Genomic DNA, 55,151 nt, shown 5'->3' on the forward strand with positions numbered 1-55,151 from the left:
AACGCCCGGTTACATTCCGAACCCGGAAGCTAAGCCTTTCAGCGCCGATGGTACTGCAGGGGGGACCCTGTGGGAGAGTAGGACGCCGCCGAACTTCTTTTAATAGTTAAGCCCCGTGCCCTTGTGGCACGGGGCTTTTCTGCGTTCCCGAACGGGCCGTCAGGACGGGCTGACCAGGTGTGTGTCGTACGCCAGGATGACTGCCTGCACACGATCCCGGGCCTCGGTCTTCGCGAGGATGCGGGAGACGTGCGTCTTCACGGTCGATTCGGCGAGATGGAAGCGCTCGGAGATCTCGGAGTTGCTCCAGCCCTGGCCGATGACGGTGAGGATCTCCCGTTCCCGGTCCGTGAGGCGCGCGATACGGGGGTCCGGCGAGGCAGGCCCCCCGGGGGCCGCCGGCAGGTGCTGGGCGTACGCGTCCAGGAGACGGCGGGTCAGACTCGGAGCGACCACCGCGTCGCCGCCGGCGACCACCCGTACACCGGAGAGAAGCTCCTCCGGCAACGCGTCCTTGATCAGGAAGCCGCTCGCGCCGGCGCGCAGACCGTCGTACGCGTACCGGTCCAGGTCGAAGGTGGTGACGATGAGGACGCGGGTGCGGGAGCCGGTCCTGATGATGCGGCGCGTGGCCTCGATGCCGTCCAGCAGAGGCATGCGGATGTCCATCAGCGCGACGTCCGGCTGGTGTTGGGAGACGAGTTGGACGGCCTCGTGGCCATTGGCGGCCTCGCCGACGACCGTCATGTCGTCCTGGCTCTCCAACAGCATGCGGAATCCGAAGCGTTGCATCGGCTGGTCGTCCGCGATCAGCACGGTCGTCACGTGAGGGAGTCCTTCAGGGGGAGTCGGAGCCGTACCTGCCAGCCGGAGGAGGCAGGGGGGCCCGCTTCGAGTGTGCCGTTGTAGAGCGATGCCCGTTCGCGCATTCCCGTGATGCCCTGCCCGGTCGACTCGGGTCTGCCGGCTTCGGTGCCGGGGCGTGGGAGGCCGTTGTCGGTGATCAGGGCCTCCAGCTCTGTCGGACGATAGGTCAGGGTGACCTCGGCTGCCAGGGCGGGGGCCGGGCCGGCGTGCTTCAGCGTGTTGGTCAGCGCCTCCTGCACCACCCGGTAGACCGTCAACTGCCTCCCTGCGTTGGGCTCGACGGCCGGAGGCGTACCGCGTAGCCGTAGCCGCACCGGGAGCCCCGCCCGCCGCACACCGGACAGCAGGGCCTCCATGTCGTCCAGCGTGGGCTGCGGGGCGCGGTCGGCGGGGTCGGGCTGGTCGCGCAGGACGCCCAGCAGGCGGCGGAGTTCGGTGAGTGCCTGGCGGCTGGTCGTGCCGATCGCGTCCAGCGCCTGGACGGCCCGTTCCGGGCTCTTGACCGCCGCGTAGGCGCCGCCGTCCGCCAGGCCGGTGATGACGGAGAGGTTGTGGCCGATGATGTCGTGCATCTCCCGGGCGATCCGGGTCCGTTCGGCTGCTGCGGCGAGCCGGGCCTGCTGGTCGCGTTCGCGCTCCAGCCGGTCGGCGCGGTCCACGAGGGCCTCGGTGTACTCCTGGCGGGTACGGACGAGGATGCCCAGCAGGGCGGCGAACGCGAACACCCAGAGGTGGGGGACGAAGAGCCGGTCCCACTGGTCCGGGAAGCGGAAGGAGCCGATCACCAGCGGAGCGATCACGATCGCGCCGGACCGTGCCAGGGCGCGCATCGGCAGCCGCAGAGCGATGTTGAAGACGACGACGTCCTGGAAGTAGGCCGCCTGGACGACCGCTCCCGTCCAGACGTTCAGCAGGGCGAACGGGGCCATGGCGGCGAGGACGGCCTGTGGATGACTCCGGCGCCACAGGAGTGGCACGGAGAGCGCCACGCTGATGACGAACACGGCCGTTCCCGGTGCGTGCGGGTTGCCGGCGACGGTGCGCCAGCCGCCCGACGTGAAGTCGAGCACGGCGAACCCGACCCAGAACGCCGTCAGCAGCCCGTTCCAGCAGGCGGGCCGTCGCCGGTCGAACGCGCGGACGCGCTGGACCGTGCGCTGGATGTGACCGGACAGCGGGCTGGGTCCCGGCGGCCGGTGCGTGTCGTGGTGGGTCATCCGTTCGTCATCCGTTCCCTCACCAGTCCAGCGCCCTGTCCGTCCTCGCCCCCGGATTCCTTCGCGTCTCTCGCGTCCCTCGCATGCCTCGCGTCACACACGTCATGCGTCGCGCCGTCGCAGGAGCGCGGCCGCAGCCCCCAGGGACGCCGCGGCCCACAGTACGAGGGCGAGGAGGGCGCCACCGTTGGAGGCGGCGTCGGGGAGCGGGGCCGCGGAGCCCAGAACGCCGGCGGCCTGGGTGGGGAAATAGCGGACGGCGGTCTCCACCGCGTCGTAGGGAAGCATGGAGAGCACCTCCGGAAGGACCATCACGCCCCCGATGAACGCGCCGATCGCGCCGGGAACCGAGCGGAGCAGGGCACCGAGGCCCAGGGCGATCAGGCTGAGGAGCGTGGTCCCGACGGCGTTCCCCGCCACGGCGCGCAGGACGCCGGGGTCGGTGAGGGAGGCCGCCTGGTCGGTGTCGTCGAGGAAGAACTGTGCGACGACGAAGGTCATCAGCGACGTGAGCAGCATGGTGGTGAACACGGTGAGGGTGAAGACGGCCGCCTTCGCCCACAGGACCGGGAGCCGGCGGGGGACGGCGGTGAGCGAGGCGCGGATCATGCCCGTCGAGTACTCGCCCGCCGTGAACAGGATGCCCAGCACCACCGTGCAGAGCGTGCCGAGGGCGGTGCCGTAGAGAACCATGATGACCGTGTCGACGTCGGAGTCGCCGCCGCCGGAGGTGTAGGTCGTGCCCATGACGATGCCGACGGCGAGTACCAGCGCGGCTGCCGATCCCAGGGTGATCCAGCTCGAACGCAGGGACCTGAGCTTGTGCCATTCGGAGCGCAGTACCCGGGCCGGGGTGATGCGGTAGGGGTGCGGGGTGACTGCCACGGTGGTCATGCGGGGACTCCGGTCGGTTCGGGGGCGGTGATCCGGTACTCGGCCGACTCCTGGGTGAGGTCCATGAACGCCTGCTCCAGCGAGGCGGTGCGCGGGGTGAGCTCGTACAGCGGGATGGCGTGTGCGGCCGCGACGCGGCCGATGTGGGCGGCGTCCGCGCCGCGGACCTCCAGGGCACCGGGCTCGGTACCGGTGGGGCTGGTGATGTCGATGCCTGGGCCTCCAAGGAGGTCGCGCAGGGCGGGGGCCTGCGGGGTGAGGACCCGGACCGAGGCGCCGCCCGCCGTGGCGACGAAGTCGTCGACCGTGGTGTCCGCGAGGAGGCGGCCGCGCCCGATGATGACGAGGTGGTCGGCGGTGAGCGCCGTCTCGCTCATCAGGTGCGAGGAGACGAGGACCGTGCGGCCTTGCGCGGCAAGGGATCTGAGCAGGTTGCGGATCCACAGCACGCCCTCGGGGTCGAGGCCGTTGACCGGTTCGTCGAGGATGAGGACGGCCGGGTCGCCGAGCAGCGCGGCGGCGATTCCGAGCCGTTGGCCCATGCCGAGCGAGAAGCCCTTGACCCGCTTCCCGGCCACGGCGGTCAGCCCGGTCAGGTCGAGGACGTGTTCGACGCGGCTGCGGGGGATGCCGTGGGTGTGCGCGAGGGACATCAGGTGGTGGAAGGCGGTGCGGCCGGGGTGTACGGAGCGGGCTTCCAGCAGGGCGCCGACTTCGGTGAGCGGTGCGCTGTGGGCGGCGTACGCGCGTCCGCCGATGGTCGAGCGGCCGCGGGTGGGGGCGTCCAGGCCGAGCAGCATGCGCATGGTGGTTGATTTCCCGGCGCCGTTCGGGCCGAGGAAGCCGGTCACGGTGCCGGGGCGGACCGTGAAGTCGAGGTCTTGGACGACGGCGGTGTCCCCGTACCGTTTGGTGAGTTCGTATGCCCTGATCATGCGGTCGACGCTACGGAGCGGGCGGGCGCGGGGCGTCGGCCCGGGGGCGGGAGGTGGCGGCGCGCGTAGTACCGGGGGACGACGCCGGGGCCGCGACGGGAACTCGTTTGCACGGGCTGTCGGCGTCGGGCGAGGATCGGCGCATGGACTACGTGATACGGCCGTTGCGTGCCGATGAGTGGCAGTCGGCGAAGGGAATCAGGCTGGCCGCGCTGCGGGATCCGGTGGCGCCGGTGGCGTTCCTGGAGACGTACGAGCAGGCCGTGGAGCGGCCCGACGCGTTCTGGCAGGAGCGGGCGGCCGGTGCTTCGGAGACCGGCGGCGGTGAGGCGCGGCAGTTCGTCGCCGAGGCGCCGGACGGGAGCTGGGCGGGTTCGCTGACCGTGCTGGTCGAACGGCCCGGCGCGGAGGTGCGGTTCGGTGCGGTGGCCGACATCCACCAGGCGCATGTGGTGGGGGTGTTCGTGCGTCCCGAGGCCCGGGGCGGGGGAGTCGCCGAGGAACTGTTCCGGGCCGGCATGGACTGGGCGTGGTCGCTGGGCGAGCCGCTGATCGAACGCGTACGGCTGTACGTGCACGAGAACAACCCGAGGGCCTCGGCGTTCTACCGCCGGAACGGGTTCGTGCCGACCGGGGAGACGGTGCCGTTGCAGGGCGACCCGACGACACTTGAGCTGGAGCACGCGGTGCCCCGGCCATAACGGGTCGCGGTGGAGTGGGCCGGGGTGGAGCTGGCCGGGGTGGGGCGCTGGGCCCGGGGTTCTTGGCCCGGGGTGTGGTGGCGTGCTCGGTCAGGGGGCGCTCGGCGTCTGGAGTTGCTGGGTCCAGCGGGCGCGGGCCTGTTCGGGGGAGCGGAGCAGGGCGACGGTGGGCAGGCCCAGCTTCTTGCCCGTCGCCAGCAGCTCGGGCAGCCGGGGCAGCGGTGCGACGGCTGCGACGTCGTCGAGGACGAGCGTCATTGGTGGGTCGAGCCGACCGTCGGATGACCGTGTGGCCATGCGGCGGCCGTGCTCGACCACGTCTGAGGCGAGCGCCGTGAGCAGGGGCATGGCTCCGGGGCCCGATCGGGGATTCTCGATGGATTCACCCACCACATAAAGAGTGCCCCCCTCGTCCGCAAAAGAATCCAGCGCGAGCGCATCGGCCCGGTTCGGGGTGCAGGCGTCGCGGATGTGGACCGAGGAGAGCGCGCCGAGGGCCCGGACGGTCAGTTCCTGGGCCATCTCGCGGCGTTCGGGGTGAGCGGTGAGCGCGGACTCCAGGAGTCCGGCGAGTCCGGACGCGGCCTTGGGGTGGGTACGGAGCAGCCGCACCGGTTCGTGGGCGGTGCTGCCCAGGGCCCAGCGGTGGACCTGGCGGAAGGGGCGGCCGTCGATGGCCGCGGCGTGCAGCCAGCACTGGAGGAGCGTCTCGGCGGTGTCGGCCGTCGCCGCGTCGATGCGGGCCTGCGGGCGGACCGGGGCGAGGAGGGCGGCGGCGCGGGCGGCGGCCAGGTCGGGCTGTTCGCAGCCGGTGGCGGGGGCCCAGTGGAGCCTGGCCGGGGTGTCGCAGAGGTGGCCGGGGTCGTAGATGAGGACGGGGCCCAGCTTGGCGCGGGCGTCCTTGGTCTCCGCCCAGACGGTGGGGTCGGAGGTGACGACCAGCACGGGGCCGGCGGCCTCGCTGATGGCCTGGACGACGGTGGGCCGGCGGGTGGCGGCGGGGCCGTAGACGACGAGAGGGGCGCGGGGCGAGGGAACGGTGAGCGGGGCGGCGGTCGCCAGGAGCTCGGTGGTGATGGCGGTTGAAGCGGCAGTGGGGGCGGTGGTGGTTGTGGTGGCCGGGGGTGTGGTCCGGGGGTGTGGCTGTGGTTCGGGGAGGTGTTCTGTGGGTGCGAGTGCGGGGCCGCGTCCGGGTGCGGGTTCGGCTGTGGGGGGCGGGGACTGGTGTCCGTACTCCTGCTGCTTCTCCAGGTCGGGGCGCTGTCGGGGGGCTGTCCGTTCCGACTGACCTTCCCTCAGCTGGTGCAGCATTTCCCGCCGTTGGTCGCGCTGCCTGGACCGTACGCCGCGCCAGCGTGCGACCACACCCATCACGAAGATGCTCAGCACCACCAGCACCATCAGTTCGCCGATGAACAGGCCCCAGAACAGCCCGTATCCGGAGAGCGCACCGGCCGGTGTGGTCGGCCAGGCGGCCGGCAGGTCGTGCGGGGCTTCCACCAGGCGCCGCATGGCCAGCGGGGTCTCGGGGAGGGTGACGCCGTGCGGCCAGGCGCCGTGCGCGAGGAGTCCGGACAGACCGGTGGCCGTCCAGGCCAGCAGCGTCAGCCCGAGCAGGAAGGCCAGCAGGCCGATCAGCAGCCCGTCGGGGATGCCGCCGCTGCCGCCCCCGCTGCCGCCGGAACGTGCCTCGCCGCGCCCTGCCATGTCATGCCACCGTTGACTCGGACGACTCGTTGAGCCGTTGTTGGTTCTCGATCCGGGCCGCGCGCTGCTCCGCCTCCAGTTCGGCGGCGCGTACGTCTTCCGGGAGCAGATCGATCGCGGAGGACTCGGTCATCGCGCGGTCGGTGAAGACGAGGGGGCGTTCGGCCTCGGTGATCAGGTGTTTGACGACCTGTACGTTTCCGTTGACGTCCCAGACGGCGATGCCCGGGGTGAGGGTGGGGATGATCTCGACCGCCCATCGGGGCAGCCCGAGCACCCGGCCGGTCGCTCTGGCCTCGTCGGCCTTCTGGGCGTAGATCGTGCGGGTCGACGCCATCTTGAGGATGGCCGCCGCCTCCCGCGCCGCGGCTCCGTCGACGACGTCGCTGAGGTGGTGGACGACGGCGACGAAGGACAGGCCGAGTCGTCGGCCGAACTTCAGCAGGCGCTGGAAGAGCTGTGCCACGAAGGGGGAGTTGATGATGTGCCAGGCCTCCTCCACCAGGAAGATGCGTTTCTTCCGGTCCGGCCTGATCCAGGTGTGCTCCAGCCACACACCGACGATCGCCATCAGGATCGGCATGGCGATCGAGTTGCGGTCGATGTGGGAGAGGTCGAAGACGATCAGCGGGGCGTCCAGGTCGATGTCGGCCGAGGTCGGCCCGTCGAACATGCCGCGCAGGTCGCCGTCGACGAGCCGGTCCAGGACGAGGGCGACGTCCAGGCCCCAGGCCCGTACGTCGTCTATGTCGACGTTCATCGCCTCGGCCGACTCGGGTTCCGGGTGGCGCAGCTGGTCGACGATGTCCATCAGGACGGGCTGACGGTCGGTCGCCGTCTCGTTCACGAAGGCGTGCGCGACCTTGAGCGCGAAGCCGGAGCGCTCGTCGAGGCCGTGGCCCATGGCGACTTCGATGATCGTGCGGAGCAGGGCGAGCTGCCCGGTCGTGGTGATCGCGGGGTCGAGCGGGTTGAGCCGGATGCCGCCGTTGAGCGCGGAGGTGGGGTCGAGGCGGATGGGGGTCAGGCCCAGTTCCTGGGCGATGAGGTTCCATTCACCGACGCCGTCCTCGCCCTGGGCGTCCAGGACGACGACCTGGCGGTCGCGGAAGCGGAGCTGGCGGAGCACGTACGTCTTCTCCAGCGCGGACTTGCCGTTGCCGGACTCGCCGAGCACCAGCCAGTGCGGGGCGGGGAGCTGCTGCCCGTACAGCTGGAAGGGGTCGTAGATGTAGCCCTTGCCGGAGTACACCTCGCGGCCGATGATCACGCCGGAGTCACCGAGGCCGGGGGCGGCGGTGGGCAGGTAGACCGCCTGTGCCTGTCCGGTGGAGGTGCGGACGGGCAGTCGGGTCGTCTCCACCTTCCCGAAGAGGAAGGCGGTAAAGGCGTCCGACAACGCGGACAGCGGATCTCGCATGGCGTGACCGACCTCCCTTTCGTCTCTCTCGGTGCTCTCTCGGTGTTCTCGGGTGCGCTCTCGGTTGCCCTCGGGTGTTCTCGGGCGGGTGGGGCTATCGGGCGGGTGGGGCTATCGGCGGATGCCGGTGGCGAACGGCAGGGTGTTCACGAACGCGCGGTGGTGCTCGCGGTCGCACCACTCCAGCTTCAGGTACGACTTGCCGGCCGAGGCCCGAATCGTCCGCTTGTCGCGGGCGAGGGACTCGGGCGAACGGGACGACACGGTGATGTACCCCACCAGGTTCACCCCGGCCGCGCCGCTCGCGAGATCTTCACCCCGCTGGTCGAGCCGTCCGTGAGCGGCGATGTCGCGGGGGTCGACGGTGCGGTTCATCTTGGCCTGGCGGCTTGCCTCGGCCTCGTCGTTGGTCTTCTCGGTGAGCATCCGCTCGATGGCGATCTCGGTGGGTTCGAGGTCCATGCAGACCGCGACCGTACGGATCACATCGGGCGTGTGGACGAGGAGCGGGGCCAGGAAGTTGACGCCGACGGGTGTCATCGGCCACTCCTTCACCCAGGCCGTCGAGTGACACCAGGGCGCGCGGGTCGACGACTCGCGGGTCTTGGCCTGGAGGAACGTCGGCTCGACCGCGTCCAGCTCGGCGGGCCAGGCATTGCGCTTCGTCATGGCCTGGATGTGGTCGATGGGGTGGTCGGGGTCGTACATCGAGTGGACGAGCGAGGCGAGGCGGCTCTGGCCGAGCGGCTGCCGTACCCGGATGTCGGCCTCGGCGAGGCGGGCGCAGATGTCGGTGAGCTCGCGGGCCATGACGACGGCGAGACCGGCGTCCCGGTCGAGCTTGCGGCCGCCGTGCGGGCGGGCGGCGCGGGCCATGGCGTTGGCCTCGGCGGCGAGCTCGCGGTCGAACTCCATGCAGGCGACGAGGTAGGCGCGGTGCTGCTCGCTGGAGGTGGAGACCATGGACTGGAGCTGGTCGTAGGACTCCTGCAGCCAGCCCGGGGAGGCCTTGTCGCCGCGCTGGGCGACGTCCTTGGCGTGCGCGTCGGGGTCGGCGGGCAGGGTGCGGGCCAGCATCTGGATGCGGGTCACGAAGCCGTCGCCGTTGGCCACGTGCTTGAGCAGGGTGCCGAACCGGTCGACGAGTGCTTCCTGGTCCTCGCTGTCGCGCAGCCCGACGCCGGGCCCCTCGATCTCGATCGCGGCGGTGACGGTGCGGCGGTCGGCGTGCAGCAGGACGGCGATCTCGTCGGGCCCGAAGGGTGCGGCCAGCCAGTTGATCCGGCCGATGCCTGGGGGTGGCCCGATCTCGACCTCCCGCCCGTCGGCGCTCACACCCGCTTCCATGGCCCCGGACGCGTATGTGGTGCCGCGGCGCAGGGAGCGCTTGTAGCTGCGGTTGATCTCGAACCACTTGTAGAAGGTGCGGTGCTTGTACGGGACGTAGACGATCGCCAGGGCGAGCAGCGGGAAGCCGGTGAGCAGCACGATCCGCATGGAGAGGACCGGCACGAGCAGCCCGCTCATCATGCCGAGGAAGGCCCCGCCGATGATCAGGGCGATCTCGCCGGTCTCGCGGTTCTTGCCGACCATGGCGTTTGGCCTGGCCCGGCCGATGAGATACGTGCGGCGGAGCGCGATCGGATGGGACTGGGTGCTCAACGCCCGCCACCTCCTGTGCTGTTACCTGAACTGCCTGATCCGCGGCGTGGGCTGCGGCTGCTGTGCGGGGTACCGGAGGTGGGACCCGACCCGCTGCGGGGCGGAGGTGCGGCGGAGGGGACAGATCCGCCGCCGACCCCGCTCCCGGAGTTGCGGGAGCTGTGGGCGGCGACTCCGCCGCTGACCGGATTGGCGGGGCGTCCGCCGCCGCTGTTGCTGCCGCCGCCGCCGCCGTCCTGGCCGCCGCCACCGCGGCTGCTGTGGGTCTTGATGCCCTGGGAGACGAGCGCGGCGGGCGAGCTGATCATCGCGGCGGCCTGGGAGCCGTCGGTGGCCTGCTTGCGGTTGGTGCGGGCGCCCTGGATCTCGTCGCCGAAGCCGGGTACGAAGCGGTAGATCATGCCGGAGGCGAAGATCGCGAGGAGGATGATGGCCAGCCCGGACACGACGGCGGAGAACGCGTTCGGCCCGTCGTCCGACGACAGCGCACCGGCCAGGCCGAGCACGATGACGATGACCGGTTTCACCATGATCACCGCGATCATGATGCCTGCCCAGCGGCGTACGTGCCCCCACATGTTCTTGTCGACGAGACCCGCGTACACGGCGGTTCCGAGGAGGGCGCCGACGTAGAGCAGGGCGGCCCGGATCACGAGTTCCAGCCAGAGGATGCCGGCGGCGAGGATCGACACCAGCGAGACGACGATCAGCATGATCGGTCCGCCGCCGATGTCGGAGTCCTTCTTGAGCGCGTCCGCGAACGACCCGAAGAAGACGTCCGTCTGCCCGCCGGAGGACGAGGCGATGACCTCGGTGACCGCGTCGGTGGCGGAGACGATCGTGTACAGGATAAGCGGCGTGAACGCGGACGCGAGGACCGTCAGCCACAGGAACCCGATGGCCTCGGAAATGGCTGTGGTGAGCGGCACCCCGCGGATGGCGCGCTTGGCGACGGCCAGCAGCCACAGGACGAGCGTGAGCACGGTGGAGGCCGCGAAAACGATCGCGTACTGCTGGAGGAACCGGGTGTTCGTGAAGTCGACGTTGGCGGTGCTCTTGACGGCGTCGCTGAGCTTCCCGACGATCCAGGCGGCGGCGTCGGCGCAGCCGCGTCCCAGGGAGGTGAGGGGGTCCAGGGCGGGGTCGGTGCTCTTGGGGGCGTTGGATTTGGAGGTGCCTGCGCCGCCTTCGCAGTAGTCCTTGGCGGGTCCACGGATCAGATCACAGGCATTGCTGCCCTTGCTGGGTGCTGGGCTTGGTGAGGGCGCTGCGAATGCACGAGTGGCCAGCAGGACTAGAGAGACCTGCACAGTGCCCACAAGGGCTGACAACGAGAGGACCCGACTCTGTCGTTTACCGGGCATACGTGAACCCTCCGAACTGTTCCACAGCATCGGCCATCTCTCCGGCAGGGGAGGCAGCCTGGTCACGGCCGACCGGGGCGGGGCCGTCCTTCTGGGTGAAGTCGGCTACCTTCCAGTCTCCGTTGATCCAGGTGAGGGCGAAGGTGTTGGTGAACCAGCTCTCGGAGACCGGGTTCTTCGACCCTTCACCGGCCAGGCCGAACAACGCTGAGTACCAGACGGAGACGCTCGCCGTGTCTCCGTTAAACTTCTCCACCTTGGTTCCGACTGGATTGGAACGTGAGATGAAGGTCTGGCCGGCAGGGGCGGTGCCGTCGGTGTTCAGGCCGATGTTCGCCAGGAAAGCCTCACCGGAGTAGACCTTGTCGAGGGCATCCTGGCGGGCGGAAGCCACAGTTGGTGCGTATACAGCCGTGGCGATCGCGCGTCGACGGTTTTTGTCGAACATGTCCGCAGAACCAAGCGCCACGGAATAGTTCGCCGCCGCGCTCTGCGCCCCCTGCTCGTCATGTGCGAACCCCGAGGGAATCGAGCCGTTCTTCCCCGCCACCGGCTTCGTCCCCGTGGCTGCGGTCGGTGCCGAGCCGGCCTTCTTGCCGCCGCTTCCCGGCGCGCCGTCGCCGCCGTCGTCACCGTTGCCGCCGCCCAAGTTCGCGAAGGCGATAGCGGCCAGCAGCAGGACCACCACGCCGAGGACCGTGAAGAGCGAGCGGGAGTTGCGGGCCGGGCGGCGGGGGCCGTAGCCGTCGCCGCCTTGGCCGTCGGGAAGGCGGGTGCGGGTCTGGCGCGTGCCGCCGAGGGTGCTGTAGCCGTCGTGCGAACGGCCGGAGTCGTTGCCGTAACCGTCTTCGTCGCCGGGACTCATGCCGCGTACGCCCCCTCAACCGTTGCCTGAACCGCGTCGTAGTACGACGGTAGCCGTGCTGGTTTCCGCGCGGGCGCGGTGTGGTGACTCGACATCAGGGAGACGCAACCTCTGCCGGTGGGCACGACGGACGGATGGTGGGGACGGGGCTGGAGTGCCCCCGGACGCGGGCTGACGGCTGGTTAGACGGCCATCCCGTAGACGATGGTGAACAAGGTTCCCAGCGATCCGATGATGAACACACCGGTGAGGCCGGCGACGATCAGCCCCTTGCCCTGCTCCGCGCTGAACGTGTCACGCAGAGCCGTCGCGCCGATCCGCTGTTTCGCCGCTCCCCAGATCGCGATGCCGAGGCAGAGCAGGATGGCGATCGCCATCACCACTTCGATCATGACGCGGGCCTCGTTGCCCAAGGTCCCGAACGGCCCCCAGTTCGGGGCGATTCCGCCGATGATGGTGGTGATGTCGCCCTTTTCAGCTGCCAGGATCATTTAAGTCACCGCCCTTGCTGGGTAGTTCGGTGCCCGCACCGCTCGGCACGAGTCACCCTCTATCTTCGCTGATGAAACTGCGTTCGCACGACGACCTGGCGGCTCTCTTTACCCGGATCTCGCACATTTGACCGGTCTGACCGCCCTGACCTGCGGATCGAATCGGTGTGTGAGCGAATTACATATCGTTACTCTGTGTATCACGGAGGGTGGCGCCGGGCAATGATCGCCATCGCGCCACCCTGGCCGAGACGGGCATCCGCACGCGAACCGCACCCATCGGCGCATGAGTGGCGAGGTGGAGGCGTGCGTCGTTCAGAGGAGCGAGCGGCGGGGGTTGGGCGGGCGGGGTGGTGTCGTCCAGGCCGATGGTGGCCTGAAATCGCACCAGGAGCCGTCGAAGGGAAACGTTCCGGCCTCGGCGAGCCGTGCGACCGCATCTCCCTCGGACCGGATGGCGATCGCTTCCGCGGCGGTCCAGTACGCGGGATGGCCGGTCTTGTCGGCGAAGGACTGCTCGTCCTTCCACCGCCAGGTGCGGTCCGGCGCCACGTTGAGGTCCAGTTCGTGGTCCGCGATGTCGATGTCCTCGCCGTGGTGGACCCGGCGTTCCAGATTGACGTACCAGCCGCGGAACTTCTGTCTGCGCCCGAAGAGCCACAGGACGGAGTGGGCCGCACCGGCCGGCTGGTAGAAGAGGGCGTCGCCCATCGGCCAGCGGTCGGGGACCACGGGGTAGCCCTCGGCGGGGCGTTCGTGCGGGGCGATGTCCCGTAGGTGCGTGGCGCCACGCGGCAGGACGGTGCGCCACATCGGCGTGCCGGTCTCCATCCACACCAGTTGACCGGCGGTCGTGCGTTCGACGAGGCGCACGGGTACGGAGGCGCTCAGGTGGCCGCCTATGAAGAAGTTCCAGCGCAGGATCTGTCCTGGTCTACTGCTTGCTCCGGTGCCGACAGGGGCACTCGTGCTCGTGCCGAGCCTCGTGCCGTTGGTTGCGACGTCCCTCTTGCCCGCTTTCATGCGATTGATCATGCCCGCCGTGAGGTCTTCGGACACGTGCCCGGACCCGTCAGGCGCTCGCACTCGCGTCACCTGCTGAGGTGCCTGCGGACGAACGGTGTCGTTCCCAGTACGAGCACGGTGAAAGCAGTGAGCCGTTGCAGACCGGGCTGCAACGCGAAGTGGCTGTGCTGGATGCCGTGGACCGCGTACCAGTTGGCCACGAGGTCGGTCGCCATGATGGCGCAGGCGAGGTCCAACCCCGCGCGCCTCCCCTGGAGCAGGAGGAGCGCCGCGAGCGTGTCCAGGAGAGCCAGCGAGGTCCAGTACAGGTTCAGCCAGCCGGGAGCCCAGTCGTAGGGGCGAAGGCCGTGCTGAAGGAGGCCGGTGATGTGGGCGACGGACCCCACGAGGAGGAGACCGGTCGCGTACGCGCAGACCAGCACTATCGCGTGGCGTGGCGTGGGGTCCGGGGACATCCATCCGGTCATGCGGTGGATCGTCGCACCCGACGGCGGTGTACGGGTGGCCCGGCCGGGATTCGGCCCCGGCCGGGCGGAATCCCGGCGCAGGTCCTATCCGTCGGCGGGTTCGGCGAAGTGGTCGAACTCGCCGGCCCGGACGCCCTTGGCGAAGGCCTCCCACTTGGTGCGGGTGGTTGTGACCACGTTCTCGGGGTCGCTGGTCTCGCGCAGGTGGACGAGGTCGCCCTCGGCGAACGCGATCTCGATCCAGGGGCCGGGTCCGGGCTCGTCCTCGGGAGCGGCGCGGATCCAGGCGAGGCCGGCGGGGTGGTCAGTCATGGAGCCGGCCCTCCTTGAGCGTGCGGAGGAGGGCGTCGATGGCGGCGGGGGTGGTCCGGAGTATCACGCCGCTGGGGTCGCCCGATTCGGTGAGTCTCACCGTGCCGTTGTGGGTGGCCACGTGGACGCACGCTTCTCCCTGCGCGCAGTAGGACGACCTCTGCCAGGTGTGTGCGGGCATCGGGGTTCCTTTCACAGGCTTTGAGTGATCTTGTGGATGAGTTCCTGGGACTGTTGGACGTCCAGTGAAGCGGCGTCGAGACGCTCCAGCAGCAACCGGTACTGGTCCAGTTGGGATTCCGCGTCGATGAACACGGGCCCGTGCGATTGGTCGAGCTGCGCGGTGTCGAGTACGGGGACGGGGCCGCGTACGTAGTAGAGGGACTGCCCCGAACCCGGGTAGCAAGTGGCCTCGAAGGGGATCACGCGGATGGCTGTGTGGGGGAGCTCGCTCATCTTGAGCAAGTGCCGGAGCTGACTCCGGGCGATGTCCGGGCCGCCGAACCGCATGCGCAGAGCCGCCTCGTGAATAACGGCCCGGTAGGGCGCGGGGTTCGTGCGGTAGAGGACTTCCTGCCGCTTGATGCGGTAGGAGACGCGGTGTTCGATCTCCGGCGGTGGCAAGTCGGGGACGGCCTGCCGATAGATCTCCCGGGCGTGATCGACGGTCTGGAGCAGGCCGGGGATGTGGATGCTGTGTGCCGCGTGCAGGGCGGTGCCATGGTGCTCGATCTCGGCCAGGTCGAGCAGCCTGGGCGGAAGGATCTCCCGATACTCCTCCCACCAGCCGCGCTTGCGATCGGTCGTCATGGATACGAGTGCCTCGATCAGGGCTTGATCCGTGCAGGAGTACGTCTGGGCCGCGACCCGTACTCGTTCGGCGCTCACCCCGAAACGTGCCACCTCTATGTTGCTGAGCTGCCCCGAGCTGGTGCCGAGAAGGTCGGCTGCTTGTGTGGTGGTCATTCCGGCGCGTTCCCGCAATTTGCGCAGCTCGGCGCCAAGTCGTGTGCGACGTGCGGAGGGGGCGGCCCTGCGTGCCATCTCGAACTCCCGTTGCCATGCAGCTGGGTTGGACTGTCACTCACACGAGTGGTTCGGGCCAAGGATTCCGGTCCATGGGTGCAAGGAATCCTTGCACCCATCTAATCTCGGTTCCAGGCCCCCGCCCGGAAGTACCCCGCTCGACGGAGCGGTCTCGTCACCGGGCACCCACCGCAGGACACCTCATCCACACCTTCCGCCCTCGCGACCGGAGACTTCCATGCCCACGGCCACCGTAGCGCCGCCCTGGACGTACACCCTCCAACTCCCGCAGGATCCCCGGGCCCCCGGGGTGGCCCGGCACATGCTCCGTCACGTACTCCGCGTTCACGGTGTGCCCGAACTCATCGAAACCGCCGAACTGCTGGCGAGCGAGCTCGTCACCAACGCGTACCGGCACTCTTCGGGGCCGTACTCCCTGCGTATGCGTGACGCGGGGCGCAGCCGGGTCCGGCTGGGTGTGTGGGACACCGATCCGCGCATCCCGGCACCGTTCCGGTGGGGTGAGCGGGTGCCCGCGGAGCTCGCCGAGAGGGGGCGGGGGCTGTATCTCGTCACGCTCTACGCGGAGTGCTGGGGCGCGTACCCGATGCGCGGCGGGCTCCCGGGGCAGGGCGGCAAGCTGCTCTGGGTGGAATGCGTGGCGAAGCCGGACTGCCGGTCAGGCGATCTGCCGTAGGCGAGTGGGGTGGGATGCCGGATTGCCGGTGTCCCGGCCGGGCGTGTACTTCCGGACACCTTCGGCCCCGCCGTTACGCCCTTTGAGGTGGTCGGGCCCCTGATGTGGGGGCCGCGTCGGCCGCCACGCGCGGCGATCCCGCGCGGAGTCTTGCGTGTTGAGTGATTCCGTCTGATGGTGGTGGTTCTTGTTGCCTTCCGTTCGGAGTCGCTTCATGAGCGCATACCGTCCGAGCCGTCGTTCCGTCCTTTCCACCGGAGCAGCCCTCGCGGGCTGGGCCGTCTTCTCCGCGCAGAGACAGGCCTTCGCCGCGGACGGCCCCGAGTGGGACGCGGAGCCGAGGGTGTTCCAGGTCGGCAGGGAGGCGGCGCGGGCCCGGCTCGTGCCGTACGCGAGCGGCTCCGACGCCCTGCGCGGAGACATGGAGAAGTCGCCGTACTTCCGTTCCCTGAACGGAACCTGGCGCTTCAAATGGTCCAAGAACCCCGACGCCCGGCCCGCCGGTTTCGAGGCGCCCGGCTACGACGACGGCGGCTGGGACCGGATCCCCGTACCGTCGAACTGGGAGATCGAGGGCTACCCGGAGCCGATCTACCTCAACATCCGCTACCCGTGGATCGGCTACGAGACGCCCGACCCCCCGGCCGTCCCGCACGACTTCAACCCGGTCGGCTCCTACCGCCGCACCTTCACCGTGCCGCGCGACTGGTCGGGCCGGCGCACGCTGATCTCGTTCCAGGGCGTGAAGTCGGCGTTCTTCCTCTGGGTCAACGGCAAGCGGGTCGGCTACAGCGAGGACAGCTACACCCCCGCCGAGTTCGACATCACCGACCATGTGCGGCCGGGTGACAACACCCTGGCCGTCGAGGTCTACCGCTGGTCCGACGGCAGTTGGCTGGAGGACCAGGACATGATCGACCTGTCCGGGATCTTCCGTGACGTCTACCTCTACGCTGTCGCGCCGGTCCATGTGCAGGACCTGTTCGTGCGGACCGCCCTGGACGACGTGTACCGCGACGCGGTCCTCACCGTCACCGCCACGGTGCGCGACCGGAGCGGCGTCGCCGCCGCCGGCCGCCATCGGATCGAGGCGGTGCTGTACGACGGCCGGGGGCGCCGGGTCGGCCGGCCGCTCACCGGCGACGTGGTCCCACAGGGCTCGGGGGGCACGGAGGTCACGCTGAAGGCGGACGTCTCCGCGCCCGCCCTGTGGTCGGCCGAGGACCCGAACCTGTACACCGTGGTCGTCACGCTCACCGACGGCTCGGGGCGCGCGGTCGACGTCCAGCGGACCCGTACCGGCTTCCGCGAGGTCGAGTACGGGCCGGGCAGGTTCACCGTGAACGGCAAGCCCGTCATGTTCCGAGGCACCAACCGCCACGAGTCCGACCCCGACCATGGCCAGGCGGTCCGCGAACCGCGGATGCTCCAGGACATCCGGCTGATGAAACAGCACAACATCAACGCCGTGCGCACCTCGCACTACCCCAACAGCCCGCGCTGGCTGGAACTGTGCGACGAGTACGGCCTGTACGTCATCGACGAGACGAACCTGGAGACGCACGGCGTCCGCGACACCGTGCCGGCCTCCCTGCCGGAGTGGACCGAGGCGTGCGTCGACCGGATCCGCTCCATGGTCGAGCGCGACAAGAACCACCCGAGTGTTGTGGTCTGGTCGCTGGGGAACGAGGCCGGCGGGGGCTCCAACTTCCAGGCCATGGCCGACTGGGTGCACGCCCGGGACGCGTCCCGGCCCGTGCACTACGAGGGCATGAACGAGGTCGCCGACCTGCACAGCGAGATGTACACCAAGCCGGCTGACGTGGAGGCGTACGGCAAGTCGGGCAAGCAGACCCCCTTCATGCTCTGCGAGTACGCGCACGCCATGGGCAACAGCAGCGGCAACCTCAAGGAGTACTGGGACATCTTCGAGCGCTACCCGAATCTGCACGGCGCGTTCGTGTGGGACTGGGTGGACCAGGCGATCCGGCTCCCCGTGCCGGGCGACGCGAAGCGCACCTACCTGTCGTACGGCGGCGACTGGCACGACGGCTATCCGACCGACGCCAACTTCTGCTGCAACGGTCTGGTCGCGGCCGACCGCACCCCGCACCCCGGTCTGCTGGAGCTCAAGAAGGTCTACCAGCCGGTCGCCGTCGCCGCGGCGGACCTCGCGGCCGGGACGGTCACGGTGCGCAACAAGCACCTGTTCAGCGGCCTGGACGCGTACGAGCTGCGCTGGGACGTGACCTGCGACGGGCGCAGCGTGCAGCACGGCGCGCTCGCGGCGCCGGAGGTGGCGCCGGGCGGTGAGGGGACCGTGCGCATCCCCTGGCGGAAGCCGCAGAAGCCCGAGCCGGGCGCCGAGTACTGGCTGAACGTCGCCTTCGTACTGAGGAAGGCGGCCAGCTGGGCCGATGCCGGGCACACCGTGGCCGCCGAACAGCTCGGCCTCGACTGGCACACCCCGGCCCCCGCCGGCCCCGCCCCGGAAACCCTGCCGGCCCTCGACCTCGACGAGACCGGCGCCCGGGTCCGGATCAGCGGGCGCGACATGGAGGTGGTCCTGGACAAGTCCACCGGAACGCTGGAGTCGTACCGGGTGAAGGGCCGGCTGCTGCTGGCCGGTGGCCCGGTGCCGAACTTCTGGCGCGGGCCCACCGACAACGACATCGGCCGCGGTGCCCACAACTCCCTTCGGACCTGGCGGAACGCCGGCACCGACCGCGAGGTCACCTCCGTCAGGACCGCCCGGCCGTCGCCCGGAGTCGTCACCGTCGAGGTGGCGTGCACCCTGCCCACCGCCCCCACGGCCTCCTCCTGGACCACCGTGTTCACCGTCCGCGGGGACGGCGAGATCAGGGTCCGGCACACCCTGGAGGCCGCCGCCGGGCTGCCCGATCTCCCCATGGTGGGTGCGCTGTTGACGCTCCCGAAGGGCTTCGAGCGGATCGACTGGTACGGGCGCGGCCCGCAGGAGAACTACTGGGACCGGCACACCGGCGCGTTCGTGGGCCGTTACCGCTCCACCGTCGACGAGCAGGTCGCGCCGTACGTCCGTCCCGAGCAGACCGGCAACATGACCGACGTACGCCATCTGTCGGTGACGGACCGGACGGGCACCGGACTTCTCGTGCGGGCCGATCCCGACGAGGGCGGGCCGATGCTGGAGACGAGCGTCCTGCACCACTCGCCGTTCGACCTGGACGGGCCGAAGCACCCGTACGAGGTGAAGCGGCGCGACGAGACGATCCTGGGCGTCAACCACCGGCAGATGGGGGTCGGCGGCAACGACTCCTGGGGCGCCCCGCCGCTCGCGGAGTACCTGCTGCACGCCGGGCGCACGTACACCTACGCGTACCGGCTGCGGTCCGCGTAACCGCACCGGGTACCGACCCGGCGTCGGGGGCGCTTGCCCCCGGCTCCGGGTCGGGGCCAGGTTCCTCGGCGGCCGGCCCCACGTCCGCGCGCGCCGCAGTACCGGGACCGGATCGGTGTGCGGATCGGCTACTACGGGACAGTCCTCAGGCTATTGCTCTGGAACTCGGCCTTTCCGATGAACCAGCCGCCGGCGGACCGCTCCATCTTGACGGCGAACCCTCCGGGGTCGCGCTGGACGTACGTACCGTCGAAAGGGTCACTGAGCGTGCCGCCACTGCACGGGCAGCTTCCCGTGTCGCGGTAGTACGTCTTGACCGTCGGGTTCGGGCTGTAGGCCTGGGCCGGTGATGCCGTGCCGGCCAACGACCCCGCCAGCAGCGCCGTTCCGGTGGCCGGTCCCGCAATGCGTTGTCTGTTCCTCATCCCGCTTCATCCCCCCGTTCGGACACGTGCCGTTCGGCACGCGGCGTCCAACCATTGGGCGAGCTGGAGGGAGTTGGCGAGGGGCGGCCCGGTGGCGTGATTCGGCGGGCGGACCGGTCCATGGGGCACCATGCAACCAGCCCTCGCCGGCCCGGCCGGTGACAGTGTTGCCCGTGACCTCGACGGCCGACCCGCGTTAGGAGAGATGTGCCCAAGACTGTCATCTCGCAAGAGACCACCGCCTCGCCGCCGCCCGTCGACCCCGCTCTGCCGCCGTTTCTGCTGACCACACGTCAGGGTGAGGGGGCGCGTGCCCTCCTCTCGTACGTTGCCGGGCTGCCGCTCGCTTCCCCCGATGCGCAGCTCCTTGCCGTCATCGTGGCCATCCGGGCCGCGCGGGGCGGTGTCGGCAACGTCACCGGAACCGACGTGCGCTCGCTCAAGCTGGAGGACCCGAGCCGGGCCGTGGCCGATCTGGAGGCCGTCGGATGGCAGGTGCCGGGACCGTTGGTCGACGGGGACCAGGACGTCCCGGTGGGCATCAGGGTGCCCGACCTGAGCCGTGAGGCGGACCACCCGCTGCCGCTGGGCAAGGGCACCCGGTCGCGGGTGTCCGGATGGGCCATGCGCGCCCGGATCGCGAAGCCGGTCAGGAAGGCATCGCCGGCCACCCGGCTGGCCGCCCTGTTCCTCGCGGCCCACAGCACGTCCGAGCTCGACGGGCGGCTTCCCGGGGAACTGCCGGAGGCATGCCGTGCCGCCGTGCCCGAACTCGCCGTGAAGGGGTTCCTCGCGGACCTCTCCGGTGACGCGTACCGGCTGGCCCCGGTGGTGCGCCACCTCGCGGGCCTGCTCCGTACGCCGGAAGAGATCGCGGCGGAGGCGCGCGCAGAGGCGAGCCGCCCGCCCGCCGTCCCCGAGCCGGAGCAGATCACCCCGGCCGCGTGGGACGGGTGGAAGTCCGGCACCACTCCGGCTCTGCGGCGGCACGTGGAGGCGGTCGAGCACTGCCCGCTGTGCCGGTTCTCCACGGGGCGGGTGGCCAAGGCGTTCATGTATCCCCCGGCCGACATCCCGGCCCCCCGGTCCGTGCTCACCGCCTACGACGCCTGGGAGGACGGGCATCCCGACCGCGGACCGCAGGCCGCCGGTTTCGCCGCCTCCTTTCGCGCGGAACACGGTCACGGCCCCAGCTACGGCCAGCTGTGCAAGGGCCTGGGCTGGAAGCTGTCGCGGTCGCTGCGGGGCTTCGTCGTGCACCGGATCGTCGCCGAGGACTGGCTGACCGACACCTCACCGGTGCCGTGGACCCTGCGTCCGGGGCGGGTCGCCCAGGCCCACGGCATCGCCCTGCCGGGGCAGGCCGCGCGCAGCACTCGCTGATCAGTCATCGAGCGGGGCGGGTGCCGCCGTCCTGGCGCCGCGCGCGGAGAGGACCAGCTTCGCCGCGATGAGGAGTGCGGTGAGGATGCCCGTGACGAGGACGGGCGAGGGCGCGAACGTCGCGGCGAGAACGGCGACGACCGCGACGGGATGCACGGCGTCGGCGGCGTCGAGCCGTACCGGAGTGGGGTGGTGCAGCAGCCATACGAGGGTGATGAACACCGCGACGGGAACGGTGTAGACCGCGGCCGCCGCGTGGTCGGAGAGGTGTCCGTGGCCCGTGGCGTGGGCGACGTTGAGCGCCAGGCCGGCGCCGACGGCGGCTGCGGAGGCGAAGACGAAGTAGTGCCCGTAGCCCCAGAGCAGTGCGACGCGGAGGGTGGTGAGCCGCTTGGGCGCGCTCTGCGCGAAGTACAGCCACCACAGGGCGAAGACGGTCAGGAGCCCCCCGACGACGAGGGCGGCGAGGTCGCCGAGAGGCGCGTGGGTGTCGAGGGCGACGCGTACGGCACCGGTGGCGGCGGTGATCGACTCACCGAGCACGATCAGCGTGAACAGGCCGTACCGCTCCGCGATGTGGTGCGGGTGCCAGGTGGTGACGGCCGCCCGCTCGGCCCAGACGGGCACGGCGATCTCCCCGACCACGAGGACCGCGAACGTCACGAGCCCGCTTCCCTCGGGCAGGGAGAGACGTACGACCCAGCCGATCTGCACCACGAGGATCCCCACGACGTAACGCAGACAGCTGCGACGCCGCTCGGGATCGGCATGGGCGGCGCGCAGCCACTGGGCGACCATGGCGAGCCGCATGATGACGTAGCCCCAGGTGATGACCGTGAAGTCCTCGTGCTGCACCGCTTCGGTCGCACCGGCGGCCAGGACGAGTGCGCCGGTGATCTGTACGAGGGTGAGCAGCCGGTAGGGCACGTCGTCGGTGTCGTACGCGGAGGCGAACCACGTGAAGTTCATCCATGCCCACCAGATCGCGAAGAACACCATCGAGTAGCCGAGCACGCCGTGGCCGATGCGCCCCTCGGCCAGTTCGTGCTCGAACGCCTCCGCCGCCTGGGCGACCGCGGTGACGAAGCAGAGGTCGAAGAAGAGTTCCAGCATGGTCGTGGTGCGGTGCTGCTCGTCGGCCAGGCGGGCGACCATCGGCCGGTGCCACGCGGACTCGTTGCGGACGGGCTGCGAATGGCTCATGGGCCCGCATTCTTCCTCCCGGGCGAGCCGGCGTGCGGTGCCCCGGTCCACCGTTCGGGTGATCCATGGGGGATTGGACTCCGTTGGGGGGCCCGGGGAACGGGCTGCCCGTGCGCTTCCTGCCGCCGCGCGTGCGGCGTGTCGCGGCCACCCTGTTTGGCACAGTGCCGCTCCACGATCAAGGAACGGGATGAGCGGGGTGAGCGGTGTGGCCGTTGTGGGGCAGCCCAGGGGGCAGCAGAGGCTGAGGGACCTGGTGGGTGGATCCGGCGGGTCCGGTGGGCCGGGTGCGGCTGGTGGGCCTGCCGGGGATCAGCTTCGGCACAGCGACGAGGTGTGGGTACGGGCCGCCGGGGGCGCGGAAGGGATGGCCGTGCACCTCGGGCCGGTGAAGGCGGAGCTCGCGGCTGCGCATGAGGGCCTGTTGGCCGGTACGGCGGGGCTGAGCGCGCTCGCGGAACTGGGCAGCGTACGGGAGTCGTGGGAGCGGCGCTTCGAGTGCGCGCGCCGCGAGTGCGGTTCCCTGGCCGGGAGCCTGCGGGGCGTCGCACGGGCCCATGGCGAGACGAACGAGACCGTGAGGTCGTCCTTCATGCCGGTGGCGAGGCCGGAGCGGGGAGTCCTGCGTTGACCCCGCCGGCCGCCTCGCTGACCTGGGCCCAGTTACGGGACCTGAAGTGCGCCGAGCTGGAGGGCGCGGCCGACGGATGGGGGAAGGCCAGCAACCGTGCCGACGCCGGACGGGACCGGATCGAGAAGCAACTGCTGAACGGCCTGCGCGAGACCCAGCGGGGTGCGGCGGCTGACGCGGCGGTGGGCAGGCTCCGGCAACTGGGCAAGAACCTGCAGTACGTGTACACGGAGTGCGGCCTGGTCCGTACGGCCCTGAACAGCCTCGCCCACGAGATGCGGGCCCAGCAACGGGCCTTGCGGGACGCGCTGGACGACGCGGATGCGCTGAGGTTCACCGTGCACGCCGACGGCTCGGTGACGTACCCGGAGGCCGGGGAGAGCCTGGTCGACGGCAAACCGCTGGCGGGCGGCACGGCGTCGGTGACGTCGGCCCCGGGGCTCCTGCCGCCCTCCGGGCTGGTGGCCCCGAACCCGAACACGGCCAAGGCGCAGGACATCGCGGACCGGGTGACGAAAGCCGTACGGACGGCTGCCGAGATCGACTGGCGGTTCGCCGGAATCCTGCGGGAGCTGAAGGCCGAGGAGGGCCTGAAGGTCCCGGACCGGACGTGGACGGACGCGGCGGGCGACGCCGCGGACGTACGCGACGCGGCGCGCGGCTACCTGAAGTCGGGCATCCCCCTCGACGCGAGCCCGGCCGCGCGCAAGGCGTGGTGGGCGGGCCTGACGGACGAACAGCGCGAGGAGTACCTCGCGGTGTACCCGGACCAGATCGGCAACCTGGACGGCATCCCGGCCCTCGTCCGCGACACGGCCAACCGCGACAACCTTCAGCTGCTGATCGGCAAGCTGGACGGGTTGGAGGGCGAGGAGGCGGAGACGAAGCTGGCGGGGCTCCGGGAGATCGACCGGCAGCTGAGTGCGGGCCGGCAGCCGCCCATGTACCTGCTCGGTATCGGTGACGAGGGGAACGGCCGCGCGATTGTCTCGTTCGGGAACCCGGATACGGCGCGAAATGTTTCTGCCTATGTGCCGGGGTTGAATACGTCGTTGGATGAGGACTTTGCGCGGAATGACCTCAAGCGCGCCCGGGATACCGCTATTGGTACACAGCAGCATGATCCCTCGAGTGCCGGAATTGTTTGGCTCGGGTACGATGCGCCGCAATCGGTGGATGGATTTGACAGTCTCGACGTGATGGGGGACGAAAGGGCGGAGAGGGGCGGGGGTGCCTTCAATCGATTCATGGACGGCATTTCCGTTACGAATGAGGGGGAGGATCCGCATGTGACAGCGATTGGTCATTCGTATGGATCGCGCACTGTGGGGGCTGCCACCCAAGAGGGGGGCGGAATTCCAGGAGTCGACGATATCGTTCTGGTCGGAAGTCCTGGAGTTGGCGTAGACCGAGCGGAAGATCTCGGTGTTGGGAAGGATCACGTTTTCGTGGGTGCGGCAGAGAACGATGTCGTAACCAAGCTTCCATCCAAACAGCAGAGTGCTGTTGGTGCCGCTGTTTGGATGACAGGGCCGGTTGGTTCGTATCTCGTCGGTGATCTCGCAGATCAGGGTGATGACGATCTCTGGTTCGGCAAAGATCCGGCGAGCGAGGCGTTTGGAGCAAGGCGTTTTCCTGTAGGGGATGGGCCAAAGCTAGTTAGCGGTAACGGCCTTTCAATTGATGCGCATTCTCAATACTTCGATCCCGACAGAGATGCCTCGTCGGCTAACAGTATCGCGCTAGTCGCTGCTGGGCAATCAAATAGGCTTAGAGCGGAGGAGTACCGATGAGGGTTCGTGTATTGGTGTGTGGGGTGACGCTCCTTTTAGGACTGTCGATTTCCAGTTGCATGAGTGGTGGTGGGAGGGATGATATGGATATGCAGGAAGCTGCGGGGCGCGCCGACGAGATTATGGATGCAACGCTAGCGAGCATTAACCCGGTCGTGCAATGGGCTCATGGCCCCACGACCACGGGTTCCTGTTCTGTAACGCGACGCAGAGCTGTGATGACTGTTGTGTCCGATGAACGGCGAGGGAGCTTCTTGGGGTTGGTCGAGAGGGATTGGAGGAAGCGTAATTACAGGATCAAAGGGGTTAATAATGATAGGGACTCGCCTGCCATCTATGCCCAATCAGGCGGCGGTTTTGGAGTGACCCTGCTCTTTGGGGGAGGCCAAGCCTTCTTCGAGGTGGACAGCCCCTGCGTGGACGAGTCAGAGGTGGCCGAGTCGACAACGTCGCCCAATGGCCCGTCCTACGACGGCGTCTACCCGCTGCCCCGCCCCAACGTCCGCTCCGACTTCTGGTCCGCCGGAGCACCCTGATGCTCCATCAGTGACCCCGATGACTCGCACACACCGTCGAAAACACCCATGAACCCGTCCCCGATGGGGGAAGGTTGAGGGGTGCGGAAATTCTGGATGGTGGGTGGGATCGGCGTCGGGGCCGCCATGTGCTTCGTGGCGTTGCTCGTTGTCGGCACGTACTCCGCCGCCGCCGGCCTCGGGGGCGGCGGCGGTGGGGCCGTCGGGCTGGCCAAGGGGGCTGTGCCGGCCAAGTATCAGCCGTTCGTCGAGAAGTGGGGCAACCTCTGTCCCGCCATCAACCCCGCTCTCCTGGCTGCTCAGCTGTACCAGGAGAGTGGCTGGGATCCGGGGGCCGAGAGCCCGGCGGCCGCGCAGGGCATCGCGCAGTTCATCCCCGGGACCTGGGCCGGACACGGTATCGACGGGGACAACGACGGGGACCGGGACGTCTGGGATCCCGCCGACGCGATTCCGTCCGCCGCGTCGTACGACTGCGAACTGGCCGGGTACGTGAAGAAGGTTCCCGGCGACGCGACGGACAACATGCTGGCCGCCTACAACGCGGGCGCTTACCGGGTCATCAAGGCCGGCGGGGTCCCCGGGATCTCGGAGACCGAGAACTACGTCAAGATCATCCGGTCCCTGGAGAAGAGCTTCGCCAAACCGGTTGGCCGGGTTCAGCCCTCGCAGCAGGCCGCCGGCGCCATCTACTTCGCGCAGAAGAAGCTCGGCACGAAGTACCTGTGGGGCGGCAACGGGACGGTGGAGCAGGGCGGGCGGTTCGACTGTTCGGGGCTCACGCAGGCCGCGTACCGTACCGTGGACATCGAGCTGCCGCGGGTGGCGAACGATCAGTACAACGCCGGACCGCACCCGTCGCGTGACGAATTGCTCCCCGGTGACCTGGTGTTCTTCTCCGACGACCTGGCCAACTCGCGGGCCATCCACCACGTCGGCCTGTACGTTGGTGGCGGGTACATGATCAACGCTCCGTACACCGGCGCCGTGATCCGGTTCGACAAGATCGACTCGCCCGACTACTTCGGTGCGACACGCGTCACCAAGGACGGTGCCGCAGCCCTTCCGACCGCGCGGCCCGCCGCCTGACCGATGGGCGGCGGTGGCCGGAACTCTCTGTGAAGCCTGGGCCCTGAGCTGCGACGATGAGTCACTCTTCGGTAACGTCATGGTGATCATTCGGTGGAGAGTGGAACGTACGCGCGGAACGCGTCGTTCTCTGGTTGGACCGGGGCCGCAGCCACTGACCTAGCGTCGTCCCACGTACGTGATCGAACCGAACACGGGGGTTCGTCAGAGCGGTGCACATGGGCGTGTGCCGCAGTAACAGCAGACAAGGCAAGGGGCCGCGGCAGATGGCTGGACTCGCACTGGATGGGTCGAACCCCGACGTCAGCCTGCTCTACGACATCAACGGGCTCGCCAAGTCCGCTCCCACCTGGTTCGACCGGGTCATGGAGTTCATCGGCGAGTACGGGATCATGCTCGGCATGGTCCTGGTGGTCCTGTGGTGCTGGTGGAGTGCTCGCCGGCGCGGCACACCCGAGGATTCGGTGACGGCTGTCTCCGGGATCGTCTGGGCGCCGCTCGCAGCGGGCATCGCATTGCTGATCAACATCCCGATCCGCGGCTTCGTCGAACGGCCGCGGCCGTTCAAGGACCACCAGGGGCTGGACGTCCTGGTGGACGGGAAGAACGACTTCTCCTTCGTGAGCGACCACGCCACGATGGCGATGGCCCTCGGCGTCGGGCTCTTCGTGGCGAACCGCAAGTTCGGTATCGCGGCCATCGGGCTCGCGTTGCTGGAGGGTTTCTGCCGGATCTACATGGGCGTTCACTACCCGACCGACGTCATCGGCGGATTCGCCCTCGGCACGGCCGCGGCACTGCTGCTCGCCCCGCTCGCGATGATGCTGCTGACGCCTCTGGTGGGTGCCGTCTCACGGTCTCCCCGGCTGGGCCGGCTCGTACGGTCACGGCGGGCGCTGTCGGCGGCAGGGTCCGGGAGTCGGGGCGAGGCGCTCGGGATTCCCGAGCCGAGGCCCGGTTCGGGCGGCGGCGGTGACGGCGAGAAAGGGCTCGCGGCGTAGCGGCGCGGAGGCCTGAGGGGGCACGGGCAGTGCCCAGGTACGGCAAGTGCCCGGGTGCGGCAAGTGCCCGGGTACGGCAGCGCATAGGCACTGCCGTACCTGCTGTACCGGCACACCTGCCGCACCCGCACACCTGCCGCACCTGGCGCACCCGCACACCTGGCGTACCTGCCGCCTCGGGCGGGCCGGTCCCTCGTTGTGGCGGCCCGCCCCGCCGGGCGATCGCCGCTCAGAGCGACTGCGGGAACGTGAACAGGCCGTCCGGGTCGTACTGCTTCTTCACGTCGCCCAGACGGTCGGCGGCCGTGCCGTAGTAGGCGTCCCGCCAGTCCGTCAGTGCCGGGTCCGCGTAGTTCTGGTACGCCGCTCCGGATGCGTAACGGCGCAGCGTGGAATGGGTGTTTTTCAGCCAGTTCTGTTGTGACGTGCCCGATGTGCCGGGGCGCCAGGCGCCGATGTACTGGGCGAGTATCCGTGAGCGCCGGTGGACGAACGCCGTGGCCTGCGGGTCCACCCGGTTGATGGCTCCGCCCAGCGCGGTGAGCGCGATCGATCCGCCGCCGCCCCCGGCCGCGTCGAGCCGGGTGAAGGCCTCCGTGCGGTCGAGGAGGGACTGGACGCCGGCCGGGGGCAGCGAGTGGTCGTAGAAGTCGGACGCGGCCGCGTACGTCTCGCGCCCGAGCGTGCCCTGCGAGGTGCGACCCGGCGTGGTGCCCGGCAGGTGGCACTGCGCGTCGGTGATGCCCGAGCAGCCCGCGTACACGAGCATCGCCTCCTGGTAGCTGCGGCGGCGCAGCGAGACGGAGGAGGCCGGGGCGCCGATCCGGTCGGCGAGGCGGTCGACGGCGTTCTGCAGATCGCCGTACGTGCCGAGGCTGAAGGCCGAGACCGACACGGTCGGGTTTCCGCCGCCGGGGCCCGCCGCGAGGTGCGCGGAGGACCAGATCTCGTCCGGCTGGTCCGGTCCCCACTCCTGCCACGCCGTGACGACCGACCGGGCGCGCGACCAGGGCCAGGACATGAACGCGGTGACGGTCTGCGGGGCCGGGCGGGTACGGAAGCGGAGTTCGGTGACGACGCCGAAGTTGCCGTTGCCCGCGCCGCGCAACGCCCAGAAGAGGTCCGAGTGGTGCTTGGCGTCGGCGGTGAGGGTCTTGCCGTCGGCGGTGACGATCGTCGCGGCCGTGAGGCTGTCGCAGGTCAGGCCGTAGGCACGGGCCGCGACCCCGTGGCCGCCGCCGAGGGTCAGGCCGGAGATGGCGACCGTCGGGCAGGAGCCGCCGGGGATGGTCACGCCGTGCGCGGCGAGTCCCTGGTAGACGTCGAGGAGCCGGGCACCCGCGCCGATCGTGCCGTCCCCGGCGACGCGCGAGAGTGACGAGACGTCAATGACGAGCCGGTCGTCGCCGCTCGACCAGCCGCCGTAGGAGTGGCCGCCGCTGCGGATGGCGACGGGTGTGGAGCTGCGCCGGGCGAAGGCCAGGCACTCGCGGATGTCCGCCTCGTGCCGGACGTAGGCGACCGCGGCCGGTTTCTGGTTGTCGTAGCGGGTGTTGTAGAGCTGACGGGCCGTCGCGTAGGCGGCGTCGTCGGGGCGTACGAGGGAGCCGTCGAGGCTCTTGGCCAGCGCGGGCCAGTCCGCCGGGCCGGACGGCGAGGCCGTGGAGGGGGACGCGGACGCACCGGTCGGCGTCGGTCCGCCCGTCGTGGCCGGGGTCGAGCCGCCGGTTGGCGTGCCGGAGCCGGTGTCGTCGCAGGCGGTGGCGGTGACCGCGGTGAGTACGGCTGCGGTGCCCGCGGTCAGGACGGTGCGCCGGTTCGGCAGGGTCATCGGACCTCCGGGGTGGGGGGGAACGGGTCCTCGTGGGGTGTGGCCGGCGGTCCGGTCAGGGGGCCCTGCGGTGTGCGTCGGCGTCCGAGCGGGCCAGGTCGCGGGATCTGCGGGCCGGTCCGGACCAGCCGCAGCCGCAGCGGGCGGTGCAGAACGAGCCGCGTTCGACGGTGGTGGGTTCGTGGGCGGACCCGGCCGGTGGGACGGCCGGCGGAACCTCTGCGGTGTGTTGGTCATACACGCGTCCACGGTACTGGGCGGGGCCGTCCGGCGGTGAGGGGTGGGCGGGCGGCGTTACGGGGGACAGGGGCCGTCGTTATCCGGAACGGGTGGGGGGCTCGGGCAAGCGGCACGGCGTTGGGGGTTGGCAGGCGATGGTGGTGCAGCAGCACAGATCCGGAGGCGGGGCGCGCGCTGTGTGCGCCCTCGCCGCGATGGGCGTGATGGCGGCGGCCGCCGGTTGCTCGGGTGGTGGCGGCGACCGGGCCGCAGCCGACGACCGGGCCGGCCCCGGAGCCGTCGAGGCGGTGCGGCGGGCGGCCTCGGTGCTCACCGGGACGGACCCCGGCAACGCGTCCCCCCGCGCCCCCCGTACCTCTGGCCCCGGTACCACCGCCAAGGTGAGCACGTCGATGGAGACGGCGGCGGGCGGCACCCGGGTGACGATCAGGGGCCGGGGGACGTACGACTTCCGCAGCCGGTCCGGCCGGCTCCGCGTGGTGCTGCCGCAGGACGCCGTGGGCAAGGAGGAGCACCTGCCCATCACGGAACTGCTCACCCCCGGCGCGCTCTACATGATGAACCGGGGCGCCGGGGTGCCCAAGGACAAGTGGGTCCGGATCGACACGACGTCCCTGGCGGACGGCAACCTGGTGACCGGCGGGGCGACCGACCCGATGGCCGCGGCCGAACTGCTGCTCGGGGCGCGTGACGTGACGTACCTGGGCGAGAGCGATCTGGCCGGGGTGACGGTGCGGCACTACCGGGGGACCACCGACATCGGGCGGGCCGCGCGGCAGGCCCCGGCTCCCTCGCGGGGTGCGCTGGCGGCGGCGGCCAAGGGGTTCCGTACGGACACCGTGCCGTTCGACGCGTATCTGGACGAGCAGGGCCGGCTGCGCAAGGTGCGGCACCGGTTCAGCTTCGCCAACGAGGGGCCCGCGGTGGAGGTGGTGTCCACGACGCTGCTGTACGGGTTCGGGTCGCCGGTCTCCGTACCGCTCCCGGCCGGGCGCGACATCTACACCGGTGAGATCCGGCAGGGGCAGCAGCCGTGACCGCCGCGGGAGGAACCGCCACGGCAGGGAGCTCCGTGGACCGGTCCTGCGGGCGGGACCGTCGTGGACGGCCCGGCTGCGGGCTGTTGCGTAGGCATCTGGCCGAGGCGAAATGGTCCGTCCGTGCCATGCGCGGTGTGTGGTGCGCTCCCTACCCTAGGAAGTCGGCGACGGCAGTGAGAGGTGAGTGACGTGGTGACGCTCAGCGCACGGACCGTATCGGACCATGTGGCACTCGCCGAGATCGAGCTGTGCGGCGAGCTGATGATCGCGGCGTCGGCGGCGATCGGGGAACGGCTCAGTGCGGACCGTATCGACGAGGTGCTCGATGTGAAGGTGATCACTGAACGCACCACCGTCCCCCGGCAGGGAGAACACCGGGGCTGACGGCGGCGGGCAGACGGGAACGGGTCCACGGGTACGGGCCGGCGGGTACGGGCCGACCGGGACGGAGCGGCGGCTTCCCGGCGGGGCCCGGCGGCGCGCGGGAGCAGCGCGCGGGTGGCGGTGGCTCAGGTGCGCAGCAGCCGGGCGATGGCCTTGGTGGCCTCCTCGACCTTCGCGTCGATCTCCTCGCCGCCCTTGACCGCCGCGTCCGCGACGCAGTGGCGCAGGTGCTCCTCCAGCAGCTGGAGCGCGAAGGACTGCAGCGCCTTGGTGGACGCGGACACCTGGGTGAGTATGTCGATGCAGTAGACGTCCTCGTCGACCATGCGCTGCAGGCCTCGGATCTGGCCCTCGATGCGCCGCAGGCGCTTGAGGTGCTCCGCCTTCTGGTGGTGGTAGCCGTGTATGCCACGGTCGTGATCGGTGACGATCTCGACCGGGGGAACGGCGGTGTCCGCCGGGGTCGTGACGTCCGCGGTGTCCGGCGACCGGTCCGCCCCGGTGGCCTCGGTGGTGGTCATTGCTGCCTCCCGTTTTCCCTTTACCCTGCCGTTTACATACCCCTGGCGGGTATATCTTAACGAATTCAGCTGAAACGTGACCGGGGTCCCGTGCTGATCACTGTGCCTGATGCGCGACACTGAAGAATGCCGGTTAGCCGTGGCCGGATGATGCGCCTAGCATCAGCCTGACCGAATCCAAAGCACCCCGAGGACCCCACGTGCGCTTTCGTCTGACCCCCAGGGAGACGAGCTTCTACGACATGTTCTCCGCGTCTGCGGACAACATCGTCACGGGCTCGAAACTCCTGATGGAACTGCTCGGGGCGGATTCTGCCTCCCGAGTCGAGATCGCGGAGCGTATGCGGGCAGCGGAGCATGCGGGGGATGACGCCACCCACGCGATCTTCCACCAGCTGAACTCCTCCTTCATTACGCCGTTCGACCGCGAGGACATTTACAATCTCGCGTCGTCGCTCGACGACATCATGGACTTCATGGAGGAGGCGGTCGACCTGGTCGTTCTGTACCAGGTCGATGAGCTCCCCAAGGGTGTCGAGCAGCAGGTCGAGGTACTGGCACGGGCGGCGGAACTGACCGCGGCCGCCATGCCGAACCTGCGGACCATGGACAACCTCACCGAGTACTGGATCGAGGTCAACCGCCTGGAGAACCAGGCCGACCAGATCCACCGCAAGCTCCTCGCGCAGCTCTTCAACGGCAAGTACGACGCCATGGAGGTGCTGAAGCTGAAGCAGATCGTGGACGTGCTGGAAGAGGCCGCCGACGCATTCGAGCACGTCGCGAACACGGTGGAGACCATCGCGGTCAAGGAGTCCTGAACCACGTGGACACCTTTGTACTGATAGTGACGATCGGCGTCGCGCTCGGCTTCACGTATACGAACGGCTTCCACGACTCCGCGAACGCCATCGCGACGTCGGTCTCCACCCGGGCACTCACGCCGCGTGCGGCACTGGCCATGGCGGCGGTGATGAACCTCGCCGGCGCGTTCCTCGGCAGCGGGGTCGCCAAGACCGTCAGCGAGGGCCTGATCGCGACGCCCGAGGGCGACAAGGGGATGGGAATCCTCTTCGCCGCGCTGGTGGGCGCGATCATCTGGAACCTGGTCACCTGGTACTTCGGCCTGCCGTCCTCGTCCTCCCACGCGCTGTTCGGCGGCATGGTCGGCGCGGCGCTCGCGGGCGGGACGCTGGTGCACTGGATGGGGGTGCTCGACAAGGTCGTCATCCCGATGTTCATCTCGCCGGTGATCGGCCTGGTGGTCGGCTACCTGGTGATGGTCGCCATCATGTGGATGTTCCGGAAGTCCAACCCGCACAAGGCCAAGCGCGGTTTCCGGATCGCGCAGACGGTCTCGGCCGCGGGCATGGCGCTCGGTCACGGTCTGCAGGACGCGCAGAAGACGATGGGCATCGTGGTGATGGCCCTGGTCATCTCCGGCCACGAGACGTACAGCGACCCGATCCCGGTCTGGGTCAAGCTCGTGTGCGCGCTGATGCTGTCGCTGGGTACGTACGCGGGTGGCTGGCGCATCATGCGCACGCTCGGCCGCAAGATCATCGAGCTGGACCCGCCGCAGGGCTTCGCCGCGGAGACGACGGGCGCGTCGATCATGTTCGGCTCGGCGTTCCTGTTCCACGCGCCGATCTCGACGACGCACGTCATCACCTCGGCGATCATGGGTGTGGGCGCCACGAAGCGGGTGAACGCGGTCCGCTGGGGTGTCGCCAAGAACATCATCCTGGGCTGGTTCATCACGATGCCGGCCGCGGCGCTGGTCGCCGGCGCTAGCTACGGGGTCGTCGTGCTGTTGTTCGGCTGACGGTGGTGAGGCCCCCACGGGTTCGGGTGCCGGGTGCGCCCGGCGTGCGCTCTGTCCTCAATCGCCGGACGGGCTTGATGGTGCCGGACGGGCTCAGAGGTGTCGGACGGGCTCAGAGGTGCCCTCGATCGCCGGGCAGGCCCGGGTTTGCTTGATGTGGGTCCGCCCCGCTCTCTTGTGGAGAGCGGGGCGGACCCTTCGCCTTGTGGTGGCACCGCCATGCAGCACCCCAAGGCCGTCTGTGGGAGTGGAGTCGTTGTCCGGGCTCAGCCGAAGCGGCCGGAGATGTAGTCCTCCGTGGCCTGGACCGACGGGTTGGAGAAGATGCGTTCCGTCTCGTCTATCTCGATGAGCTTGCCGGGCATGCCGACCGCCGCCAGGTTGAAGAACGCGGTGCGGTCCGAGACCCGGGCCGCCTGCTGCATGTTGTGCGTCACGATGACGATCGTGAAGCGCTCCTTCAGCTCGCCGATCAGGTCCTCGATCGCGAGGGTGGAGATCGGGTCGAGGGCGGAGCACGGCTCGTCCATCAGCAGCACGTCCGGCTCGACCGCGATCGCGCGGGCGATGCACAGCCGCTGCTGCTGACCGCCGGAGAGACCGGAGCCGGGCTTGTTCAGCCGGTCCTTGACCTCGTTCCAGAGGTTCGCGCCGCGCAGCGACTTCTCCACGATGTCGTTCAGGGCGCTCTTGCGGTAGCTGCCGTTCAGCCGCAGGCCCGCCGCGACGTTGTCGAAGATCGACATGGTGGGGAACGGGTTCGGGCGCTGGAAGACCATGCCGACCGTGCGGCGCACGGTGACCGGGTCGACGTTCGCCCCGTACAGGTTCTCGTCGTCCAGCAGCACCTTGCCCTCGACGCGGCCGCCGGGGGTGACCTCGTGCATCCGGTTCAGGGTGCGCAGGAAGGTGGACTTGCCGCAGCCGGACGGGCCGATGAAGGCGGTCACCGAGCGGGGTTCCACGGTCATCGAGATGTCGTCGATCGCCTTGTGGCTGCCGTAGTAGGCCGAGAGGCCGCTGATGTCGATGCGCTTGGCCATCTGAATCACTGCTTTCCTTTGGCCGCCTCAGCGGCCGGCCACGCGGCGGAGCCGCATATTCAGTGCTGGGGGGCCTTCCAGCGGGCGATGCCGCGGGCCACCAGATTGAGGATCATGACGAAGGCGATCAGGACCAGGGCGGCGGCCCAGGCGCGGTCGTACGACGCGGTCTCACCGATCTTGTACTGCTCGTAGATGTAGAACGGCAGCGAGGACTGGGCGCCTTCGAAGGGGTTCGGGTTGATCAGCTGGCTGCCGAAGACCAGCAGGATGATCGGGGCGGTCTCGCCGGCGATGCGCGCGATGGCGAGCATGACGCCGGTGGCGATGCCGCCGATCGCGGTCGGCAGGACCACCTTCAGAATGGTGCGCCACTTCGGGATACCGAGGGCGAGGGAGGCCTCGCGGAGCTCGTTCGGTACGAGCTTCAGCATCTCCTCGGTGGAGCGGACCACGACCGGGATCATCAGGATCGTCAGGGCGAGCGCGCCCATCAGGCCGGAGGGCTCGAGCCCCGCGATCAGCATGATCGAGAGGATGAACAGGCCGGCCACGATGGACGGGATGCCCGTCATCACGTCGACGAAGAAGGTGACGGCCCTGGCGAGCGAGCCCCGGCCGTACTCCACCAGGTAGACCGCGGTGAGCAGGCCGAGCGGGGCGGAGATCACCGTGGCGATGCCGACCTGCTCCAGCGTGCCGATCAGCGCGTGGTAGACACCGCCGCTGTCCTCGGAGCCGAGCACACCGGCCATCGAGTGGGTCAGGAAGTAGATGTCCAGGCGCCCCGAGCCGCGGCTGACGGTCGTCCAGAGCAGCGAGGCCAGCGGGACGACGGCGATCAGGAAGCAGACCCACACCAGGCTGGTGGCGAGACGGTCCTTGGCCTGTCGCCGGTTCTCCACGACGCTGGTCGCGACGTACGAGATCACCAGGAAGAGCAGCGCGGAGACCAGGCCCCACTGCACGCGGCTGTGCCAGCCGGCGGCCGCGCCGATGCCGACGCCGAGGGCGATCGAGAGGGCGGCGAAGCCGAGGGGCGCCAGGCGGGGCAGCGTGCGGCTGCTGAGGCTGTTGTCCGGCGCGGGCGGGATCGGCGTCGGCCGGTCCTGGACGCTGGTGGATGCGTGGCTCATGCGTTGGCCCCCGAGTACTCCTTGCGGCGGGCGATGATGAGCCGCGCGGCGCCGTTGACCAGCAGGGTGAGGACGAAGAGGACCAGGCCGGAGGCGATCAGGGCGTCGCGCCCGAACGCGTCGGCCTCGCCGAACTTCGCGGCGATGTTCTGGGCGAAAGTCCCGCCGCCCGGGTTGAGCACGTGCAGCGAGATGAGGAAGCTCGGCGACAGGACCGTGGCGACGGCCATCGTCTCGCCGAGCGCGCGGCCCAGGCCCAGCATCGAGGCGGAGATCACGCCGGAGCGGCCGAACGGCAGCACCGAGAGGCGGATGACCTCCCAGCGGGTGGCGCCGAGGGCGAGCGCGGCCTCCTCGTTCATCTTCGGGACCTGGAGGAAGACCTCGCGGCTGACGCTGGTCACGATCGGCAGGATCATGATCGCGAGCAGGATGCCGACGGTGAGGAGCGAGCGGGCGACGCCGACCTCGGTCTTCTCGAAGATGTAGGTCCAGCCGAAGAACTGGTCGAGCCAGAGGTTCAGGCCTTCGAGGTACGGCACGAGGACGAGCGCGCCCCAGATGCCGTAGACGATGCTGGGCACCGCGGCGAGCAGATCGACGACGTAAGCGATCGGACCGGCCAGTCTGCGCGGTGCGTAGTGCGAGATGAAGAGGGCGATGCCGACAGCGATCGGAACCGCGATGACCATCGCGATGATCGAGCTGACGACGGTCCCGAAGAGCAGGACGGCGATGCCGAAGACCGGCGGGTTGCCTGCCGGGTTCCAGTCGAAGGTGGTGAAGAAGTTGCCTTCGTCCTTGGAGACGGCGATGACGGCCCGGTAGCTGAGGAACACGGCGATCGACGCCATGAGCACGAGCAGCAGGATGCCGGAGCCTCGTGACAGGCCCAGGAATATCCGGTCGCCGAGGCGCCCGGTCGGCCTGGGGCGGGCTCGCCCGCCCGGCCGGGCCGGTGGTGTCTCTGTCTGTGTGGTGGAAGCCATGGTCTTTCCGGTCTGTGTGGGGGAGCGGAGGCTCCCCTGGCGGCGGTGCACCGGATGGGGTGGTGGCCGGCCGGTCCGGAGGGGTGTACCGGACCGGCCCGCCTCTTGCGTCTGCGTGTTACGTGTCGTGCGTTGCGTGTTGCCTGTTGTGCGTGTGGTGCGGGTTACGAGAGGCCGGCGACCGTCTCGCGGACCTTGGCGTTGATCGCCTCGGGGATCGGGGCGTAGCCGGCCTCGGTGAGGAGCTGCTGGCCCTCGGCGGAGGCGGTGTAGGTCAGGAAGGACTTGACGGTGCCGAGGGTGTCGGCCTTGTTGCCGGTGTCGCAGACGACCTCGTACGTCACCAGGACCAGCGGGTAGGCGCCCTCGGCCTTGGTGGTGTAGTCGAGGTCGAGCGCCAGGTCCTTGCCGGTGCCCGCGACCTTGGCGGCGGCGATGGCCTTGGAGGCGTTCTCCGAGGAGGCCTTGACCGGGGTGGTGCCACCGGTGTTGATGTCGACCGTGGTGATCTTCTGCGAGGCGGCGTAGGAGAGCTCGAAGTAGCCGATCGAGCCGTCGACCTGCTTCACCTGTGCGGCGACGCCGGACGAGTTGGTCGCGCCCTGGCCACCGGGGGCCGGCCACTTCTTCTCGGCCTCGTACTTCCAGTCGGCCGGGGCGGCCGCGCCGAGGTACTTGCCGAGGTTCTGCGTGGTGCCGGAGTCCTCGGAGCGGTGGAAGGCCTGGATGGCCTTGTCCGGAAGCTTGGCGCCGGGGTTGAGCTTGGCGATCGCCTCGTCGTTCCACTTCTTGATCTTCGTGTCGAAGATCTTGGCGAGGGTGGGGGCGTCCAGCGTCAGGCTGTCGACACCGTCGAGGTGGAAGCCGACCGCGATCGGGCCGCCGACCATCGGGAGGTTGATGCCCTGGCCGGTCTTGCAGACCGTCTTGGAGTCGGCGACCTCTTCGGGCTTCAGCGCCGAGTCGGAGCCGGCGAAGCCGACGGTGCCCTGGTTGAAGGCGACGATGCCCTCACCGGACGAGGAGGAGTTGTAGTTGATCTCCACGCCGGAACAGGCGGCCATGTAGTCCTTGACCCACAGGTCCATGGCGTTCTTCTGGGCGCTGGAGCCGGAGGCCCGCAGCTGGCCCTTGGCGCCGTCGCACTTGACGTTCGAGGCGGCCTTCGTCTTGCCGCCGCTCCCGCCGGTGTCGCTGCCGCTGTTGTTGTCCGAACCGCACGCCGTGAGGACCAGGGCGCCGGAGACGGCGAGGGCACCGAGCGCGGTGGCACGAAGCCGGTTCTTGCGCTGAAGCTTCACTTTCGGGTGTTCCTTCCAGGAGCCGCCGCGGTTGATGACGTTCTACGACGGCGTGCGAGGTGTTGGGTGGTGCGAAGTCGTTACCGGTGCGGTCTGTGCCTCGCACCGTGTACTGCCGAAATTAGGCAGAACAGGTGACGTGGTTTGCGGGGGTGAGTGAACGGAAGGTGAACCGTGTCGGGCGGCCCGGTTCCGGTCGGCGGAGCGGGGCCGAGGCACCCGTCATCCGTGGGGGCCGCCCGGTCCGGAACGGCGGCGGGCGGGCCGGGGCGCTGCGTTACGGCGCTCAGGCCGTCGGGATCACCGGGAGGGCGGTGTCCAGCAGGGCCCGGTCGCGCGGGTGGGTCAGGCGGGCGCGGGCGGCCTCCGGGGGGAGCCACACCACGGCGTCCACCTCACGGTTCGGGACGAAGGCGCCCGCCGTGGCCTCGGCGGACCAGTACGTGACCTCCTTCGGGCGCCCGTTCGCCAGGTACCGGACCATGGGCAGCACGGCGCCCGGCACACAGTGGTGGCCCGTCTCCTCCAGGACCTCGCGCAGAGCCGCGTCCCGCAGCGACTCGCCGCGCTTCAGCTTGCCCTTGGGGAAGGACCAGTCGTCGTAACGCGGCCGGTGCACGAGACACAGTTCAACCCCGGCCCCGGCAACGGCACCGACCCCGGCCCCGACGCCGGATGCGGGCGGACGGCGCCAGAGCACGCACCCCGCCGCCCGCACCGTGCCGTTCATCGCGAGGTCACGGCCGCCGCGTACGGCCAGGTCTCCCGGAACACCGCGCGCGCCGCCGCCACCTCGTGGCGCTGGTCGGCGTGCAGCACCCCCAGGGCGTACGCGGTCGCCGGCGCGATCCTGGGCGTACGGGCGGCCGACGCCGCGGCGGCCGCCGCCTCCGCCGCGTCCCGGTGCAGGTCGAGGGCGTGCCCCGGCCCGGCCAGGACCGGATCGGGGGCGCCGCGCACCACCTCGTGGGCGTACCGGTGCAGGCGCAGCAGCAGCCGGGTCCGGTGCCAGGGCGCGTCCTGCGCCTCGTTGTACGGCTCGGCCGACTCGTCCGATGCGAGGGCCGCGACCGCGCCGAGCAGCCGCTGCTCGGCCCGGTCGGCGGGTTCGGCCAGCAGTTCGGCGGCGGGGGCGGCGGCCGAGGGGGCGAGCGGGACCTCGGAGGCGAGCAGCGCGACGGCGTCGGCCACCGCGTGGAAGCGGGAGGAGCCGAGGGCCTGGAGGGCGGCGGAGTGCGCGCGGGTCCGGGCGAGGGTCAGCTGCCGTTCCAGCAGTGCGCCGGCGCGCGCCGCACCGACGCCGAGTGCGGCGCGTTCCTTCGCGCCGCCGCCACCGGAGGAGGTGCGGGCCGCGGGCAGGGGTGTCCCCGAGAGTCCGTGCAGCGCTTCCAGGAGCCGGTTCAGCCGGTCCGCGTACGCGTGCTCGCGGGCGAGGGTGCCGGAGAGCCAGGCCAGTTCGGTGCGCAGCTGCTCGGCCCAGAGCGGGTCGAGCGCGGTGCGGAAGGTGTGCAGGGTGGCGCCGATCCGGCGGGACGAGCGGCGCAGCGCTCCGGCGGCCTGCTCGGCGGCCTGCGGACCGGCGTCCGTGGGGGCACTGTTCTCGCGGTGCAGGCGCAGACTCCGCAGGAAGTCCGCTGCCTGCGACCGGAGATACGGTGCGAGCACCGCCCCCGCGGTCACGTCCGTCTGGGTCTGGTGGTCAGGGCGTCGCACGCCGGCGCCTCCGGGCGTCAATGAGCATTTCCTGTACGTGCCGCAGTGGCCGGCCCTCCGCGTCCGTGGCGTGCCGGGTCCAGTTCCCGTCGGGGCCCAGGTGCCAGGAGGAGGTGGTGTCGGCCATGCCCGTCTCCAGGAGGCGGCTGAGCGCGGCCCGGTGGGCGGGGTCGGTGACCCGGACCAGGGCCTCGATGCGGCGGTCGAGGTTGCGGTGCATCATGTCGGCGCTGCCGAACCAGACTTCGGGTTCGCCGCCGTTACCGAAGGAGAACACCCGGGAGTGTTCGAGGAAGCGGCCCAGTATCGAGCGGACCCGGATGTTCTCGGAGAGCCCGGTGACGCCGGGGCGGATCGCGCAGATGCCGCGTACCCAGATGTCGACGGGGACGCCCGCCTGCGCGGCCCGGTAGCAGGCGTCGATGATCGCTTCGTCGACCATCGAGTTGACCTTGATGCGTACGTAGGCGGGCCGGCCGGCCCGCTGGTGCGCGATCTCCTTGTTGATCCGGGCGATCAGTCCGTCGCGCAGCGACTTGGGGGCGACCAGCAGGCGGCGGTAGGTCTCGCGGCGCGAGTAGCCGGAGAGCCGGTTGAAGAGGTCGGAGAGGTCCGCGCCGACCTGCGGGTCGGCGGTGAGCAGGCCGAGGTCCTCGTACAGCCGGGCCGTCTTGGGGTGGTAGTTGCCGGTGCCGACGTGCGAGTAGCGGCGCAGCGTGTCGCTCTCCTGGCGGACGACGAGCGAGAGCTTGCAGTGCGTCTTGAGGCCGACGAGTCCGTAGACGACGTGGCAGCCCGCCTCCTCCAGCTTGCGCGCCCACTTGATGTTGGCCTGCTCGTCGAAGCGGGCCTTGATCTCGACGAGTACGAGGACCTGCTTGCCGGACTCGGCGGCGTCGATGAGGGCGTCCACTATCGGGGAGTCGCCCGAGGTCCGGTACAGGGTCTGCTTGATCGCGAGGACGTCCGGGTCGCCCGCCGCCTGTTCCAGGAAGGCCTGGACGGAGGTGGAGAAGGAGTCGTACGGGTGGTGCAGCAGTACGTCGCGTTCGCGCAGGGCGGCGAAGATGTCGGGCGCGGAGGCGGACTCGACCTCGGCGAGGTCGCGGTGGGTGCCGGCGATGAACTTGGGGAACTTCAGTTCCGGCCGGTCCAGCGACGCTATGCCGAAGAGTCCGGTGAGGTCGAGCGGTCCGGGCAGCGGGTAGACCTCGGCGTCGGACACCTTCAGCTCGCGGACCAGCAGGTCCAGCACGTACGGGTCGATGGACTCCTCGACCTCCAGGCGGACCGGCGGGCCGAAGCGGCGCCGCATGAGCTCCTTCTCCAGGGCCTGGAGGAGGTTTTCGGCGTCGTCCTCCTCGACCTCCAGGTCCTCGTTCCTGGTGACCCGGAACATGTGGTGTGCGAGGACCTCCATGCCCGGGAAGAGCTCCTCCAGGTGCGCGGCGATGACGTCCTCGATGGGGACGTAGCGCTGCGGGGAGGCCTCCAGGAAGCGGGTCAGCAGCGGCGGGACCTTGACCCGGGCGAAGTGGCGGTGGCCGCTGACCGGGTTGCGTACGACGACGGCGAGGTTGAGCGAGAGGCCGGAGATGTACGGGAAGGGGTGCGCCGGGTCGACCGCCAGGGGGGTCAGTACGGGGAAGACGCGCTGCCGGAAGAAGGTGAACAGGCGGGCCTGCTCCTTCTCGGTCAGCTCGGGCCAGCGGATCAGCTGGATGCCCTCGTCGGACAGGGCGGGGGCGATGTCCTGCTGGTAGCAGGCGGCGTGCCGGGCCATGAGTTCGCGCGAGCGGGTCCAGATCAGGTCGAGGACCTCGCGGGGCTGGAGGCCGGAGGCGGACCGGGTGGCGACACCGGTCGCGATGCGGCGTTTCAGACCCGCGACCCGGACCATGAAGAACTCGTCCAGGTTCGAGGCGAAGATGGCGAGGAAATTAGCCCGTTCGAGGAGGGGGGTCGAGGGGTCCTCGGCCAGTTCCAGAACGCGTTCGTTGAACGCGAGCCAGCTGCGTTCGCGGTCCAGGAACCGGCCCTGCGGCAGCTCGTCCCCGTCGACATCGGGCTCGTACGCGTCGGCGTCGGCGTCGATGTCGGGGTCCAGATCGGCCGCGGTGGACAAGGCGGAGCTGGCGGATGCGGGGGCGGCGACGGCGTGCGGCCGGTGTGCGGCGAGGGAGCCGACGGACGGCTGAGCGGCGGGCTGGACCGGGACCTCGGAGCTGGGCTGCTGGCTCATGGGCCCATTCTTCCGCGCGGAGTGCTCCGGGGGCGCGTCGGAGGGGGGTGAGATCGCGGAGATCGCACGGTCGGCGCGTTCTCTGCCGGGAATTCTCCCGTTGCGGGGGGACGGCACAGCTGGCTGCATCCTGAGAGGGTCGCAAGGGCGTCTGAATGCCCGGTAACGGCGACATGACATGCAGGAAGCGGTGTGGCCGTGTCCGGGGGCGGATGCCGCCCCCGGACACGGCCACCGGTTGGCCTCGCGGCCGCTCAGCCGTGGCTGCGGCGCAGCACCCGGAAGGCGACGGCGGCCGCGGCGGCGGCGAGGACGAGGACGATGCCGGTCTCGACGAGCTGCAGGGGCCAGAAGTGGGAGGCGGGGTGGAAGTCGGTGTACGTGCCGGTGACGTGGTGGTCGGCCAGGCAGCGGTCCACCCCCTCGGGTACCGGGTTCCGGTAGCAGGTTTCGCCGGGCAGCCGCTGTTCTCCCGCCATCAGCCCGCTGCCGACGAACAGGGTGCTGCCCGGGAGACCGGTCGGGGTGGCGTTCAGCGGCGTGACCACCGTAGTGACCGCCCAGAGGCTGCTGCGTACGGCGCCGAGCGCGAGCGCCACCGCCCCGTAGGCCAGAGCTGTGATGCCCATGGCGAGCAGTGTGCGGCGCACCAGCAGCGCTACGAGTGCGCCGAGGGCGATGGCGAAGAGGGCCGACGCTGTGGGCAGGGTGCCCATCGCGGCGTACGTGCTCGTGTCGTACCAGGCGAGGCGGTCGGTGTCGGGGGAGGTCCGGCTCCAGGCGAACACCGCCGTGAGCACCGAAACCGCCACCAGCGTGATCGTCGCCGGAACGGTGAGCTTGGCAAGGAGCCAGCGTGCGGGGGAGACGGACTGGGACCAGGACAGCCGGTAGGTGCCGCTCTCCAGCTCCCGGCCGATCAGCGGACCGGCGACGAACAGGCCGATGGCCGCGGGCAGGACCATCATGGCGGTGCCCGCGTACCGCAGCACGTCCCTGAGCCACGCCTGGTGGCTGAGCATGTCGTCGAACGCTGCGAGGCACCGCGGGGAGCTATCCAGGTACGAGCACCCGCTGTCCGCGTACGTGTCCGCCGTGCCGGAGTTCCACCACACGGATGCGGTCAGCAGGACGATCCCGGCGAGCGCGAGCGCCCCCGCGATCCACAGGGCGCGGCGGTGCTGGAGGACGACGACGCGGGCGGGGCCGCGCAGGGCGAGGGTGCTCATGCGGCCACCGCCTCTCGGGCCGGCGCCGCGCTCGGCGTAAGCAGCGCGGGCGCGTCCGGCGAGCGCAGGTGCGCCAGCAGTAGCTCCTCCAGCGACGGCTCCACCGTCTCCCAGCCGGCGGACGCGTCCACCGGGCCCTCCCTCCTGACGAGTGCGGTCAGCTGCCGCCCCGTGGTGCGGGACTCGACGACGGTGTGCGGGGCGAGGTCCCGTACCGGGCCGGTGAGCAGGGTGTGCGCGGTGAGCAGGTCGTCGGTCTCGCCGCCGAGGCGGACGCGGCCGCCGTCGACGAGCAGGAGGTAGTCGCAGGCGCCCTCCAGCTCGGCGAGTATGTGCGAGGACATCACGATGGTGGTGGACCGCTCGGCGGCCTCGGCCATCAGGGCGCCCATCAGCTGGTGCCGGCCGAGCGGGTCCAGGTCGGCCATCGGCTCGTCCAAGAGCAGCAGTTCGGGCCGCTTGCCCAGGGCGAGGGCCAGCGCGAGCCGGGTGCGCTGGCCGCCGGACAGGGTGCGCACCTTGGCGTTGCCGGGGAGGGGTTCGGTGATGCGCTCGGCGACGTCCTGGTCCCAGGTGTCCGGGTTGAGCTCGGCGCCCGCCCAGAGGGTCTCGGTGACCGTCAACTGCGGGTACAGCGGCTTGTCCTGGGCCACGAAGGCCATGCGCGCACGTGCGTCCCCGGGGGTCGAGCCCAGCACGCGCACGGTGCCCTCGGCCGGTCGCAGGAAGCCTGCGGCCAGGCTCAGGAGGGTGGACTTACCCGCGCCGTTGGGGCCGACGAGGGCGCATACGCGTCCGGCGGGCAGCCGGAAGGAGCAGTCGCGCAGGGCCCAGCCCCCGCCCCTGCCCCGGTACTTCATGCCGAGGCCCTCGGCCTCGATCGCAGCGCCTGTCATCCGGCCTGTTCTCCCTCGAAGGTCTTGTTCAGTACGGCGGTGAAGAGCGCGCTCACGTCGTCCTTGTCCAGTCCGGCGGTGCGGGCGCGGCGGGCCCAGTCGGCGAGCTCGGCGCGCAGCGGGGCGTCGTCGGCGGCCGCCGCGCCGCCCAGGGTGCTGGTGACGAAGGTGCCGAGACCGCGCCGGGCCTCGACGAGCCCTTCGCGCTCCAGCTCGCGGTAGGCCTTGAGCACGGTGTTCGGGTTGATGGCGGTGGCCTCCACGACCTCGCGTGCGGTGGGCAGCCGGTCGCCGGGCCTGAGCAGATTCAGGCGCAGGGCCTGTTTGGTCTGCTGGACGATCTGGAGGTACGTGGCGACGCCGCTGCGCCGGTCGATGCGGAACTCGACCGCTGCGGACTGTGCCATGTTCACCCCTTTCACTAATTGAGTAGTGAAAGGGTGGCGTAAAAAAGAGGCGGCGTCAACCGACGCCGCCTCCCTGGTGAGTTGTGGGGGCTCAGGACTCCGTGCGGTACATCAGGTCGACCTCGTGGGTGGTGAAGCCCATCCGCTCGTAGACCGCCACGGCCGCGGTGTTGTCCGCGTCGACGTAGAGCATCGCGGTCGGCAGCCCCTCGGCGGCGAGGTGGCGCAGCCCGATCGCGGTGAGTGCCTTGCCCAGGCCGCCGCCCTGTGCGTCGGGCCGGATGCCGACGACGTACACCTCGCCGAGCTGGTCCTCGGCGTGCACCTTCGTCCAGTGGAAGCCGATCAGCTCGGCGGCACCGGAGTCGCCGGCACCGTTGGCGCGCTCGGCCAGGAAGAAGCCCTTCGGGTCGAACCAGGGCTCGGCCTTGCGGTCGTCGAGGTCGCGCTGGGTCAGCGAGCCCTGCTCGGGGTGGTGGGCGAAGGCGGCGCGGTTCACGGCCAGCCAGGCGGCGTCGTCCTGCCCGGGGACGAACGCGCGGACGGTGACGCCCGGCGGCAGCACCGGCTCCGCGATGTTCAACGGGCTCAACGGCCTCCGCAGCTGGCGCAGTTCGCGGAAGAGCGAGAGGCCGAGCACCTGCGCGAGGTGGCGCGCCGCGGACCGGCCGCCGTGCGCCCACACCCGCAGCCGCTTCCCGGTGGCGGCCAGCAGTGCCGCCCCGAGCGCCCGCCCGTGCCCGTGCCCGCGGTGCGAGGGGTGCACGACCAGCTCGGCGGCCGGCGCCTCCACGGGGTCGGTGTCCTCCAGCTGCGCGTAGCCGACGAGCACGCCCCCGGCGGTCAGCAGGAAGTGCCGCACACCTTGCCGGTGCCCGCCGCGCAGCTGCAGCCGCCCCTGTTCGGACACGGCCTGCCTGCCGTCGGACCGGGCCGCCTCGGCGAGCAGCCCGGAGACGGCTTCCGCCTGCTCGGGGGAGAGGGCGTCGAGCGTCTGGATCTCGCGTCCGGGGGCGGGGAGGGGTACGTCAGTCGTCATGTGTACGAGCGTACGGGGCGCCCGGTGCGGTGCGGGGTGAGGTGGTGCGGGGCGATGAGGCGGGCCCCCGTCATTCGGCGGGGTCCGGCGGGTTCAGCACGGCGTCCGCGATGCGGGAGAGGTCCTCGGCGGCGGGCAGCAGCTCGCGCATCCGCTCGGGCAGCCCGGCGTACGTGCTGACGGCCAGCGGCTGGCTGTGGCCGCGCAGTGCGTACTCGACCATCGCCCGGTCACGGCTCTCGGCGATCAGAATTCCGATGGTGGGGCCGTCGTGCGCCTTGTCCCGGACCAGGTCGTCGACCACCGACACGTAGAACCCAAGCTGGCCGAAGTGCTCGGGGTGGGCCTTGCGGGTCTTGAGCTCCAGTACGACGTAGCAGTGCAGCTTGCAGTGGTAGAAGAGCAGGTCGATGCGGTATTCGCTGTCACCCACGACGATCGGGTACTGGCGGCCGACGAACGCGAAGCCGACGCCCAGCTCGGTGAGGAACCGGACGAGCCGGGAGACGAGAGCATTCTCCAGATCCCGCTCCGTGTGCGTTCCCTCCAGCTCGGTGAAGTCGAGCCGGTACGGATCCTTGATGATCTCCTTCGCGGCCGCCGACCGCTCGGGGATCACCGCGTCGAAATTGTTGAGGGCGGCGGCGTGCGAGAGGTGCAGGGAGTGATGGATCGCCGAGGTCAGATCGTCCCGGGACCAGCCGTTGCTGACGGCGTGCTGGATGTAGAAGTCCAGCTCGGGACGGGTTTTGCACTTGTCCATGAGGACCTGGAGGTGAGCCCAGGGCAATTGTCCAGCAGGCTGCTGGACAATTGGCTCGGACCAGAGGCGGGCCATCTTCAGCATGTAGTGCAGGCTGCTGCGGGAGAACCCCCGCTGGTTCGGGAACTCCGTCCGCAGCTCCGTCGCGATGCGTCCGACGACCTTGGCGCCCCACTTCTCCTCCCGCTGCCGCTCCAGGATCGTCCGCACGATCTCCCAGTACATCTGGAGCATCTCGGTGTTCACCTTGAGCTGTGCGCGTACGTGTGCGCCGCGCACGAGGGACTTCAGGTCGTCGATCATCTCGTGGAAGCCCGGGGGCAGTTCGGCCGCCTGCTGAGCGGGGATGACCGTCTTGGCCGTGGTGCCGTTGTCCATGGAGCAAATATTTGTCTGTCATATGCAGGCAGTGACGTTTCTGCTCGCATATGTACGCCGGATGGGTGAATGACCCCGTTCCGATCGGGCGGCAACCAGTTCGTAACCCCGAACACCTGTCGCGCTACGCGCGTTGACTCTAGGCTGCGGCACGCAGTCTCCAGACTCGTCACCACTCTCGAATCTCGAACCTCCGCTGAACTCACAAGGGGACCGATGTCAGCGACACCGCAGAAGAACCGCGCGTCCCGGCGGGTGCTCGCCGCCGCGGCCGGGCTCGCCACCGTCGGAGCGCTCGTCGCGGCCATGCCGGCCGGCGCGCAGGACCGCGGACACGGACACGGCAAGGACCACGGCCATCACACGCCGGCCCGGACCGTCGACGTACAACTGCTGTCCTTCAACGACCTGCACGGCAACCTGGAGCCGCCGGCCGGCTCGGCCGGTACGGTCAGCGAGACGCAGGCCGACGGCACGGTGAAGTCCGTTCCGGCCGGCGGGGTTGAGTACCTCGCCTCCTCGCTGCGCACCGCGCGCAAGGGCCACCCGTACTCGATCACCGCGGCCGGCGGCGACATGGTGGGTGCGAGCCCGCTGCTGTCGGGGCTCTTCCACGACGAGCCGACCATCGAGGCGCTCAACAAGATCGACCTCGACGTGACGAGCGTCGGCAACCACGAGTTCGACGAGGGCGCCACCGAGCTGGCCCGCCTCCAGAACGGCGGCTGCCACCCGGTCGAGGGGTGTTACGAGAAGGGCAAGAAGTTCAAGGGTGCCGACTTCCCTTACCTCGCCGCCAACGTGACGAGCGAGAAGACCGGCAAGCCGATCCTCAAGCCGTACACGGTGTGGAAGAAGAACGGCGTCAAGATCGGCTTCATCGGGGTGACCCTGGAGGGCACCCCGAATATCGTGACCGCCAACGGCGTCAAGGGCCTGAAGTTCCACGACGAGATCGAGACGGTCAACAAGTACGCCAAGGAGCTGGACCGGCAGGGCGTCAAGTCCATCGTCGCCCTGATCCACGAGGGCGGCCTGCCCGTCTCGGCGTCGTACAACTACGACTGCGACAGCCCGGCCGCCGGTGACGGCATCTCCGGGCCGATCACCGACATCGCCAAGGGCATCTCGCCGAAGGTCGACGCGCTGGTGACGGGCCACACCCACCAGGCGTACGTGTGCACCATCCCGGACCCGGCGGGCAACCCGCGCCTGGTCACCTCGGCCTCGTCGTTCGGCAAGCTGTACACGGACACGACGCTCACCTATGACCGTCGCACCAAGGACATCGTGCGCACGGCGGTGAAGGGCTCCGGTGCCTCCAAGGCCTCGTCGAAGCACCACCCCGCACACCACCCCGCGCCCGCGAACCCGGTCGCCGCGAACCACATCGTCGACCGGGACCAGGCACCGGCCAACGACATGACGGCCCTCATCGCGCGCTGGAACACCCTCGCGGCGCCGATCGCGAACCGGCCGCAGGGCTACATCTCGGCCGACATCAACGGCCGCGGCTCCACGGCCCCGGAGAAGCCGCTCGGCAACCTGATCGCCGACGCGCAGCTGGAGGGCCTGGCACCGGCGGACAAGGGCGGGGCGGTCGTCGCGTTCATGAACCCGGGCGGCATCCGGGCCGACCTGGTGTACAAGGCGTCGGGCAGTGAGGGCGACGGCGTCGTGACGTACGGCGAGTCGTTCACCGTGCAGCCGTTCACCAACATGATGAACGTCCTCGACCTGACCGGTGCACAGCTCGTCAGCGCGCTCCAGCAGCAGGTGAGCGGCTCGAACGAGGCCAGCCCGAAGATCCTTCAGGTGTCGAAGGGCCTCACGTACACGCTGGACATGACGAAGTCGGGCGCGGACCGGGTGGTCGCCGACACGATTCTGCTGAACGGCGAGGCGATCGACCCCGCCAAGACGTACCGCGTCGCGATGAACGAGTTCCTGGCGGGCGGCGGCGACGGCTTCGCGGCGCTCGGTGAGGGCACCAACAAGCTGGTCGGCGCCTCCGACCTGGACCTGTTCAACGCCTACCTGGCCGCGCACTCCACGGCCGCCGCGCCGCTGGCCCCGCCGGCGACGGACCGGATCACGGTCGTTCAGTAGTTCCGACGCGAGAGGGAGTGTCCCTCTGATCGGACAGGACCCGAAGACCGGCGGCCCGCCACGGGAAGTGGCGGGCCGCCGGCTTGTTCGGCTCCTGTCCCAGAAGCAGTGAAGGGTGCTGTCCCCGGCCCGGCGGCGTTCGAGAGCGGCAAGGCGGGAGCCGGGCGGGGTGACGGGGTGGGGTCGACCGGATTCGAACCGGCGTCCCCCTACTTGTAGAGAAGGTGCGACGACCACTGCGCTACGACCCCCACCCCGCTCGTGATCGTACCCACCACCCATTCCGTGGCGCACTCGAATATGCGGCGGCGGCACCGAGCCGATCGGCGCTTTCGCGGCAGGCCGCTGGCTCAACACAGTTCTCCTCGAACCATGTTGCTCCGCAGTGCCCGCGAAGCCCTGTTCCCTGTATGACGTGCACCCGCCATAATTCGTGAGCTGCTCTCCCCCCACGGCACCCGGAGGCGTCCCCGCATGAGCCCGTACACAGCCAACCGCCGGAACTTCCTGGCCGGCGCACTGGCCGTTTCCGCCACCGCCGTCCTGGGGTCGGCGCCCGCCCGCGCCTCGGCCCGCCGGGCATTCACCACCCCGGACTGGATGAGCGGCATCGCGGACCCCACCGAGCTGCGACGCCTCACCATCCCCGGCTCGCACGACTCCGGTGCCCGCTACGGCGGGCCCTGGACCGAGTGCCAGAACACGACGATCGCGCAGCAGTTGGACAGCGGTCTGCGCTTCCTGGACGTACGGTGCCGGATCACCGGCGGATCCTTCGCGATCCATCACGGGGCCTCGTTCCAGAACCTGATGTTCGGTGATGTGCTGGGCGCCTGCTGGGACTTCCTGGCGGCACATCCGGGCGAGACCGTGCTGATGCGGGTGAAGCAGGAGTACTCGGAGGAGAGCGACGCGGCGTTCCGGGCGGTCTTCGACGACTACCTCGACAACAGGGGCTGGCGGCCGCTGTTCCACATCGATTCCGGGCTGCCGACGCTGGGCGGTGCGCGCGGCAAGGTGGTCCTGCTCGCGGACAACGGCGGTCTTCCCGGGGTGCGTTACGCCGATCCGGGCCTCTTCGACATCCAGGACGACTACATGGCGGAGCCGTTCGCCAAGTACCCCAAGATCGAGGCTCAGTTCCGCAAGGCGGCCGAGCAGCCGGGCAAGCTGTTCATGAACTACGTCTCGACCGCCGCCCTGCTCCCGGTCCGCTCCAACGCGGACCGGCTCAACCCGCAGGTCCAGTCGTTCCTCGACAGCTCGGGGACGTCCGGCTGGACCGGTCTCGGCATCGTCCCGCTGGACTTCCCGGCCACCCGGTCCGGGCTGGTGGAATCGCTGATCCGGCACAACCCGGCAGGCTGAGCCGTCATTCCCCACGCGTAGAGCCGGGCATGGCGGCGGTCGTCCTCCGTGCGCACCGGGTTCTCGCTCAGTCCGGCGCTGTTCCGGCACACTCGTCGTGACGTGAGGGGAGCGCGGCGATCCGCCCTGTGCGGGTTGGAGCCGGCCACGTACTTCCGGGTCCCGAAGCCGGACCCCCGCAAGCCGGCTGTGAATGTCCTTGCGTCGACCCGGCCGAAAGCCCTGGCCACCGCGGAATCCACCGCGGCGGCCGGGGCTCACCCGGCGAGGGGTGCGCGACCCGTCAGGCGCAAGGCGTCTCGGACGCGAGCGTCAGGAGGTCACGGTCTTGGTCTTCGTACAGTGGGACGCGACGCCGCCCTTCGTCAGGCAGGCCCAGATGACGTACTGATGGCCCTCGGGCAGGTTGCCGCTCTTCCACGCGGTGTAGGGCGAGTTGTGGCCGGAGGTGCTGACCACACGTTCGGCGATGCTGCCGTCGGGCGCGCTCAGATGGGCGACGATGCCGTATCCGTCGGCGGTGGAGTCGAAGGCGCCGAGGGTGTCCCCCGTTACGCCACAGCCGGGGTTCGCACTCCACTGGGCGGAGCCGGCCCACTTGCCGGCGCTGTTGTAGACGTCGACGGCCGGGTACCCGCAGATCTCGTCCGCCGCGGCGGAAGCCGAGCCGGATGCCGCGGTGGCGAGGCCCCCGGCCATGACGAGACTGGTCAGCGCGACGCCTGCCTTACGAGCAATACGCATGATTACCCCCCTGAACACCGCCAGAATCTCCGGCGGCGGCACTCAGTATGGAATGCGGGGGCGGAGCAGAGCAACGATCTTTCCGGCGGTGGGAACAGGGCCGGACAGACCCCCTCGGTGATCGATCCCAAAGGGTCAGTGCTCGTAGGCGGTCAGTGAGCGCAGGACGGGCCGGCAGGTGTGGCCGTGGTGCCGGCGGCCGTCAGAACCCTGCCGTCGCGCACCGATGTTGGACTCCATCCCTTCAACCCCGCAGGCGATTCTCCGGAACTGGCCGGCGTGTGGAGTCCGATGGCTCCTGCGGACTCAGGCGCCCACGGTCCCGTCGACACCTTCACGCAGAAGGTCCGCGTGCCCGTTGTGGCGGCCGTACTCCAGAAGCACGTGCACCATCACCATCCGCAGCGACACCTCCTCGCCCCAGCGTGGCTGACACCCGGCCTGGTCCAGGGACGTAGCTTCCCGCTCGATACGGCGCGAGTTCTCCACCTCGGCATCCCAGGCCGTGAACGCCTCGTCCCTGGTCGACGCGCTCGCGTCGTACGCTGCCTGGAAGTCGGTCTTGTCGGACCAGACCATGGGGGCGCGGTTGTCCTCGAACACCCGACGGAACCAAGCCCGCTCCACCTCCGCCATGTGCCGCACCAGGCCGAGCAGCGAAAGCGTGGACGGCGGCATCGACCGCTGCCGCAGTTCCTCGTCGGTGAGCCCTTCGCACTTCATGGCGAGGGTCGCGCGGTGGTAGTCGAGGAAAGCCCGCAGCATGTCGCGTTCGCTGCCAAAACTGGGCGGTCCTATGCGATTGTCGCTGGTCATCGGTCGTGCTCCTCATCCGTGCCTGCGTTGAGGGCCAGTATCCAGTCCCGTCGAGCGTCCCCGTACGAGGGCCGTCGACCGGCGAGGAGAAGGTCACCCCTGCGGCGCGTCCGGCGGCGGCTGCGGTGCTCCCGGCAGCCGGATCACCGCTTCCGTCCCGCCGCCCGTGGCCGGGAGCAGGGCGATCTCGCCGCCCGCCTGCTGGACCGTACGCGCGACGATCGAGAGGCCCAGGCCCGAGCCGGGGAGCTGGCGGGCGGACGGGGAGCGCCAGAAGCGCTCGAAGACGTGCGGGAGTTCGTCGGCGGGGATGCCGGGGCCGCGGTCCCGCACCGTCAGCTCGCCCCGGTGCAGGACGACGTCGATCGTGCCGCGCTGCGGGCTGAACTTCACCGCGTTGTCCAGGACGTTGACGACCGCCCGCTCCAGGGCCGCCGGTTCGGCCCGTACGTACCAGGGGGCGAGCTCGGCCGTGATCGTCAGCTCGGGGCCGCGCAGGCGGGCGCGTTCCAGAGCGGTGCGGGTGATGTCGTGCAGGGACACCACCTGGAGCGGTCCCGGCTGGGCGGCGTCCGGGCGGGCCAGCTCCTGGAGGTCACCGATGAGCGAGGCCAGCTCGGTCATCTGGGCCTTGACCGAGGACATCAGCGCCTTGCGGTCGTCCGGCGGGATCGCCCGGCCCGTCTCGTCGCTGCGGGCGAGCAGCTCCACGTTCGTACGCAGGGAGGTGAGCGGGGTCCGCAGCTCGTGGCCGGCGTCCGCGATCAGCTGGGCCTGGCGGTCCCGGGAGGTGGCGAGCGAGGCGGCCATCGAGTTGAAGGACTCGGAGAGGCGCGCGATCTCGTCCTCGCCCTCGACCGGGATGCGGACGGTGAGGTCCTCGGTGCGCGCCACGTGCTCCACGGCCTCGGTCAGCTCGTCGACGGGGCGCAGTCCGGAGCGGGCGACCCAGAGACCGGCGGCGCCGGCTCCGATGACGCCGATGCCGGACACGAGGAGGAGGACCCAGGCGAGGGTGGAGAGGGGGCTGTTGATCTCGCTCGTGGGACGGGCGACGGAGACGCCGAGGGTGAGGTCGGTGCCCGGCAGACCGGGCCCGCGCGACACCGTCACCGTCACCGCGTAGGTGAAGACGCGCATCTTCACCCCGTCGGTGTCGGTCTCCGTGTGAAGTGCTCCGCCGTTCTCGCCGTTGACCACCGCGAGGTCGGCCTCGGTCACCGGGAGCTTCGATGAGTCGGGCGCGATGCAGACCGTGCCCTGGGCATCGATGAGCTGGACGGTGAAGCCCGTGTAGGGCCGGGGCGGCAGCTTGGTGGCGCTGGTGCAGTACTTGTACAAATCGCCCAGATAGTCCTTGTCGACCTTGGTGGAGCGCAGCGTCGCATCCGCCTGGTGCTCCAGCTGCGCCCGCGTCACGAACCAGCAGGCCGCCGCCACCGCCGCCACCGCCACGGCCACCGCGGTCGCGACCAGCAGCGCCAGCCGGGAGCGGAGCGGCAGGGCGCGGATCCGCCGGAGCGGGCCGGTCACGCCTCGCCCCCGCCCGCCCGCAGCGCGTAGCCCACGCCCCGCACCGTGTGGACGAGGCGGGGTTCGCCGCCCGCCTCCGTCTTGCGGCGCAGGTACATCACGTACACGTCCAGCGAGTTGGAGCTCGGCTCGAAGTCGAAGCCCCAGACGGCCTTGAGGATCTGCTCGCGGGTCAGTACCTGGCGCGGGTGGGCGAGGAACATCTCCAGCAGGGTGAACTCGGTGCGGGTCAGCTCGACGAGGCGGGTGCCGCGGTTGACCTCGCGGGTCGCGAGGTCCATCCGGAGGTCCGCGAAGGCGAGCACGTTGTTGTCGGGGAGCTCGGCGCCCGAGGTGGCCGCGTACGAACTGCGGCGCAGCAGGGCCCGGATGCGGGCGAACAGCTCGTCCAGCTCGAAGGGCTTGACGAGGTAGTCGTCGGCGCCCGCGTCGAGCCCGGTGACCCGGTCCCCGACGGTGTCGCGGGCGGTGAGCATCAGGATGGGCGTGGTGGTGCCGGTGGCCCGGATGCGGCGGGCGGCGGTCAGCCCGTCCATCCGGGGCATCTGGATGTCGAGGACGATGAGGTCGGGGGCGTACGACTCCGCCTTGGTGAGGGCGTCGAGACCGTCGACGGCGACCTCGGTGCCGTATCCCTCGAACGCGAGGCTGCGTTGCAGGGCCTCGCGCACGGCGGGCTCGTCGTCGACGATCAGGATGCGCTGCGGATCGTCTTCGGCGGGGCTCATCGCTGCTTCGTCCTCTTGTCGTCGTGACGGGGCTGGGTGCTGGCGTCCAGCTTCTCAGCCTCGCACGGTCCAGGTGCTGAGGCTCGGGTCAGGAGCTGTCGCCGGCCCGCAGGGTGTCCAGGTCGGCCTTGAGGGTGTTGACCGGGATGGCGAAGCCGAGGCCGACGCTGCCCGCGGCGGAGCTGTCCGAGCCTGCGGCGGAACTCGCGGAGTACATAGCGGAGTTGATGCCGATGATCTCGCCGTTCATGTTGATCAGCGCACCGCCGGAGTTGCCCGGGTTGAGTGAGGCGTCGGTCTGCAGGGCCTTGTACGTGGTGGTCGAGTCGCCGGTGTCGCCGTTGAACTGCTTGCCGCCGAACTCGAACGGCCACTGCTGTCCGTCGCCCTGACCACCCTGACCGCCCTGGCCCTGGCCCTGGCCCTGGCTTTGCCCCTGCCCCTGACCCTGCCCCTGGCCGCTGTCGCCCTCCTTGGCGACCGTGACGTCCCGGTCGAGCGCGGAGACGATGCCGCTGGTGACGGTGCCGGTGAGGCCCTCGGGCGAGCCGATGGCGACGACCTGGTCGCCGACGGCGACCTTGGAGGAGTCGCCGAGCGTGGCCGTCTTCAGCCCGCTCGCGCCCTGGAGCTTGATCAGCGCGAGGTCCTTGTCGGGGTCGGTCCCGACGACGTCGGCGGTGTACGTCTTGCCGGTGCTGAGCGTCACCTTGACCGAGGAGGCGCCCGCGACGACGTGGTTGTTGGTGACGATCTCGCCGTCGGACGTGATGATCACGCCGGAGCCGGTGGACTGGCCCGCGTTCGAGGACGCGCTGATCTCGACGATCGTCGGTGACAGGGCCGCCGCCACACCGGAGACGGTGCCCTTGCTGCTCTGCGAGACGGTGGTGCCCGGGATGACGCCGCTGCCGGTGCTGTTCGTGCCGTGGTCGGTGAGCTGCCCGATCACGGTGGCCGTGCCGCCGCCGACGATCGCCGCCGCGATGGCCACCGCCGCGAGGAGCGCGACCGGGCGGCGGGCCCGGCGCCGGGGAGCGGACGGCTCGGGCGCCGGCTGCTGCTCGGGGGCGGGCCACACGGGGTCACCGCCGACCGGGCCCGCCGGCTGCGGGGGCTGGTATGACGGCGGCGGCGGGTAGGCCGCGTCGCCGTTGCCGTACGAGGGGTACATCGGGTACTCGCCGCTCGGGCGCTGGCTCTCTGTCATGTCTAGAAGAGTGTCCAGCGAAGATGAGAGGAGCGTGAGTACGCCCTGAGAAGCCCGGCAGAACCTCGTATGCCCGATATAAAGGCCTCTCATGGGCGCCCTCGGCCCCCGTCGGCGGGGCTGCTCCGCGCCTACTTGCCGGAGCCGGTGTGGTAGCCGATCGGGTCGACGAAGACGTCGGGGGAGCCGGCGGAGGACGGGACCGTGATCGTCAGGCCGTTGAGGTTCGCGATGGCCGAGACCTTCTCGTTGGGCGGGGTGACGGAGAGCCGGGTGTAGGTCTTGCCGGAACCGTCGGTGGCCGGGATGTAGCGCAGCAGGAAGCGGGTCTCCTCGCCGGGCGCGATGGTGACGGTGGACGCCTCGGCGTCGGTGCGGGCGGCGTCCGGCCCGGTGTCGCCCAGTCCGTCGGGACCCACGAGCTCGACGCCCGGGAAGCCGTGCATGCTGCACTTGCCGGAGCCGGTGTTCTTCAGGTTGACGACCACCTGGTTCCTGACCCCCGCTGAGGCGGTGCTGAACGCGAGATCGTCGGTCCGGCACATGGCGGCCGAGGCCGAGGTCTCGGTGCCGAG

At 70.1% G+C, this 55,151-nt stretch carries 53 protein-coding genes, 1 tRNA gene and 1 rRNA gene (1 of these 55 running past the window's edge); 16 read left to right on the forward strand and 39 right to left on the reverse strand.

Features of this window, described 5'->3' with window-relative positions; translation table 11 throughout:
- Positions 1-94, forward strand: a 5S ribosomal RNA gene (gene rrf, locus ACGFU6_RS30860); the annotation flags it as partial.
- A gap of 65 nt (positions 95-159) precedes the next feature.
- Here the strand turns inward: rrf and ACGFU6_RS30865 are convergent.
- From ACGFU6_RS30865 to ACGFU6_RS30880, 4 genes are all read right to left on the reverse strand, one after another.
- The gene (locus ACGFU6_RS30865; protein ID WP_393615703.1) at positions 160-825 is read right to left on the reverse strand and encodes a response regulator; all 666 of its coding nucleotides are present in this window, start codon (positions 823-825) and stop codon (positions 160-162) included.
- On the reverse strand, positions 822-2,084 hold the full coding sequence (locus ACGFU6_RS30870) for a sensor histidine kinase (RefSeq protein ID WP_393615705.1): 1,263 nt from the start codon (positions 2,082-2,084) through the stop codon (positions 822-824). Before ACGFU6_RS30870 ends, ACGFU6_RS30865 begins: the two co-directional genes overlap by 4 nt.
- Before the next feature lie 102 nt (positions 2,085-2,186).
- Positions 2,187-2,978 (reverse strand): ABC transporter permease, encoded by a 792-nt coding sequence (locus ACGFU6_RS30875; protein WP_393615707.1) that lies wholly within the window; start codon positions 2,976-2,978, stop codon positions 2,187-2,189.
- Positions 2,975-3,913, reverse strand: coding sequence for an ATP-binding cassette domain-containing protein (locus tag ACGFU6_RS30880; RefSeq protein ID WP_393615709.1), 939 nt, complete (start codon positions 3,911-3,913; stop codon positions 2,975-2,977). The genes ACGFU6_RS30875 and ACGFU6_RS30880 overlap by 4 nt, the downstream gene beginning before the upstream one ends.
- Positions 3,914-4,056: 143 nt before the next feature.
- Here ACGFU6_RS30880 and ACGFU6_RS30885 point away from each other — a divergent pair, with 143 nt between their 5' ends.
- Positions 4,057-4,614: a GNAT family N-acetyltransferase gene (locus ACGFU6_RS30885; RefSeq protein WP_393615711.1), complete on the forward strand. Its 558-nt coding sequence runs from the start codon at positions 4,057-4,059 to the stop codon at positions 4,612-4,614.
- 90 nt (positions 4,615-4,704) lie between these two features.
- On the opposite strand, the gene ACGFU6_RS30890 is transcribed toward ACGFU6_RS30885, so the two are convergent.
- The 11 genes from ACGFU6_RS30890 to ACGFU6_RS30940 all read right to left on the reverse strand — a co-directional run bounded on the left by ACGFU6_RS30890 (position 4,705) and on the right by ACGFU6_RS30940 (position 14,972).
- Entirely contained in the window at positions 4,705-6,321 is a 1,617-nt protein-coding gene (locus ACGFU6_RS30890) for a type IV secretory system conjugative DNA transfer family protein (protein WP_393615716.1), read from the reverse strand.
- Between the two features lies 1 nt (position 6,322).
- Positions 6,323-7,741, reverse strand: a complete 1,419-nt coding sequence (locus tag ACGFU6_RS30895) for an ATP-binding protein (protein WP_393615718.1) — start codon at positions 7,739-7,741, stop codon at positions 6,323-6,325.
- A 111-nt stretch (positions 7,742-7,852) separates the two neighbouring features.
- A complete protein-coding gene (locus tag ACGFU6_RS30900; RefSeq protein WP_393615720.1) occupies positions 7,853-9,403 on the reverse strand; it encodes an SCO6880 family protein in 1,551 nt (516 codons plus the stop codon).
- Positions 9,400-10,767, reverse strand: a complete 1,368-nt coding sequence (locus ACGFU6_RS30905) for a hypothetical protein (protein ID WP_393615865.1) — start codon at positions 10,765-10,767, stop codon at positions 9,400-9,402. The genes ACGFU6_RS30900 and ACGFU6_RS30905 overlap by 4 nt, the downstream gene beginning before the upstream one ends.
- The gene (locus ACGFU6_RS30910) at positions 10,757-11,632 is read right to left on the reverse strand and encodes a hypothetical protein (RefSeq protein WP_393615722.1); all 876 of its coding nucleotides are present in this window, start codon (positions 11,630-11,632) and stop codon (positions 10,757-10,759) included. The genes ACGFU6_RS30905 and ACGFU6_RS30910 overlap by 11 nt, the downstream gene beginning before the upstream one ends.
- Positions 11,633-11,814: 182 nt before the next feature.
- The gene (locus tag ACGFU6_RS30915; RefSeq protein ID WP_024493027.1) at positions 11,815-12,123 is read right to left on the reverse strand and encodes a hypothetical protein; all 309 of its coding nucleotides are present in this window, start codon (positions 12,121-12,123) and stop codon (positions 11,815-11,817) included.
- A 315-nt stretch (positions 12,124-12,438) separates the two neighbouring features.
- The gene (locus ACGFU6_RS30920) at positions 12,439-13,146 is read right to left on the reverse strand and encodes a DUF402 domain-containing protein (RefSeq protein WP_393615724.1); all 708 of its coding nucleotides are present in this window, start codon (positions 13,144-13,146) and stop codon (positions 12,439-12,441) included.
- 68 nt (positions 13,147-13,214) lie between these two features.
- Complete coding sequence (locus ACGFU6_RS30925; RefSeq protein WP_393615725.1) at positions 13,215-13,616, reverse strand: hypothetical protein; 402 nt, start codon at positions 13,614-13,616, stop codon at positions 13,215-13,217.
- 84 nt (positions 13,617-13,700) lie between these two features.
- Positions 13,701-13,928: a DUF397 domain-containing protein gene (locus ACGFU6_RS30930; RefSeq protein ID WP_393615727.1), complete on the reverse strand. Its 228-nt coding sequence runs from the start codon at positions 13,926-13,928 to the stop codon at positions 13,701-13,703.
- On the reverse strand, positions 13,921-14,109 hold the full coding sequence (locus tag ACGFU6_RS30935; protein ID WP_393615729.1) for a DUF397 domain-containing protein: 189 nt from the start codon (positions 14,107-14,109) through the stop codon (positions 13,921-13,923). The genes ACGFU6_RS30930 and ACGFU6_RS30935 overlap by 8 nt, the downstream gene beginning before the upstream one ends.
- A gap of 11 nt (positions 14,110-14,120) precedes the next feature.
- On the reverse strand, positions 14,121-14,972 hold the full coding sequence (locus tag ACGFU6_RS30940; protein ID WP_393615731.1) for a Scr1 family TA system antitoxin-like transcriptional regulator: 852 nt from the start codon (positions 14,970-14,972) through the stop codon (positions 14,121-14,123).
- A gap of 220 nt (positions 14,973-15,192) precedes the next feature.
- Here ACGFU6_RS30940 and ACGFU6_RS30945 point away from each other — a divergent pair, with 220 nt between their 5' ends.
- Together ACGFU6_RS30945 and ACGFU6_RS30950 are read left to right on the forward strand one after the other, a co-directional pair.
- On the forward strand, positions 15,193-15,651 hold the full coding sequence (locus tag ACGFU6_RS30945; RefSeq protein WP_393615733.1) for an ATP-binding protein: 459 nt from the start codon (positions 15,193-15,195) through the stop codon (positions 15,649-15,651).
- 214 nt (positions 15,652-15,865) lie between these two features.
- The gene (locus ACGFU6_RS30950) at positions 15,866-19,030 is read left to right on the forward strand and encodes a glycoside hydrolase family 2 TIM barrel-domain containing protein (protein ID WP_393615735.1); all 3,165 of its coding nucleotides are present in this window, start codon (positions 15,866-15,868) and stop codon (positions 19,028-19,030) included.
- A 131-nt stretch (positions 19,031-19,161) separates the two neighbouring features.
- On the opposite strand, the gene ACGFU6_RS30955 is transcribed toward ACGFU6_RS30950, so the two are convergent.
- Positions 19,162-19,455, reverse strand: a complete 294-nt coding sequence (locus ACGFU6_RS30955) for a hypothetical protein (RefSeq protein ID WP_393615736.1) — start codon at positions 19,453-19,455, stop codon at positions 19,162-19,164.
- A gap of 207 nt (positions 19,456-19,662) precedes the next feature.
- On the opposite strand from ACGFU6_RS30955, the gene ACGFU6_RS30960 reads away from it, so the two are divergent.
- Positions 19,663-20,838, forward strand: a complete 1,176-nt coding sequence (locus ACGFU6_RS30960; RefSeq protein ID WP_393615738.1) for a hypothetical protein — start codon at positions 19,663-19,665, stop codon at positions 20,836-20,838.
- Here the strand turns inward: ACGFU6_RS30960 and ACGFU6_RS30965 are convergent, their stop codons facing one another.
- Positions 20,839-22,041 carry a low temperature requirement protein A gene (locus ACGFU6_RS30965; protein WP_393615739.1) on the reverse strand — a complete coding sequence of 401 codons (1,203 nt, stop codon included), beginning with the start codon at positions 22,039-22,041 and terminating at the stop codon, positions 20,839-20,841.
- Between the two features lie 367 nt (positions 22,042-22,408).
- Between ACGFU6_RS30965 and ACGFU6_RS30970 the strand changes: the two genes are divergently transcribed.
- The 5 genes from ACGFU6_RS30970 (at position 22,409) to ACGFU6_RS30990 (ending at position 27,091) form a co-directional block, all read left to right on the forward strand.
- Complete coding sequence (locus tag ACGFU6_RS30970; protein ID WP_393615741.1) at positions 22,409-22,672, forward strand: hypothetical protein; 264 nt, start codon at positions 22,409-22,411, stop codon at positions 22,670-22,672.
- A complete protein-coding gene (locus ACGFU6_RS30975; protein ID WP_393615743.1) occupies positions 22,669-24,465 on the forward strand; it encodes an alpha/beta hydrolase in 1,797 nt (598 codons plus the stop codon). Before ACGFU6_RS30970 ends, ACGFU6_RS30975 begins: the two co-directional genes overlap by 4 nt.
- A gap of 59 nt (positions 24,466-24,524) precedes the next feature.
- On the forward strand, positions 24,525-25,001 hold the full coding sequence (locus ACGFU6_RS30980; RefSeq protein ID WP_393615867.1) for a hypothetical protein: 477 nt from the start codon (positions 24,525-24,527) through the stop codon (positions 24,999-25,001).
- A 96-nt stretch (positions 25,002-25,097) separates the two neighbouring features.
- Entirely contained in the window at positions 25,098-26,090 is a 993-nt protein-coding gene (locus ACGFU6_RS30985; RefSeq protein ID WP_393615745.1) for an NlpC/P60 family protein, read from the forward strand.
- Positions 26,091-26,356: 266 nt separating this feature from the next.
- Positions 26,357-27,091, forward strand: a complete 735-nt coding sequence (locus tag ACGFU6_RS30990) for a phosphatase PAP2 family protein (protein WP_393615747.1) — start codon at positions 26,357-26,359, stop codon at positions 27,089-27,091.
- A gap of 229 nt (positions 27,092-27,320) precedes the next feature.
- Here the strand turns inward: ACGFU6_RS30990 and ACGFU6_RS30995 are convergent, their stop codons facing one another.
- Positions 27,321-28,922: an FAD-binding oxidoreductase gene (locus tag ACGFU6_RS30995; protein WP_393615749.1), complete on the reverse strand. Its 1,602-nt coding sequence runs from the start codon at positions 28,920-28,922 to the stop codon at positions 27,321-27,323.
- Between the two features lie 55 nt (positions 28,923-28,977).
- A complete protein-coding gene (locus ACGFU6_RS31000) occupies positions 28,978-29,163 on the reverse strand; it encodes a hypothetical protein (protein ID WP_123524640.1) in 186 nt (61 codons plus the stop codon).
- 133 nt (positions 29,164-29,296) lie between these two features.
- Here ACGFU6_RS31000 and ACGFU6_RS31005 point away from each other — a divergent pair, with 133 nt between their 5' ends.
- Together ACGFU6_RS31005 and ACGFU6_RS31010 are read left to right on the forward strand one after the other, a co-directional pair.
- Positions 29,297-30,199, forward strand: a complete 903-nt coding sequence (locus tag ACGFU6_RS31005) for a hypothetical protein (protein ID WP_393615751.1) — start codon at positions 29,297-29,299, stop codon at positions 30,197-30,199.
- Positions 30,200-30,391: 192 nt separating this feature from the next.
- Entirely contained in the window at positions 30,392-30,586 is a 195-nt protein-coding gene (locus tag ACGFU6_RS31010) for a hypothetical protein (RefSeq protein WP_123527661.1), read from the forward strand.
- A gap of 125 nt (positions 30,587-30,711) precedes the next feature.
- Here the strand turns inward: ACGFU6_RS31010 and ACGFU6_RS31015 are convergent, their stop codons facing one another.
- Positions 30,712-31,107: a metal-sensitive transcriptional regulator gene (locus ACGFU6_RS31015; RefSeq protein WP_393615753.1), complete on the reverse strand. Its 396-nt coding sequence runs from the start codon at positions 31,105-31,107 to the stop codon at positions 30,712-30,714.
- Positions 31,108-31,307: 200 nt separating this feature from the next.
- Between ACGFU6_RS31015 and ACGFU6_RS31020 the strand changes: the two genes are divergently transcribed.
- On the forward strand, positions 31,308-31,928 hold the full coding sequence (locus tag ACGFU6_RS31020; protein ID WP_024493297.1) for a DUF47 domain-containing protein: 621 nt from the start codon (positions 31,308-31,310) through the stop codon (positions 31,926-31,928).
- 5 nt (positions 31,929-31,933) lie between these two features.
- Positions 31,934-32,932: an anion permease gene (locus ACGFU6_RS31025; protein ID WP_393615755.1), complete on the forward strand. Its 999-nt coding sequence runs from the start codon at positions 31,934-31,936 to the stop codon at positions 32,930-32,932.
- A 266-nt stretch (positions 32,933-33,198) separates the two neighbouring features.
- Here the strand turns inward: ACGFU6_RS31025 and pstB are convergent, their stop codons facing one another.
- The 12 genes from pstB to ACGFU6_RS31085 form a co-directional block, all read right to left on the reverse strand.
- Positions 33,199-33,975, reverse strand: a complete 777-nt coding sequence (gene pstB, locus ACGFU6_RS31030) for a phosphate ABC transporter ATP-binding protein PstB (RefSeq protein WP_123524636.1) — start codon at positions 33,973-33,975, stop codon at positions 33,199-33,201.
- Between the two features lie 59 nt (positions 33,976-34,034).
- Positions 34,035-35,111 carry a phosphate ABC transporter permease PstA gene (gene pstA / locus ACGFU6_RS31035; protein ID WP_393615757.1) on the reverse strand — a complete coding sequence of 359 codons (1,077 nt, stop codon included), beginning with the start codon at positions 35,109-35,111 and terminating at the stop codon, positions 34,035-34,037.
- Positions 35,108-36,100, reverse strand: coding sequence for a phosphate ABC transporter permease subunit PstC (gene pstC / locus ACGFU6_RS31040; RefSeq protein WP_393615759.1), 993 nt, complete (start codon positions 36,098-36,100; stop codon positions 35,108-35,110). Before pstC ends, pstA begins: the two co-directional genes overlap by 4 nt.
- 164 nt (positions 36,101-36,264) lie before the next feature.
- A complete protein-coding gene (pstS, locus tag ACGFU6_RS31045; protein WP_393615761.1) occupies positions 36,265-37,401 on the reverse strand; it encodes a phosphate ABC transporter substrate-binding protein PstS in 1,137 nt (378 codons plus the stop codon).
- Between the two features lie 286 nt (positions 37,402-37,687).
- On the reverse strand, positions 37,688-38,131 hold the full coding sequence (locus ACGFU6_RS31050) for an NUDIX hydrolase (protein ID WP_393615763.1): 444 nt from the start codon (positions 38,129-38,131) through the stop codon (positions 37,688-37,690).
- Positions 38,128-39,114, reverse strand: coding sequence for a CHAD domain-containing protein (locus tag ACGFU6_RS31055; RefSeq protein ID WP_393615765.1), 987 nt, complete (start codon positions 39,112-39,114; stop codon positions 38,128-38,130). The genes ACGFU6_RS31050 and ACGFU6_RS31055 overlap by 4 nt, the downstream gene beginning before the upstream one ends.
- Positions 39,101-41,356 carry an RNA degradosome polyphosphate kinase gene (locus tag ACGFU6_RS31060; RefSeq protein WP_393615767.1) on the reverse strand — a complete coding sequence of 752 codons (2,256 nt, stop codon included), beginning with the start codon at positions 41,354-41,356 and terminating at the stop codon, positions 39,101-39,103. The genes ACGFU6_RS31055 and ACGFU6_RS31060 overlap by 14 nt, the downstream gene beginning before the upstream one ends.
- Positions 41,357-41,610: 254 nt before the next feature.
- Positions 41,611-42,585, reverse strand: coding sequence for a hypothetical protein (locus ACGFU6_RS31065; protein ID WP_393615769.1), 975 nt, complete (start codon positions 42,583-42,585; stop codon positions 41,611-41,613).
- Positions 42,582-43,481, reverse strand: a complete 900-nt coding sequence (locus tag ACGFU6_RS31070) for an ABC transporter ATP-binding protein (protein WP_393615771.1) — start codon at positions 43,479-43,481, stop codon at positions 42,582-42,584. Before ACGFU6_RS31070 ends, ACGFU6_RS31065 begins: the two co-directional genes overlap by 4 nt.
- Complete coding sequence (locus ACGFU6_RS31075; protein WP_123527660.1) at positions 43,478-43,888, reverse strand: GntR family transcriptional regulator; 411 nt, start codon at positions 43,886-43,888, stop codon at positions 43,478-43,480. Before ACGFU6_RS31075 ends, ACGFU6_RS31070 begins: the two co-directional genes overlap by 4 nt.
- A 91-nt stretch (positions 43,889-43,979) precedes the next feature.
- On the reverse strand, positions 43,980-44,927 hold the full coding sequence (gene mshD, locus ACGFU6_RS31080) for a mycothiol synthase (protein WP_393615773.1): 948 nt from the start codon (positions 44,925-44,927) through the stop codon (positions 43,980-43,982).
- Between the two features lie 70 nt (positions 44,928-44,997).
- Positions 44,998-46,068, reverse strand: a complete 1,071-nt coding sequence (locus ACGFU6_RS31085; RefSeq protein WP_393615775.1) for a YhcG family protein — start codon at positions 46,066-46,068, stop codon at positions 44,998-45,000.
- A 216-nt stretch (positions 46,069-46,284) separates the two neighbouring features.
- Between ACGFU6_RS31085 and ACGFU6_RS31090 the strand changes: the two genes are divergently transcribed.
- Positions 46,285-48,177, forward strand: a complete 1,893-nt coding sequence (locus tag ACGFU6_RS31090) for a bifunctional metallophosphatase/5'-nucleotidase (RefSeq protein ID WP_393615777.1) — start codon at positions 46,285-46,287, stop codon at positions 48,175-48,177.
- 178 nt (positions 48,178-48,355) lie between these two features.
- Here the strand turns inward: ACGFU6_RS31090 and ACGFU6_RS31095 are convergent.
- Positions 48,356-48,428: transfer RNA gene (locus ACGFU6_RS31095), tRNA-Val, on the reverse strand.
- A gap of 223 nt (positions 48,429-48,651) precedes the next feature.
- On the opposite strand from ACGFU6_RS31095, the gene ACGFU6_RS31100 reads away from it, so the two are divergent.
- On the forward strand, positions 48,652-49,545 hold the full coding sequence (locus ACGFU6_RS31100) for a phosphatidylinositol-specific phospholipase C (RefSeq protein ID WP_393615779.1): 894 nt from the start codon (positions 48,652-48,654) through the stop codon (positions 49,543-49,545).
- 312 nt (positions 49,546-49,857) lie between these two features.
- Here ACGFU6_RS31100 and ACGFU6_RS31105 read toward each other — a convergent pair whose 3' ends face one another.
- The 6 genes from ACGFU6_RS31105 to ACGFU6_RS31130 form a co-directional block, all read right to left on the reverse strand.
- Complete coding sequence (locus ACGFU6_RS31105) at positions 49,858-50,289, reverse strand: hypothetical protein (RefSeq protein ID WP_393615781.1); 432 nt, start codon at positions 50,287-50,289, stop codon at positions 49,858-49,860.
- Between the two features lie 306 nt (positions 50,290-50,595).
- A complete protein-coding gene (locus ACGFU6_RS31110; RefSeq protein ID WP_393615782.1) occupies positions 50,596-51,105 on the reverse strand; it encodes a DinB family protein in 510 nt (169 codons plus the stop codon).
- A 93-nt stretch (positions 51,106-51,198) separates the two neighbouring features.
- Positions 51,199-52,638, reverse strand: a complete 1,440-nt coding sequence (locus ACGFU6_RS31115; RefSeq protein ID WP_393615784.1) for an ATP-binding protein — start codon at positions 52,636-52,638, stop codon at positions 51,199-51,201.
- Positions 52,635-53,366: a response regulator transcription factor gene (locus ACGFU6_RS31120; protein ID WP_393615785.1), complete on the reverse strand. Its 732-nt coding sequence runs from the start codon at positions 53,364-53,366 to the stop codon at positions 52,635-52,637. Before ACGFU6_RS31120 ends, ACGFU6_RS31115 begins: the two co-directional genes overlap by 4 nt.
- A gap of 88 nt (positions 53,367-53,454) precedes the next feature.
- A complete protein-coding gene (locus ACGFU6_RS31125) occupies positions 53,455-54,576 on the reverse strand; it encodes a S1C family serine protease (RefSeq protein ID WP_393615787.1) in 1,122 nt (373 codons plus the stop codon).
- Positions 54,577-54,707: 131 nt separating this feature from the next.
- Positions 54,708-55,151, reverse strand: the 3' portion of a protein-coding gene (locus ACGFU6_RS31130) for a DUF4232 domain-containing protein (protein WP_393615789.1). The gene runs 282 nt beyond the window's last position; the window shows 444 of its 726 coding nt (coding positions 283-726); its start codon lies beyond the right edge, outside the window; it ends in the stop codon at positions 54,708-54,710.

Origin of the sequence: Streptomyces sp. NPDC048462, assembly GCF_043200175.1 — a bacterium.
Lineage (GTDB): Bacteria > Actinomycetota > Actinomycetes > Streptomycetales > Streptomycetaceae > Streptomyces.

Bases quoted from the DNA above. Each gene is read 5' to 3' on its own strand.
- ACGFU6_RS30870 (WP_393615705.1), bottom strand. From the start codon at position 2,084: ATGACCCACCACGACACGCACCGGCCGCCGGGACCCAGCCCGCTGTCC.
- ACGFU6_RS30875 (WP_393615707.1), bottom strand. From the start codon at position 2,978: ATGACCACCGTGGCAGTCACCCCGCACCCCTACCGCATCACCCCGGCC.
- ACGFU6_RS30880 (WP_393615709.1), bottom strand. From the start codon at position 3,913: ATGATCAGGGCATACGAACTCACCAAACGGTACGGGGACACCGCCGTC.
- ACGFU6_RS30885 (WP_393615711.1), top strand. From the start codon at position 4,057: ATGGACTACGTGATACGGCCGTTGCGTGCCGATGAGTGGCAGTCGGCG.
- ACGFU6_RS30890 (WP_393615716.1), bottom strand. From the start codon at position 6,321: ATGGCAGGGCGCGGCGAGGCACGTTCCGGCGGCAGCGGGGGCGGCAGC.
- ACGFU6_RS30895 (WP_393615718.1), bottom strand. From the start codon at position 7,741: ATGCGAGATCCGCTGTCCGCGTTGTCGGACGCCTTTACCGCCTTCCTC.
- ACGFU6_RS30905 (WP_393615865.1), bottom strand. From the start codon at position 10,767: ATGCCCGGTAAACGACAGAGTCGGGTCCTCTCGTTGTCAGCCCTTGTG.
- ACGFU6_RS30910 (WP_393615722.1), bottom strand. From the start codon at position 11,632: ATGAGTCCCGGCGACGAAGACGGTTACGGCAACGACTCCGGCCGTTCG.
- ACGFU6_RS30915 (WP_024493027.1), bottom strand. From the start codon at position 12,123: ATGATCCTGGCAGCTGAAAAGGGCGACATCACCACCATCATCGGCGGA.
- ACGFU6_RS30920 (WP_393615724.1), bottom strand. From the start codon at position 13,146: ATGAAAGCGGGCAAGAGGGACGTCGCAACCAACGGCACGAGGCTCGGC.
- ACGFU6_RS30925 (WP_393615725.1), bottom strand. From the start codon at position 13,616: ATGACCGGATGGATGTCCCCGGACCCCACGCCACGCCACGCGATAGTG.
- ACGFU6_RS30930 (WP_393615727.1), bottom strand. From the start codon at position 13,928: ATGACTGACCACCCCGCCGGCCTCGCCTGGATCCGCGCCGCTCCCGAG.
- ACGFU6_RS30935 (WP_393615729.1), bottom strand. From the start codon at position 14,109: ATGCCCGCACACACCTGGCAGAGGTCGTCCTACTGCGCGCAGGGAGAA.
- ACGFU6_RS30940 (WP_393615731.1), bottom strand. From the start codon at position 14,972: ATGGCACGCAGGGCCGCCCCCTCCGCACGTCGCACACGACTTGGCGCC.
- ACGFU6_RS30945 (WP_393615733.1), top strand. From the start codon at position 15,193: ATGCCCACGGCCACCGTAGCGCCGCCCTGGACGTACACCCTCCAACTC.
- ACGFU6_RS30950 (WP_393615735.1), top strand. From the start codon at position 15,866: ATGAGCGCATACCGTCCGAGCCGTCGTTCCGTCCTTTCCACCGGAGCA.
- ACGFU6_RS30955 (WP_393615736.1), bottom strand. From the start codon at position 19,455: ATGAGGAACAGACAACGCATTGCGGGACCGGCCACCGGAACGGCGCTG.
- ACGFU6_RS30965 (WP_393615739.1), bottom strand. From the start codon at position 22,041: ATGAGCCATTCGCAGCCCGTCCGCAACGAGTCCGCGTGGCACCGGCCG.
- ACGFU6_RS30970 (WP_393615741.1), top strand. From the start codon at position 22,409: ATGGCCGTGCACCTCGGGCCGGTGAAGGCGGAGCTCGCGGCTGCGCAT.
- ACGFU6_RS30980 (WP_393615867.1), top strand. From the start codon at position 24,525: ATGAGTGGTGGTGGGAGGGATGATATGGATATGCAGGAAGCTGCGGGG.
- ACGFU6_RS30985 (WP_393615745.1), top strand. From the start codon at position 25,098: ATGGTGGGTGGGATCGGCGTCGGGGCCGCCATGTGCTTCGTGGCGTTG.
- ACGFU6_RS30990 (WP_393615747.1), top strand. From the start codon at position 26,357: ATGGCTGGACTCGCACTGGATGGGTCGAACCCCGACGTCAGCCTGCTC.
- ACGFU6_RS30995 (WP_393615749.1), bottom strand. From the start codon at position 28,922: ATGACCCTGCCGAACCGGCGCACCGTCCTGACCGCGGGCACCGCAGCC.
- ACGFU6_RS31005 (WP_393615751.1), top strand. From the start codon at position 29,297: ATGGTGGTGCAGCAGCACAGATCCGGAGGCGGGGCGCGCGCTGTGTGC.
- ACGFU6_RS31015 (WP_393615753.1), bottom strand. From the start codon at position 31,107: ATGACCACCACCGAGGCCACCGGGGCGGACCGGTCGCCGGACACCGCG.
- pstB (WP_123524636.1), bottom strand. From the start codon at position 33,975: ATGGCCAAGCGCATCGACATCAGCGGCCTCTCGGCCTACTACGGCAGC.
- pstA (WP_393615757.1), bottom strand. From the start codon at position 35,111: ATGAGCCACGCATCCACCAGCGTCCAGGACCGGCCGACGCCGATCCCG.
- pstC (WP_393615759.1), bottom strand. From the start codon at position 36,100: ATGGCTTCCACCACACAGACAGAGACACCACCGGCCCGGCCGGGCGGG.
- ACGFU6_RS31050 (WP_393615763.1), bottom strand. From the start codon at position 38,131: ATGAACGGCACGGTGCGGGCGGCGGGGTGCGTGCTCTGGCGCCGTCCG.
- ACGFU6_RS31060 (WP_393615767.1), bottom strand. From the start codon at position 41,356: ATGAGCCAGCAGCCCAGCTCCGAGGTCCCGGTCCAGCCCGCCGCTCAG.
- ACGFU6_RS31065 (WP_393615769.1), bottom strand. From the start codon at position 42,585: ATGAGCACCCTCGCCCTGCGCGGCCCCGCCCGCGTCGTCGTCCTCCAG.
- ACGFU6_RS31070 (WP_393615771.1), bottom strand. From the start codon at position 43,481: ATGACAGGCGCTGCGATCGAGGCCGAGGGCCTCGGCATGAAGTACCGG.
- ACGFU6_RS31075 (WP_123527660.1), bottom strand. From the start codon at position 43,888: ATGGCACAGTCCGCAGCGGTCGAGTTCCGCATCGACCGGCGCAGCGGC.
- mshD (WP_393615773.1), bottom strand. From the start codon at position 44,927: ATGACGACTGACGTACCCCTCCCCGCCCCCGGACGCGAGATCCAGACG.
- ACGFU6_RS31085 (WP_393615775.1), bottom strand. From the start codon at position 46,068: ATGGACAACGGCACCACGGCCAAGACGGTCATCCCCGCTCAGCAGGCG.
- ACGFU6_RS31090 (WP_393615777.1), top strand. From the start codon at position 46,285: ATGTCAGCGACACCGCAGAAGAACCGCGCGTCCCGGCGGGTGCTCGCC.
- ACGFU6_RS31100 (WP_393615779.1), top strand. From the start codon at position 48,652: ATGAGCCCGTACACAGCCAACCGCCGGAACTTCCTGGCCGGCGCACTG.
- ACGFU6_RS31105 (WP_393615781.1), bottom strand. From the start codon at position 50,289: ATGCGTATTGCTCGTAAGGCAGGCGTCGCGCTGACCAGTCTCGTCATG.
- ACGFU6_RS31110 (WP_393615782.1), bottom strand. From the start codon at position 51,105: ATGACCAGCGACAATCGCATAGGACCGCCCAGTTTTGGCAGCGAACGC.
- ACGFU6_RS31120 (WP_393615785.1), bottom strand. From the start codon at position 53,366: ATGAGCCCCGCCGAAGACGATCCGCAGCGCATCCTGATCGTCGACGAC.
- ACGFU6_RS31125 (WP_393615787.1), bottom strand. From the start codon at position 54,576: ATGACAGAGAGCCAGCGCCCGAGCGGCGAGTACCCGATGTACCCCTCG.